Annotated in this window: 60 protein-coding genes and 1 tRNA gene (2 of these 61 cut by a window edge); 36 read left to right on the forward strand and 25 right to left on the reverse strand. The window is 35.6% G+C overall.

Going from position 1 to position 57,671, the window contains the following annotated elements; translation table 11 throughout:
- On the reverse strand, positions 1-82 hold the beginning of the coding sequence (locus CLU97_RS07650; protein WP_089696583.1) for an Lrp/AsnC family transcriptional regulator. 380 nt of this gene lie to the left of the window's left edge; only the first 82 of its 462 coding nucleotides appear in the window; the start codon lies at positions 80-82; its stop codon lies beyond the left edge, outside the window.
- Between the two features lie 241 nt (positions 83-323).
- Between CLU97_RS07650 and CLU97_RS07655 the strand changes: the two genes are divergently transcribed.
- The 9 genes from CLU97_RS07655 (at position 324) to CLU97_RS07695 (ending at position 12,371) form a co-directional block, all read left to right on the forward strand.
- Complete coding sequence (locus CLU97_RS07655) at positions 324-1,214, forward strand: aspartate carbamoyltransferase catalytic subunit (protein WP_105701630.1); 891 nt, start codon at positions 324-326, stop codon at positions 1,212-1,214.
- Between the two features lie 183 nt (positions 1,215-1,397).
- Positions 1,398-2,471, forward strand: coding sequence for a carbamoyl phosphate synthase small subunit (locus CLU97_RS07660; RefSeq protein ID WP_121487400.1), 1,074 nt, complete (start codon positions 1,398-1,400; stop codon positions 2,469-2,471).
- 54 nt (positions 2,472-2,525) lie between these two features.
- Entirely contained in the window at positions 2,526-2,876 is a 351-nt protein-coding gene (locus tag CLU97_RS07665; RefSeq protein ID WP_121487401.1) for a four helix bundle protein, read from the forward strand.
- Between the two features lie 58 nt (positions 2,877-2,934).
- The gene (gene carB, locus CLU97_RS07670; protein ID WP_121487402.1) at positions 2,935-6,117 is read left to right on the forward strand and encodes a carbamoyl-phosphate synthase large subunit; all 3,183 of its coding nucleotides are present in this window, start codon (positions 2,935-2,937) and stop codon (positions 6,115-6,117) included.
- Positions 6,118-6,407: 290 nt separating this feature from the next.
- On the forward strand, positions 6,408-8,147 hold the full coding sequence (locus CLU97_RS07675) for a kelch repeat-containing protein (RefSeq protein WP_183084530.1): 1,740 nt from the start codon (positions 6,408-6,410) through the stop codon (positions 8,145-8,147).
- A 23-nt stretch (positions 8,148-8,170) separates the two neighbouring features.
- Positions 8,171-9,262 carry a kelch repeat-containing protein gene (locus tag CLU97_RS07680; protein ID WP_121487404.1) on the forward strand — a complete coding sequence of 364 codons (1,092 nt, stop codon included), beginning with the start codon at positions 8,171-8,173 and terminating at the stop codon, positions 9,260-9,262.
- Between the two features lie 227 nt (positions 9,263-9,489).
- Positions 9,490-9,933 (forward strand): hypothetical protein, encoded by a 444-nt coding sequence (locus CLU97_RS07685; protein ID WP_121487405.1) that lies wholly within the window; start codon positions 9,490-9,492, stop codon positions 9,931-9,933.
- A gap of 251 nt (positions 9,934-10,184) precedes the next feature.
- Positions 10,185-11,690, forward strand: coding sequence for a hypothetical protein (locus tag CLU97_RS07690; protein ID WP_121487406.1), 1,506 nt, complete (start codon positions 10,185-10,187; stop codon positions 11,688-11,690).
- Positions 11,691-11,870: 180 nt separating this feature from the next.
- Positions 11,871-12,371 carry a hypothetical protein gene (locus CLU97_RS07695; protein ID WP_121487407.1) on the forward strand — a complete coding sequence of 167 codons (501 nt, stop codon included), beginning with the start codon at positions 11,871-11,873 and terminating at the stop codon, positions 12,369-12,371.
- A 275-nt stretch (positions 12,372-12,646) separates the two neighbouring features.
- On the opposite strand, the gene CLU97_RS23610 is transcribed toward CLU97_RS07695, so the two are convergent.
- Both CLU97_RS23610 and CLU97_RS07700 read right to left on the reverse strand, forming a co-directional pair.
- Complete coding sequence (locus CLU97_RS23610; protein ID WP_183084531.1) at positions 12,647-12,799, reverse strand: hypothetical protein; 153 nt, start codon at positions 12,797-12,799, stop codon at positions 12,647-12,649.
- A complete protein-coding gene (locus CLU97_RS07700) occupies positions 12,796-13,047 on the reverse strand; it encodes a hypothetical protein (protein WP_121487408.1) in 252 nt (83 codons plus the stop codon). Before CLU97_RS07700 ends, CLU97_RS23610 begins: the two co-directional genes overlap by 4 nt.
- 196 nt (positions 13,048-13,243) lie before the next feature.
- Here CLU97_RS07700 and CLU97_RS07705 point away from each other — a divergent pair, with 196 nt between their 5' ends.
- The 4 genes from CLU97_RS07705 (at position 13,244) to CLU97_RS23615 (ending at position 18,435) form a co-directional block, all read left to right on the forward strand.
- On the forward strand, positions 13,244-15,394 hold the full coding sequence (locus CLU97_RS07705; RefSeq protein ID WP_121487409.1) for a TonB-dependent siderophore receptor: 2,151 nt from the start codon (positions 13,244-13,246) through the stop codon (positions 15,392-15,394).
- Between the two features lie 214 nt (positions 15,395-15,608).
- Positions 15,609-16,883, forward strand: coding sequence for a PepSY-associated TM helix domain-containing protein (locus CLU97_RS07710; RefSeq protein ID WP_228437565.1), 1,275 nt, complete (start codon positions 15,609-15,611; stop codon positions 16,881-16,883).
- On the forward strand, positions 16,867-17,919 hold the full coding sequence (locus CLU97_RS07715) for an alpha/beta hydrolase (RefSeq protein ID WP_121487411.1): 1,053 nt from the start codon (positions 16,867-16,869) through the stop codon (positions 17,917-17,919). Before CLU97_RS07710 ends, CLU97_RS07715 begins: the two co-directional genes overlap by 17 nt.
- A 354-nt stretch (positions 17,920-18,273) precedes the next feature.
- The gene (locus CLU97_RS23615) at positions 18,274-18,435 is read left to right on the forward strand and encodes a hypothetical protein (RefSeq protein WP_183084532.1); all 162 of its coding nucleotides are present in this window, start codon (positions 18,274-18,276) and stop codon (positions 18,433-18,435) included.
- A gap of 515 nt (positions 18,436-18,950) precedes the next feature.
- Here CLU97_RS23615 and CLU97_RS07720 read toward each other — a convergent pair.
- Together CLU97_RS07720 and CLU97_RS07725 are read right to left on the reverse strand one after the other, a co-directional pair.
- Entirely contained in the window at positions 18,951-19,967 is a 1,017-nt protein-coding gene (locus CLU97_RS07720) for a hypothetical protein (RefSeq protein WP_121487412.1), read from the reverse strand.
- 26 nt (positions 19,968-19,993) lie between these two features.
- Positions 19,994-20,845, reverse strand: a complete 852-nt coding sequence (locus tag CLU97_RS07725; protein ID WP_121487413.1) for a hypothetical protein — start codon at positions 20,843-20,845, stop codon at positions 19,994-19,996.
- A gap of 69 nt (positions 20,846-20,914) precedes the next feature.
- Here CLU97_RS07725 and CLU97_RS07730 point away from each other — a divergent pair, with 69 nt between their 5' ends.
- From CLU97_RS07730 to CLU97_RS07765, 8 genes are all read left to right on the forward strand, one after another.
- Positions 20,915-21,433 (forward strand): Crp/Fnr family transcriptional regulator, encoded by a 519-nt coding sequence (locus tag CLU97_RS07730; RefSeq protein WP_121487414.1) that lies wholly within the window; start codon positions 20,915-20,917, stop codon positions 21,431-21,433.
- Positions 21,434-21,486: 53 nt separating this feature from the next.
- The gene (locus tag CLU97_RS07735; RefSeq protein ID WP_121487415.1) at positions 21,487-22,032 is read left to right on the forward strand and encodes a DinB family protein; all 546 of its coding nucleotides are present in this window, start codon (positions 21,487-21,489) and stop codon (positions 22,030-22,032) included.
- Positions 22,033-22,071: 39 nt separating this feature from the next.
- Positions 22,072-22,584 (forward strand): methylated-DNA--[protein]-cysteine S-methyltransferase, encoded by a 513-nt coding sequence (locus tag CLU97_RS07740; protein ID WP_121489682.1) that lies wholly within the window; start codon positions 22,072-22,074, stop codon positions 22,582-22,584.
- Positions 22,585-22,627: 43 nt separating this feature from the next.
- Positions 22,628-23,233 carry a CDP-alcohol phosphatidyltransferase family protein gene (locus CLU97_RS07745; protein WP_121487416.1) on the forward strand — a complete coding sequence of 202 codons (606 nt, stop codon included), beginning with the start codon at positions 22,628-22,630 and terminating at the stop codon, positions 23,231-23,233.
- A 129-nt stretch (positions 23,234-23,362) separates the two neighbouring features.
- Positions 23,363-23,965, forward strand: a complete 603-nt coding sequence (locus CLU97_RS07750; protein WP_121487417.1) for a DUF2911 domain-containing protein — start codon at positions 23,363-23,365, stop codon at positions 23,963-23,965.
- 3 nt (positions 23,966-23,968) lie between these two features.
- The gene (locus CLU97_RS07755) at positions 23,969-24,496 is read left to right on the forward strand and encodes a GNAT family N-acetyltransferase (protein ID WP_121487418.1); all 528 of its coding nucleotides are present in this window, start codon (positions 23,969-23,971) and stop codon (positions 24,494-24,496) included.
- Entirely contained in the window at positions 24,493-24,852 is a 360-nt protein-coding gene (locus CLU97_RS07760) for a cupin domain-containing protein (protein WP_121487419.1), read from the forward strand. Before CLU97_RS07755 ends, CLU97_RS07760 begins: the two co-directional genes overlap by 4 nt.
- 253 nt (positions 24,853-25,105) lie before the next feature.
- On the forward strand, positions 25,106-25,489 hold the full coding sequence (locus tag CLU97_RS07765; RefSeq protein ID WP_121487420.1) for a PEGA domain-containing protein: 384 nt from the start codon (positions 25,106-25,108) through the stop codon (positions 25,487-25,489).
- A gap of 58 nt (positions 25,490-25,547) precedes the next feature.
- Here CLU97_RS07765 and CLU97_RS07770 read toward each other — a convergent pair whose 3' ends face one another.
- From CLU97_RS07770 to CLU97_RS07785, 4 genes are all read right to left on the reverse strand, one after another.
- Positions 25,548-26,291, reverse strand: a complete 744-nt coding sequence (locus CLU97_RS07770) for a dienelactone hydrolase family protein (RefSeq protein ID WP_121487421.1) — start codon at positions 26,289-26,291, stop codon at positions 25,548-25,550.
- Positions 26,292-26,356: 65 nt separating this feature from the next.
- Positions 26,357-26,971, reverse strand: coding sequence for an HAD family hydrolase (locus CLU97_RS07775; RefSeq protein WP_121487422.1), 615 nt, complete (start codon positions 26,969-26,971; stop codon positions 26,357-26,359).
- Positions 26,972-27,081: 110 nt separating this feature from the next.
- The gene (locus tag CLU97_RS07780) at positions 27,082-27,540 is read right to left on the reverse strand and encodes a hypothetical protein (protein WP_228437567.1); all 459 of its coding nucleotides are present in this window, start codon (positions 27,538-27,540) and stop codon (positions 27,082-27,084) included.
- 98 nt (positions 27,541-27,638) lie between these two features.
- Entirely contained in the window at positions 27,639-28,070 is a 432-nt protein-coding gene (locus CLU97_RS07785) for a type I restriction enzyme HsdR N-terminal domain-containing protein (protein ID WP_121487423.1), read from the reverse strand.
- Between the two features lie 7 nt (positions 28,071-28,077).
- On the opposite strand from CLU97_RS07785, the gene holA reads away from it, so the two are divergent.
- From holA to CLU97_RS24185, 5 genes are all read left to right on the forward strand, one after another.
- Positions 28,078-29,115 (forward strand): DNA polymerase III subunit delta, encoded by a 1,038-nt coding sequence (holA, locus tag CLU97_RS07790; RefSeq protein WP_121487424.1) that lies wholly within the window; start codon positions 28,078-28,080, stop codon positions 29,113-29,115.
- A 255-nt stretch (positions 29,116-29,370) separates the two neighbouring features.
- Positions 29,371-30,312 carry a thioredoxin-disulfide reductase gene (gene trxB / locus CLU97_RS07795; protein WP_121487425.1) on the forward strand — a complete coding sequence of 314 codons (942 nt, stop codon included), beginning with the start codon at positions 29,371-29,373 and terminating at the stop codon, positions 30,310-30,312.
- Between the two features lie 490 nt (positions 30,313-30,802).
- A complete protein-coding gene (locus CLU97_RS07800) occupies positions 30,803-31,180 on the forward strand; it encodes a VOC family protein (protein WP_121487426.1) in 378 nt (125 codons plus the stop codon).
- Between the two features lie 334 nt (positions 31,181-31,514).
- A tRNA-Ser gene (locus CLU97_RS07805) sits at positions 31,515-31,599 on the forward strand.
- 151 nt (positions 31,600-31,750) lie between these two features.
- Positions 31,751-31,879 (forward strand): hypothetical protein, encoded by a 129-nt coding sequence (locus CLU97_RS24185; RefSeq protein WP_262689741.1) that lies wholly within the window; start codon positions 31,751-31,753, stop codon positions 31,877-31,879.
- A 97-nt stretch (positions 31,880-31,976) separates the two neighbouring features.
- Here the strand turns inward: CLU97_RS24185 and CLU97_RS07810 are convergent, their stop codons facing one another.
- Positions 31,977-32,765 carry a PhzF family phenazine biosynthesis protein gene (locus tag CLU97_RS07810; RefSeq protein ID WP_121487427.1) on the reverse strand — a complete coding sequence of 263 codons (789 nt, stop codon included), beginning with the start codon at positions 32,763-32,765 and terminating at the stop codon, positions 31,977-31,979.
- A gap of 139 nt (positions 32,766-32,904) precedes the next feature.
- Here CLU97_RS07810 and CLU97_RS07815 point away from each other — a divergent pair, with 139 nt between their 5' ends.
- Together CLU97_RS07815 and CLU97_RS07820 are read left to right on the forward strand one after the other, a co-directional pair.
- Complete coding sequence (locus CLU97_RS07815; protein ID WP_121487428.1) at positions 32,905-33,672, forward strand: helix-turn-helix transcriptional regulator; 768 nt, start codon at positions 32,905-32,907, stop codon at positions 33,670-33,672.
- A 33-nt stretch (positions 33,673-33,705) separates the two neighbouring features.
- Positions 33,706-34,365, forward strand: coding sequence for a hypothetical protein (locus CLU97_RS07820; RefSeq protein WP_121487429.1), 660 nt, complete (start codon positions 33,706-33,708; stop codon positions 34,363-34,365).
- 236 nt (positions 34,366-34,601) lie between these two features.
- On the opposite strand, the gene CLU97_RS07830 is transcribed toward CLU97_RS07820, so the two are convergent.
- From CLU97_RS07830 to CLU97_RS23990, 7 genes are all read right to left on the reverse strand, one after another.
- Positions 34,602-35,213, reverse strand: coding sequence for a low molecular weight phosphatase family protein (locus CLU97_RS07830; protein ID WP_121487431.1), 612 nt, complete (start codon positions 35,211-35,213; stop codon positions 34,602-34,604).
- 19 nt (positions 35,214-35,232) lie between these two features.
- Positions 35,233-35,706, reverse strand: coding sequence for a DUF6428 family protein (locus tag CLU97_RS07835; protein WP_121487432.1), 474 nt, complete (start codon positions 35,704-35,706; stop codon positions 35,233-35,235).
- A 63-nt stretch (positions 35,707-35,769) separates the two neighbouring features.
- The gene (locus CLU97_RS07840) at positions 35,770-36,099 is read right to left on the reverse strand and encodes an ArsR/SmtB family transcription factor (protein WP_121487433.1); all 330 of its coding nucleotides are present in this window, start codon (positions 36,097-36,099) and stop codon (positions 35,770-35,772) included.
- Positions 36,100-36,277: 178 nt separating this feature from the next.
- A complete protein-coding gene (locus CLU97_RS07845; RefSeq protein WP_121487434.1) occupies positions 36,278-37,219 on the reverse strand; it encodes a 3',5'-cyclic-nucleotide phosphodiesterase in 942 nt (313 codons plus the stop codon).
- Positions 37,220-37,344: 125 nt separating this feature from the next.
- Positions 37,345-38,466, reverse strand: coding sequence for an agmatine/peptidylarginine deiminase (locus CLU97_RS07850; RefSeq protein ID WP_121487435.1), 1,122 nt, complete (start codon positions 38,464-38,466; stop codon positions 37,345-37,347).
- A 70-nt stretch (positions 38,467-38,536) separates the two neighbouring features.
- Positions 38,537-38,989, reverse strand: a complete 453-nt coding sequence (locus CLU97_RS23985; RefSeq protein ID WP_228437569.1) for a GyrI-like domain-containing protein — start codon at positions 38,987-38,989, stop codon at positions 38,537-38,539.
- A gap of 53 nt (positions 38,990-39,042) precedes the next feature.
- The gene (locus CLU97_RS23990) at positions 39,043-39,360 is read right to left on the reverse strand and encodes a helix-turn-helix domain-containing protein (RefSeq protein ID WP_228437571.1); all 318 of its coding nucleotides are present in this window, start codon (positions 39,358-39,360) and stop codon (positions 39,043-39,045) included.
- Between the two features lie 167 nt (positions 39,361-39,527).
- Here CLU97_RS23990 and CLU97_RS07860 point away from each other — a divergent pair, with 167 nt between their 5' ends.
- Positions 39,528-39,776, forward strand: a complete 249-nt coding sequence (locus CLU97_RS07860; protein WP_121487436.1) for an FUSC family protein — start codon at positions 39,528-39,530, stop codon at positions 39,774-39,776.
- Positions 39,777-39,854: 78 nt separating this feature from the next.
- Here CLU97_RS07860 and CLU97_RS07865 read toward each other — a convergent pair whose 3' ends face one another.
- Positions 39,855-41,309 carry a sigma 54-interacting transcriptional regulator gene (locus CLU97_RS07865; protein ID WP_121487437.1) on the reverse strand — a complete coding sequence of 485 codons (1,455 nt, stop codon included), beginning with the start codon at positions 41,307-41,309 and terminating at the stop codon, positions 39,855-39,857.
- Positions 41,310-41,375: 66 nt separating this feature from the next.
- Entirely contained in the window at positions 41,376-42,515 is a 1,140-nt protein-coding gene (locus CLU97_RS07870) for a vWA domain-containing protein (RefSeq protein WP_121487438.1), read from the reverse strand.
- A 327-nt stretch (positions 42,516-42,842) separates the two neighbouring features.
- On the opposite strand from CLU97_RS07870, the gene CLU97_RS07875 reads away from it, so the two are divergent.
- The gene (locus CLU97_RS07875) at positions 42,843-43,610 is read left to right on the forward strand and encodes an IS5 family transposase (RefSeq protein ID WP_121486240.1); all 768 of its coding nucleotides are present in this window, start codon (positions 42,843-42,845) and stop codon (positions 43,608-43,610) included.
- 73 nt (positions 43,611-43,683) lie between these two features.
- On the forward strand, positions 43,684-44,391 hold the full coding sequence (locus CLU97_RS07880; RefSeq protein WP_121487439.1) for a hypothetical protein: 708 nt from the start codon (positions 43,684-43,686) through the stop codon (positions 44,389-44,391).
- 99 nt (positions 44,392-44,490) lie between these two features.
- Here CLU97_RS07880 and CLU97_RS07885 read toward each other — a convergent pair whose 3' ends face one another.
- Together CLU97_RS07885 and CLU97_RS07890 are read right to left on the reverse strand one after the other, a co-directional pair.
- Complete coding sequence (locus CLU97_RS07885) at positions 44,491-46,263, reverse strand: flavin monoamine oxidase family protein (RefSeq protein WP_121487440.1); 1,773 nt, start codon at positions 46,261-46,263, stop codon at positions 44,491-44,493.
- A 12-nt stretch (positions 46,264-46,275) separates the two neighbouring features.
- Positions 46,276-47,463, reverse strand: a complete 1,188-nt coding sequence (locus tag CLU97_RS07890; RefSeq protein ID WP_121487441.1) for an FAD-dependent oxidoreductase — start codon at positions 47,461-47,463, stop codon at positions 46,276-46,278.
- Between the two features lie 677 nt (positions 47,464-48,140).
- Between CLU97_RS07890 and CLU97_RS07895 the strand changes: the two genes are divergently transcribed.
- The 4 genes from CLU97_RS07895 (at position 48,141) to CLU97_RS07910 (ending at position 51,913) form a co-directional block, all read left to right on the forward strand.
- On the forward strand, positions 48,141-49,874 hold the full coding sequence (locus CLU97_RS07895; RefSeq protein WP_121487442.1) for an ATP-binding protein: 1,734 nt from the start codon (positions 48,141-48,143) through the stop codon (positions 49,872-49,874).
- Positions 49,852-50,505, forward strand: coding sequence for a response regulator transcription factor (locus tag CLU97_RS07900; protein ID WP_121487443.1), 654 nt, complete (start codon positions 49,852-49,854; stop codon positions 50,503-50,505). The genes CLU97_RS07895 and CLU97_RS07900 overlap by 23 nt, the downstream gene beginning before the upstream one ends.
- Before the next feature lie 463 nt (positions 50,506-50,968).
- On the forward strand, positions 50,969-51,367 hold the full coding sequence (locus CLU97_RS07905; protein WP_121487444.1) for an ACT domain-containing protein: 399 nt from the start codon (positions 50,969-50,971) through the stop codon (positions 51,365-51,367).
- Between the two features lie 81 nt (positions 51,368-51,448).
- On the forward strand, positions 51,449-51,913 hold the full coding sequence (locus CLU97_RS07910; RefSeq protein ID WP_121487445.1) for a hypothetical protein: 465 nt from the start codon (positions 51,449-51,451) through the stop codon (positions 51,911-51,913).
- A gap of 82 nt (positions 51,914-51,995) precedes the next feature.
- On the opposite strand, the gene CLU97_RS07915 is transcribed toward CLU97_RS07910, so the two are convergent.
- The 4 genes from CLU97_RS07915 to CLU97_RS07930 form a co-directional block, all read right to left on the reverse strand.
- Positions 51,996-52,391 carry a VOC family protein gene (locus CLU97_RS07915; RefSeq protein ID WP_121487446.1) on the reverse strand — a complete coding sequence of 132 codons (396 nt, stop codon included), beginning with the start codon at positions 52,389-52,391 and terminating at the stop codon, positions 51,996-51,998.
- Positions 52,392-52,649: 258 nt separating this feature from the next.
- Positions 52,650-53,468: a DUF4249 domain-containing protein gene (locus CLU97_RS07920; RefSeq protein ID WP_121487447.1), complete on the reverse strand. Its 819-nt coding sequence runs from the start codon at positions 53,466-53,468 to the stop codon at positions 52,650-52,652.
- 3 nt (positions 53,469-53,471) lie between these two features.
- The gene (locus CLU97_RS07925; RefSeq protein WP_121487448.1) at positions 53,472-55,802 is read right to left on the reverse strand and encodes a TonB-dependent receptor; all 2,331 of its coding nucleotides are present in this window, start codon (positions 55,800-55,802) and stop codon (positions 53,472-53,474) included.
- A gap of 314 nt (positions 55,803-56,116) precedes the next feature.
- Positions 56,117-57,100, reverse strand: a complete 984-nt coding sequence (locus CLU97_RS07930; protein ID WP_121487449.1) for a helix-turn-helix transcriptional regulator — start codon at positions 57,098-57,100, stop codon at positions 56,117-56,119.
- A 191-nt stretch (positions 57,101-57,291) separates the two neighbouring features.
- Here CLU97_RS07930 and CLU97_RS07935 point away from each other — a divergent pair, with 191 nt between their 5' ends.
- Positions 57,292-57,671 carry the 5' portion of a DUF6796 family protein gene (locus tag CLU97_RS07935; protein ID WP_121487450.1) on the forward strand. It continues 340 nt past the right edge of the window, so only the first 380 of its 720 coding nucleotides appear in the window; it begins with the start codon at positions 57,292-57,294; its stop codon lies off the right edge, out of view.

Here is a 57,671-nt window from a genome sequence, read left to right on the forward strand (position 1 = left end):
CTATCTTTTCGGAGATTTCTTTAACCGATAGTGTAGAGTCTTCCTGAATAATGCTGAGAATCATTTTGTCTTTTAAATCCATAGAATAAAGTTGTGCGTTAACAAAAATATTAATTTTAAATGAGAATAAGGAAAGACTGGAGTTTTTAATTTATTTTAAACATAATTTTTGTAGGTTCATAAAATTGTTATATCTTTGCACCTAATGAATAAAAAAGCATTTATATCATTAGATTTACCGGGCGAAAGCGCCCTTTACGATATTTATTGTTATTAAGCGAAGATTGTTGTCTTCGCTTTTTTTATGCCCAAAAATTAGAATTATGTTTACGATTACAGAACTAAGCACCGAGAGAATCAACAGTATACTGACAGAAGCAATGGCTTTTGCAAATGGTAAAACTGCCAAAATTGAAGGAGAAGTTTTTTGCTCAAACCTTTTCTTCGAAGACAGTACAAGAACGAAAACAAGTTTTGATCTTGCAGAAAGAAAACTGGGACTTCAGGTAGTACCTTTTGATGCATCGCACAGTTCAGTAAACAAAGGAGAGAGTCTTTATGACACCGTAAAGACGATTGAAAGTATAGGAGTAAATCTTGTGGTGATCCGTGATAAGAAAGACAGATACTTCGAGGAACTGAAAAATATTAAAATTCCGGTAATCAACGGAGGAGACGGTACAGGAAACCATCCTTCACAATGTATGCTGGATCTGATGACCATCTACCAGGAATTTGGAAAGTTCGAAGGACTGAAGGTAGGAATTGTCGGAGATGTAAAGCACAGCCGCGTTGCCAACTCAAATGCAGAAGCATTAAGAAGGTTAGGAGCTAAAGTATACTTCTCAGGACCAGAACAGTGGTTTGACGAAGGAGCTCTGATCAACGGAACATATATGTCAGTAGATGAACTAATCGCTGAAGTGGATGTTCTGATGTTATTAAGAATTCAACATGAAAGACATGATGATGCAATGAGTTTCACTGCCTCAGAATATCACAGAAGATATGGCCTGACTAAGGAAAGAGAACAAGCCATGAAAAAAGAAGCAATCATTATGCACCCAGCTCCAATTAATAGAGGAGTGGAAATAGACTCAGATCTTGTAGAATGCGAAAGATCAAGAGTTTTCAAACAAATGCAGAACGGAGTATTTGCAAGAATGGCTATTTTGAAAGAGGCGTTGGAAAGTAAAGGGTATACCTTTAAATAAGTGCCAAGGTAAAAGAGCCAGATTAAAAAGTAAGAAGTTGAAAATTAAAGAGCCCCGGAGGGGCGGCCTGTTAATAGCAATGGGAGAGAACCCCACAAAATAAAAGGATTTAAATAATCCGAGCCCTGTAAGGGCGACCTGCTAATTAAGATATAAGTAAAATAATAGAGATAAAAGTTTAAAATGAAGAAAAAATTAATACTGGAGTCCGGTGAAGTGTTTCATGGAGAAGGTTTCGGAGCAGAATTGGAAACTGCAGGAGAAGTAGTTTTCAATACCGGAATGACAGGGTATCAGGAATTGATTTCTGACCCATCGTATTGCGGTCAGATAGTTTGTATGACCTATCCGCTTATCGGAAATTATGGTATTAACCGTGATGATTATGAAAGTATTGAGCCGGCAATCAAAGGGCTTATCGTAAAAGAACTTTGCGATCTTCCTTCCAATTTCCGTACTCAGATTACTTTAGATGAATTATTTAAAAAGAAAAACCTTTCAGGAATTTCAGGAATCGACACCAGAAGACTAACCAGAGTTCTTCGTAACCATGGAGTGGTAAAAGGAAAAATAGTGAACGCTGATGCTGATGAAACGGCTGTAGCTTCTGAGTTGAAATCAACAACTTTCCCAACCAACCAGGTAGAGGAAGTTTCTACAAAAACCCCTTACGCTAACCCTAACAGAGGTTTCAAAGTAGTATTGGTAGACTTCGGTGCAAAACTGGGAATTATCAGAGAACTGTCTCAAAGAAACTGTGACATCATCGTGGTTTCTCAGGATACAACAGCAGAAGAAATCCTGTTGATGAATCCGGACGGAATCATGTTGTCAAATGGTCCTGGTGACCCGGAAGATGTGCCGCACGCTTTAGACATGATCAGAGGATTATTAGGAAAAGTTCCCATCTTCGGAATCTGTTTAGGACACCAATTGATCGGTCTTGCTTGTGGAGCAAAAACTTTCAAACTGAAATTCGGACACAGAGGAGGAAACCACCCGGTATTGGATCTGGAAAAAAATACAGTAGCTATTACTTCTCAAAACCATGGATATGCTGTAGATCAGGAAAGTTTAAAAGGAACAGATCTTATCGAAACGCACATCGCTTTGAATGACAGAACAAACGAAGGATTAAAACACAAAATCCACCCTTGTTTCTCAGTTCAGTATCACCCTGAAGCGAGCCCAGGCCCGGAAGATGCAAACTACCTGTTTGACGAATTCATTCAAATGATGGAGGACTTTAAAAAGTAAGATTATAGAACCAAGAGCCTAGAATCAAGATTTAAGACTTAAGAGAAAAAGGACATGCATAACTTTGAAAAATTACTTTTCTGGCAGAAATCAGTTGCATTGGCAAAACATGTATACATTATTTGTCCAGAGATCAGTAATGATGAAAAGTATGGATTAATTTCACAGATTAAAAGGTGTACTATTTCTATTCCGTCCAATATTGCTGAAGGTTCTGGAAGAAATAGCAATAAAGAGTTTAATCATTTTCTTGCTATCGCTTTAGGTTCTGCATTTGAATTGCAAACTCAATTGATTTTGGTAAAAGAGTTGAATCTTTTAGCTGAAGAAAAAGTAAATGTTTTACTCAATGAAGTTTCTGAAATTCAAAAAATGATTTACTCATTTAAAAATAATTTAAAATAAAGTCTGGAAATCTTGGCTATTGGCTCTAGGTTCTTGACTCTAATTAACAAAAAGAAAAATGGCAAAACGTACAGATATAAAAACAATTTTAGTAATCGGTTCAGGACCTATCATCATTGGTCAGGCAGCTGAATTTGATTACGCAGGAACGCAGGCTTGTCTGTCTCTGAAGGAAGAAGGCTACAAGGTAATTTTGATCAACTCAAACCCTGCAACGATCATGACCGATGTGGAAATCGCAGATAAAGTATACATCGAGCCGATTTCATTACAGTTTGTAAGCCACATCATCAGAAAAGAACGTCCGGATGCATTATTACCAACTTTGGGAGGTCAGACAGGACTGAACATGGCGGTAGAATTGGAAAAATCAGGAATTCTCGAAGAATGCAAAGTGGAAGTATTGGGAACAAAGCTTTCTGCCATCAACAGAGCAGAAGACAGAGACCTTTTCCGTGAGCTGATGAGAGAACTGAACGAGCCGGTACCGGAATCTGATATCGTCAATACGGTAGAAGGAGCACTGGCTTTCGCAAATGAGATCGGTTATCCTGTAATTGTTCGTCCTGCTTTTACAATGGGTGGTACCGGAGGAGGTATTGCTTCTACAGAAGCTGAATTGAAGGAAATTGCTGAATTAGGACTGAAACACAGCCCTGTTACACAGTGTTTGATTGAAAAATCAATCGCAGGTTTCAAAGAAATTGAATATGAAGTAATGCGTGATGCAAACGACAACGCCATTGTGGTTTGTAACATGGAAAATATTGATCCGGTAGGAGTTCACACAGGAGACTCTATCGTAGTAGCACCTTCTCAAACGCTTTCAGACAGAGAGTATCAATTATTGAGAAATGCTTCCCTGAAAATCATCAGAGCTTTAGGAATTGAAGGTGGATGTAACGTACAGTTGGCTTTAGACCCACATTCATTCGAATATTATATCATCGAGGTAAACCCTAGAGTTTCCCGTTCATCAGCGTTAGCAAGTAAAGCAACAGGATATCCGATTGCAAAGATTGCTGCAAAGATTGCTGTAGGATTGACTCTGGATGAAATTATGAACCCTGTAACAGGAAAAACATATGCATGTTTCGAGCCGGCTCTTGACTATGTGGTAACAAAATTCCCAAGATTCCCATTCGATAAATTTGAAACAGCAGACAGAAGACTTTCCACTCAGATGAAAGCAACTGGTGAAGTAATGGCGATCGGAAGAAACCTTGAAGAATCTTTACAGAAAGCAATCCGTTCATTAGAAACAGGAATCAAACATTTAGGATTAAAAACAAAACAAGCCCAGGCACTTACTGCTGAAGAAATTGAAAGAAGAATCAGAGTGTGTGATGATGAGAGGTTATTCATCATCGGAGATGCTTTAAGAAGAGGATACGACTGGGAACAGATTGTAGAATGGAGCAAAATTGACAAGTTCTTTATCTGGAAACTGAAAAAACTAGTTGACTTCGAAAAAGTAATCGCTGAAAACAAATTTGACAAAGAAACTCTGATTGAAGCTAAGAGATTAGGGTTTGCAGACATCAATATCGCAGTTCTTTGGGATGTAAAAGAGCGTGAGGTTTTCAACTTCAGAAAAGAAAGCGGAGTAATGCCGGTTTATAAAATGGTAGACACCTGTGCTGCTGAATTTGAATCTGAAACCCCTTATTTCTACGGAACTTACGAAGAAGAAAATGAAAGCGTAGTTTCAGACAAAGAAAAAATCATCGTACTGGGTTCAGGACCTATCAGAATCGGACAAGGAGTTGAGTTTGACTACGCAACCGTTCACTCAGTATGGGCGATCAAAGAAATGGGTTACGAAGCGATCATCATCAACAACAACCCTGAAACAGTTTCTACAGACTTCTCTATCTCTGATAAACTATACTTCGAGCCGCTTACAGAAGAAGATGTAATGAATATCATCGAGCTTGAAAAACCAAAAGGAGTTGTAGTACAGTTCGGGGGGCAAACTGCGATCAACCTTGCAGATAAATTAGCCTCTCACGGAGTACAGATCTTAGGAACTTCATTGGAAGATCTTGACAGAGCTGAAAACAGAGATAAATTCGAAAAAGCACTTCAGGAATTAGGAATTCCTCAGCCAAAAGGAAGAACTTCCACTTCGAAAGAAGAAGCGATCAAAATCGCCAACGAAATCGGATATCCGGTATTGGTACGTCCAAGCTACGTTCTTGGTGGTAGAGCGATGGAAATTGTATACGCAGAAGCAGAACTGGCTCACTACATGGAAAATGCAGTAGAAGCAAGCCCTGAGCACCCTGTATTGGTAGACAAATACATGGTAGGAAAGGAGATTGAAGTAGATGCCATCTGTGACGGAGAAACTGTAGTGATTCCAGGGATTATGGAGCACATCGAAAGAGCAGGAGTTCACTCCGGAGACTCAATCGCAGTATATCCGCCGCAAAATATTTCTCAGAGTGAGATTGATACTTTGGTAGACTATACACAAAGACTGGCAAAAGGATTAAAAGTTATCGGATTAATGAATATCCAGTACGTTCTTTTCGAAGGAAACGTTTATGTAATCGAAGTAAACCCTCGTTCTTCAAGAACAGTTCCTTTCTTATCCAAAATCACAGAAGTTCCAATGGCTAACCTTGCCACAAAGGCGATCCTGGGACAAAAACTGAAAGATTTAGGGTACGAAAACGGATTGGTTCCAAACAAAGAAGGAGTATTTGTAAAAGTACCGGTATTCTCTTTCTCTAAACTAACAAAAGTGGACATCTCTTTAGGCCCGGAAATGAAGTCTACAGGAGAAGTAATGGGGAAAGATACCACTCTTGAAAAAGCACTTTACAAAGGATTGGTAGCAGCAGGAAGAAAAGTTCCAATGCACGGATCTATCCTTTTCACGGTAGCGGATAAGCACAAAGATGAGGCAGCAGCTCTTGCAGCAAGATTCCATGAGGTAGGATTCAGAATCTGGGCTACAGAAGGTACTGCGAAGTTCTTTGAAGAAAAAGGAATCCCTTGCAAAATCGGATACAAAATCGGAGAAGAAAGTGTAAATCTTATTGACCTGATCCAGAAAGGAAAAGTACAGTATGTTGTGAATACCACTACAAAAGGTAAACAGGCAGAAAGAGACGGGTTCCAGATCAGAAGAATGAGTGTGGAAAACGGTGTTCCTTGTTTAACTTCAATGGACACAGTAGAAGCTATTCTGAAAGTAATTGAAAGCATGAGCTTCAAAATGGAAACGATGTAATAATCAAACCAGATAATATATTTCAAACCCCGTAAGAAAACTTACGGGGTTTTTGTTGCATCAAAAAAGCTTTATCATCTATAGTAACATAAAATATCAAGTTAATAGGATAATTAATATATGAAAGCTGGCTCAATTTTAATACGTAATAAATAAATTATTTGTTGATTTATATAATTTGTATAAATTCGCTTAAAAATTAATAGAATAATTTTTGGTGACAGATATCTTTCATGATAAGATATGTCGAAAATTATTTTATACTAAAAAAACAAAAAACACACATAACCATGAGAAAAATATTTTTTCTTTTGATAAGTACGATGTGCTTATCACAAAGTACCAATTTTACCTGGGTACAAGGAGGAAATCAAATTGAACAAATTGCTGAATTCGGAATATACGGACTGGAGAGTAACGAGAACTGGCCGAATATTTTAAAAGAAATGTCCTATGTTGTAGATAACGACGGCACTTTCTGGATGTTCGGCGGTTACAGCACCGGATGGGTAGGTAATGCAACCAGCCTTTTGTGGAGCTACAACTATCAGAATAACAATTTTACCTTCAGAAAAGGCTGGCTTTACCACGATTTTAATGGTTACAATAAAGGGATAAATGTAGATAGCTATAGAAATGTACCTGGCGCTGTAAGGCAGTCTTCCATGTGGGCTTCAACAAATAAAAATTTATATGTTTTCGGAGGAGCGGATGCTTCTGGTAAACAAAAAAACGACCTGTGGAAATTCAACAGCCTTACTAATAACTGGACTAAGATTTTAAATGGAACACCAACCGGTGAAGCTGACTTCGGCACAAAAGGAGTTGAAAATAGTACCAATATTCCGCCTGCACTGATCAGTACAACAACGTGGACCGATTCGTCAGGAAATCTCTATTTCTTCGGAGGTAAAACATCAAATGGGAACGAATACAATACCGTATGGAAGTATAATATCTCCACCAATATGTGGTCTTGGATCGGAGGATCAGATCAACCCAATACAAATGGTGTATACAACAGCATAGGGCAGGAAAATACCCTGAATACTCCAAGTGCAAGGTTTGGAAGCTGCAGTTTTAAAGATTTGCAGGGGAATATCTTTATTTATGGAGGATATCATAGTTCCGTACCTCAAAGCTATAATTACAATGATATATGGAAGTTTAATCCTATAAACGGATTATGGACCTGGATGAAAGGAAGCCAGACAAGTACCGAAAACATTGCCGGCGGAATAGGAGTGGAAAACACTAATAATATGCCGGGAATCATTAATTATAATTATGACAATCCCAAACCCAACAACTGGACAGATAAAAATGGGAATTTCTGGATTCAGGTAAATTATTATATGTGGAAGTACACACCATCCACTAATTCCTGGACATTAATGAAGAAAAACGGGAATCCTCCTGTAAATCAGCCTCCTGTTTATGGGATGTTGAACGTGGAAGATACACAAAACTTTCCGGGATTCAGAAATACTTCAGCCTGCTGGACAGGAAATGACGGAAACCTGTATTTGTACAACGGAAATACCAATGATTCAAGTACATATGCAATTGATCTTTGGAAATATAATACAATGACCAATAACTGGGTACAGGTGAAAGGACCGGGAATCACAAGCGGTGGTAATTCCTATGACTTTACTGCCTATGAAAAACTGGCAGGGCTTGTTGAAAGCGAAAATACTCCCGGAGGAACTGCCAAATATGGTGCTCAATGGAGAGATGCTGACGGAAATTTATGGCTTTACGGAATTTGTGGGAAATATGGTAATGAAATAAATGGTACAGGCTATTCTTCTGTTGATTTATGGAAATTTAATTCCTCTCAAAAGAAATGGCAATGGATCAATGGTAATGAAAACAGTTTCTTTAAATCTTATACAAACGATTTGCTCAATTATGGAATCATAAACGTTGAAAACAAGAGAAACGCTCCGGGACGCCGAATCGATGCCATGTCATGGATTGATAATAATGGAAACCTCTGGATGTTCGGGGGCAGGTACCGCTGGTGAATTCTTATTACCAGGATTTATGGATGTACAACGTTGCATCCAACAACTGGATTTGGAAAGGTGGAACAAAAAATCCTAATACTGTTTCTAACAGACATGCCAATTATGGAAGCCAGGGGATATACTCTTCAGCTAATATTCCGGGAGCAAGAGTAAGAGGAAAGACATGGACAGATGCCCAGGGAAATTTTTACTTATATGGAGGTTATGGTTCTGATGAAACTTCTGCAAATGAAGGATATTTAAATGACGTATGGAAATACGATATTGCTCAAAACCAATGGGTATGGCTGAGTGGGGATAAAACCGTTAATAACTTCAGCAGTACCAGTTATCCTGTAGCTGACTACGGAACCGGCATCAGCTGGGCCGACGAAAACAAAGACTTCTGGTATTTTACCAATGCCAAAATGTGGAAATATCAAACCAATACCAACAGCTGGTCTGTAGTTGGTACTCCTCCTCCTTACGGAAATGCCAGCTATGGAACTATGGGAACAGAAAGCTCGTCCAATTTACCCGGAGACAGAAACAAAGCATTAACATGGACAGGTAAAAACGGAGATCTGTGGCTATTTGGCGGAAATAGCACCTATCAGCAAAATTTATGGAAATACAATATCTATACAAATAATTGGACCTGGATGTATGGCCCTCAGTCTTCATCTTCTTATGATTATGGTCAGTTAAATGTTCCTTCCAATATGAATTTACCACCATACAGACGCTATTCTGCTACCTGGAATGATACGCTTGGAAATTTATATTTCTTTGGAGGTACACAGACAGAAGCTTATGATCACCTGAGTTATAATGATGTTTGGAGAATAGATATTGCCAATTATACCCTGAATACCAATGAATCTATAAAATCAGATGGAAAATACAAGGTTTATCCGTCTCTTTTTTCAAACGAGATAACGGTAGAATCGGCTGAAAGTTTTGAAAAAGTAACAATTTCTGATTTTTCCGGTAAAAATGTAAAAACATTAAATTTCTATCCAGATAAAAAAAGGATGATTAATTTATCAGAGCTGAATTCCGGAGCTTATATAGTAACTGTTCATGGATTGAAAAACAAAGCTCTGTTTTCAGCAAAAATTATAAAAAAATAAGAAAATTTATATAAGCCTTTAAAAAGATAATAATTTAAAAAGTATCTGACAACGGCTATTCAAATCAAGTAAGGGTTTTCGGATGCGGAAACCCTTTATTTATGGTTTTTATACAAGGTTAGTTTTGTGCTATGTTTAAATGAAGTTTTCTTGCGGATTTTTTATAGTATAAACTCTTACATTAAAGTAATCTGATTATTTTTACAAAACCATTTAAACCTCAGTACATGAATGCAAAGTCAATTACGATAGGATTTTTATGTTGTATTTTTGCAGCAGTTCTTTCAGGATGTTCATGGCTAACAGATTTTTATATTCAAAACCTGACTGACTCCAAAAAAATAATAAAGATCAATTACAGTTATCCCATATCAAAAGCTATGAATAATGAATCCGGCAGCTTTGGATTTAATTATGAGCATGGAATACTGTCACCAAGGTCTTTTTATAAAATTAAAAATCCAAAGTCTCTTGAAAAAATAGAAGTGAAAGATTCATCCATTGTTCTTGAGCTTTATCCAAATTCAACAACAAAAATTTACAAAAGCCATAATGGCAGCTGGAGATATAGGATTAAAAGTGTTGAGATTGATGGAACAATATTTTATCCTGAAAAACTGAAGGATAAAAGCAGGTATATCAGTAATCATTATGTGTATAAAATTAATTAGAAGTTTAAAAAATAATCTGTAAAAGATATAAGCCTCATGGATTTCAAAAATCTATGAGGCTTTTTTTATGAGCCAAACTAATGAAATAAATACCACAAAAGGGTAATTGATAATTATTCTTACAAAGAATAATTTTGATATATAATAAGCTTTATTGATGAAGCAGCTAAGGTTGAGGCAATGTATGATTTTGAAAGTTACTGATTACTAAAAATAGTATTCAAATATTTTAACCATTAAAACTTAATAAAATGAATGTACAAGACGCACACCTATCCTTATTGGATTTCAGCAGACAGAATGCTGGAATAGGAATTTCAATCGAATTGATCAAAAGATTAATTAATGATCAGTTACAAAGATTATCAGGTCACTTTAGCCATCTTGAATCCAATCAGCGATTCAAAAATACTTTGAAGGTATCATTTACAGGGGATTTTGATACTGCAGAGCTAGCATTTAGATTTGTAAATGTATTTAATCCGGCAGATGCAAATGAATTTTTTCCTCAGGTTCAACTCAGCGGTTTAAAATTAAAAATCAAGGGATTTTTGGAAGAAAAGCAAGTTGTTGAAATTGAAGTCGAATATGCTGAAATTAATGGCATAATACAATTGATAGATAAGCACATTAAAATTTCGTTATTTAATGAAGTACATAATGAGATCAATTTTGTGAAAAACTGGGAAAATAATGATCAGTTGAAGCAATTTTTTGAAAATGAACCTTACAATTTTGTAGCTGATGACTGGAACCAGCTTGCTGTTTACTTTAAAGCAACATCCCTTTTCTCAGGTCGGGATATCGCAGAAGCATTTATTGACTCTCTTAGACTTCCGGATATTTTTAGAACTTTTATTGGAATCAAGTTTGGAGAAAATGCAAAACTAGGCGCTGATCAGTCCGGAAATTTACTAATGTTTACCGCTGATTCATCTATTAACTTTAATAATTGCCCAACTTTTAATGCAACAGGACGAACTCAGGTTAATTCAGTATCAAAAGTAAATAATGGAGATGACACAAGCTATACCATTGGTAATGCTCCGGAACATAGTAATCTGATTGTTGAAACTACAATAGATCAGAATTCTCAAACATTGCATTATCCAGTTGATGATGGTAATATTGAAAAAATTAGTACAGGAGATATTTTCCTGTTTACACCTATTAATCTGCTTAGAGTTAATTTTGATGTAGTTAAACCTTCTGTTACAGCCTCTGATAACGGAAGTTTTGGACCCGTATATTGGCACTATTCTGTAACTGCTGCCGTTAAATCAATAAACTTAGATCTTACCAGCAGCTGGCCTATTGAATTTAAGCTAAGCTTACCTACTGAAGTAACGGGGCAGGCAGGAGCAGGCATAAAAATTGGCTGTATTAGATATGAAGCATTGGGAGCTATGTTTGATGGACAGGTAGATCCCTTTGATATAAGCTTTAAAATTTATTTAGATTGGGGAAGTAAACAGATTGTTTTTATTTCAAAAATAGAAAATATTAGAGGACATGATTTTCATTTTAGAACATTCCCGGATCTTTCCTTTCCAATAAGTAATATTGTAGATTCTATATTGGCAAAAGCTTCAGAAAATGTGATCACTGAGCAGGCAGGTAAAATTTTGAATGTTACCAGAATTCCAATTGCCAATCTTGATTTAGCAAATAGATTTGCAACATTAGTTAATGCTTTAGCAGGAGAATCAGACGGTTTAGGAAATGTAACAATGGGTGTGAAATTCCAAAGTAATTAGATTTTTTAGGATAAATTCTTTATAAATTCACCCTGTAAGTATTTTCTTACAGGGTTTTTACTTTATTGAATTAAAAAGCTATTAAATTATACCGAATTATTTATAAATTAGAGCGTTAAAATTCAAGCTGTTATTATTATTTAAAAACTAATAAAAATTCCACCAAATTACAATATAACCATGGCAGAATATTACGCAAAATCAAGCAATTCTTTATCTTTTGAAGTCAAAAGAGAAGAAAAATTAATTGGAAAACTTACTTATACAAGCTGGTTTAAATTTAATGCTGTCATTGAAATTGCAGATGATAAAGCCTACCAGGTGGAGCCAAAAGGTTTTTGGGGAACTACCATTGAGCTGAAAGATCACGAAAGAGTCCTTCTGAAATTCAGGATGAACTGGAATGGGGAAATTGTGGTGCAGACCTATTTTGATGGGATTAAAAATGGCTATCTTTTTAAGCACAGAGGTATTTTTAAAGAATCATTTGTTCTTACCGATCAGGATGGTGTCGAGCTGATGATTATAAAACCGCACCTGAAATGGACCTCCATGAATTACGAATATCAGATTACCACCTCTGATGCCTTTGAAACCTTTCCGGAAAAAGAAATTGTTTTAATCAACGCATTGCATTGTGCCAATTATTATATGTCAATGATGGCTGCTGCCGTGATATAAAAGATAATTTTAGATTTTAACAGCGATGTCATTCTTATGAAAGAATCTCATTAATAATAAACTTGTTTTGCACTTTTTTGAACCATTAAGATTGCATTAAGGTGTTTATAGTATTAAGATGAGCTTCGCTTTAAGCTTAAAAATCACAATGATTTATCTTAACTATGCTTTACTGCTTAAATCCTTCTTAATGGTTTAAGAAATATCCAATATTTTTTGATAAGTTTAAACAACTCTAATGTATGTTATTATCAATAAGATAAATAATCTTTAGCCTACTTATCCAAAGCCTTTGAAACAGCCAGACTGTCTTCCAGCAATCTGTAGCGTATAATCTTATTATTTTGAATACGAATCTGAATGCAGAATAAAGACTCTGCAATATGGCCTGTTTCAAGCATTTTTGTTACAAATTCTCCCGTGATCACAGCATTTTCATCATCGTTGAAAATATGATCAATTTTTGCAGAAACAGGTTCCGTATTTTTCCATAACAGTTCAAAAAATCGGAGATTTCCTGTTTATTGTTTCTTACTCCCAGCCAGGGCGCTTTTTGCTCATCACCAGGTATATACCAATCTACGGTGTCAGAAAAAAGGTTCGTTAATGCGGTCAGATTTCTTTCAGACATAAACTGTAGAAATTGCTGAATAGTTTCTTGAATAGTGCTGTTCATTTTTGGAAATTATAATCAATAGTTAGCCTTACTTTGAGTTATGAAGGTAAGAAAAATTGAATTTTAATTATTATTTATTTTCTGAAAATCCTTTATTGAAGGGCTTTTTCAAAAAGTTAATTTTATGATTTGTATCATGTTTTTATTTAGAATTAATAAAAATAAGATAATTTTGCAGAACTACTTAATTATAAACATGAAAAAAACTATTATTTCTGCAGCTCTATTAGCCGTAACAATGCTGAGTGCCCAGGAAACAGATACTGTTAAAGTGGCTGAGATCCAGTCCGTATCACTTCAGGGAACCCATAATTACAGAACCAAAAAATCTGAATCTATTGCAAGACTTCCTCTGGAAAACCTTGAAAACCCAACTGTTTACAATCTTGTTCCCAAAGAAATCATCAGCGAAATGGGAGCAGCGGACTTCAACACAGCCATGGCTTCTGCTCCCGGAGTAGTGGTAAGCAATAGTGTGAATGACAGCGGAAACGATATTTTTATGAGAGGATTCAGTTCAAACGCCAGTTTCAGAAACGGATTGATTCAAAACCCAAGAGTACAGTCGGAAATCGCTAATATTGAGAGAGTAGAAGTAATAAAAGGACCCTCCGGAACCTTATTCGGAGGAACACTTGCCAATTATGGAGGTGTTGTAAATATTGTGACTAAAAAACCACAGGAAAATTTCGGAGGAATTATCAATTATACCACGGGAAGCTGGGGAATGAACAGGATCACAGCAGATGTGAACACTCCTTTGAATAAAGAAAAAACAGCTTTGGCAAGATTCAATGTCGCTGCTTATTCTCAGGATTCTTTTCAGGATGCAGGTTACAATAAAGGATTGTTTTTCTCCGGAAGTGTTTTGTACAAAGTAAGTGACAAAACCACCGTAACGCTTGATACCGAGTTTCACGCTCCGGACAAAACATTGAATGCTTATGTAAGGAATTCAGAAAAACTGACTCTGCATTCCATGAAAGACCTTGAAGTAGCTTACAAAAGAGCATTTACAAGTAACGATATCGGTTCCAAAAGAACCAATTTCGTAACCATGGCTGAGGTGACTCACAAATTTAATGACCAATGGACGTCAAGAACCTCCTACCAAAGAGGAGAAGCCAATGAGAACGAATCTATCTTTTTAGTACTTAGATATTTGAATAACAATCAGGTTGAAAGAATGATCCGTCCTTTCGACAGCTTTAAAGTAACCACAGACAATATTCAGCAGAATTTCACAGGAGATTTTAAAATTGGAACTTTAAGAAACCGTCTTGTGGTGGGGATAGATTACTTCCAGCAAAGAACAAAATATCAGTTCCCTTATTATGAAGCCAACGGATACAGCAATGTTTTCATGCCTTATGATAAAGTGAATCTGGATAGTTCTTCAGCATGGGATCCTATCTCAAGAAACAAATTTATGAATAAGGAAAGAAAATCTACCGAATCAGATATCACCACATTCAGAACAATCAGCGGATATATCTCTGATGTTTTGAACATTACAGATAACTTACTGGTAATGGCAAGTTTGAGAGTAGACAGCTATAAAAATGATGATACAGTAGTAAACGGGGTAGAAATTTCTACCCAAAACGGATATCCTGAAAATAAAGTTACAGGGTACAGCCAAACGCAGTTTTCACCCAAGTTTGGATTGGTCTATGAAATTGTAAAAGAACAGATTTCATTCTTCGCCAATTACGTAAATGGATTTAAAAACTATGCGCCGTCACTGAATGAAGTGGGTATTTTGACGAAATGGGATCCGGAGCAGGGAAATCAGATTGAAACAGGTTTTAAAGTAGATCTTTTCCATAAAAAATTACTGACAACGGTGAGTTATTATAATATTAACGTTAAAAACAGACTGGTAGCAGATCCGGGCGGAATTGGAAGTATTCAGGATGGTAATATTAAAAGTCAGGGATTGGAAATAGGGATCATTGCAAACCCCTTCAAAGGATGGAATATCGTTGCCGGATATGGATATAACGACAACAAATATGACGACCGAAGCAAAGACAGCGGGAAGAGAATCGCATGGACTCCAAAACATGTAGCCAATCTATGGACAAGCTACAAAATTATGGATGGAGCGTATGAAGGACTTGGTTTTGGGGCTGGATTTAATTTTGTAGATCAAACCTACATCAATATTACCAATCACTTCCTTGCTCCTTCTTACACTACAGTTGGTGCTACTATTTTCTATGACAAGAAAAAATACAGAATCGGTCTGAAAATGAATAATGCATTGAATGAAAACTACTGGAACTTCTACGGGCAGCCACAGAAGCCAAGAGAAATCCTTGCCAATTTTGCATTCAAATTTTAACACCTGAAAAACAAAAAATAACCTCAAAGAAAATATAAGAATGAAAACCGCAAAGGTGCAAAGCTTTAATTTATAATACCTATTTCTGAAGCCTTCGAATATGCTAAAGTAAACGGCAGCAGGAATAACTCTTTTCACTTTACAAACATGCCATTATAAATACTATTGCGCCTTTGCATTTCTACACTTCCATTTTTTGAGGATGAAAACAGATATGGAGAATAAAAAAATTAATCCTAAAAAAAGGCAGGGAAAATCTCTTACCAAAAGGATCACCGGCTGGCTGCATCTCTGGCTCGGACTGGTTTCCGGGATCATTGTGCTTACAGTTACCCTTTCGGGGACGGTATTTGTCTTTTGTGACGAAATCATTGATCTGTGCGGAGGGAGCGCTAAATACGTTGAAACTCCGATTCATGCTGCAAAAATGACACCTGAAGAATTGCTTGTCAGGTTTCATCAGCAGGTTCCGGACAGAAAAGCATTTTATTTTGATACTTATAAAGAAGCAGACAGAAGCTTTAGGGTAGCTTCAGCCACAAAACCACCTAAAGATAAAAATGCCGATAAAGCAGAAAAGTCAAAGAAAAAAGGGCGGGGACCTCGCGGAGTATTTGCCTATCATTATCTCGATCCTTACACAGGAAAGGTAATCGGTTCTACAAAAAGCTATGAATTTTTCTATATTGTTGCCCATATTCATGCACAGCTGCTGGCAGGAAAGCTCGGGAAAACAGTGGTTGGAATTGCCTCAATCATCTTTTTTATTCAGCTCATCGGCGGACTGATTCTCTGGTGGCCTAAAAAATGGAACAAAACAACAAGAACAACCGCTTTTAAAATCAAATCCGGAACAAAATGGCGCAGGAAAAACTATGATTTTCATAATGTTTTTGGCTTTTATTCATTGCTTCCGGCCGTATTTATTACCATTACAGGTCTCATTATGGCTTATGAAGTCTTAACTAATCTTACCCAGCAGACTTTCGGAGGAGCTGTGGATGCTCATGCCATTGCAGAAAAATATGAACCTAAGTTTGATCCGGAGAAAAAAGCGTTGTCTTATGTTGATTTTGTAGACAGAAAATTTAAAGAGTTTCCCAATGCAAAGCAGTTCAGAATGAGTATTCCAAGAAATGATTCGGCAACGGTTTATCATATTGGAGTTGCTCAATTTATTGGATTGAAAAGTCTTGTTAACGGTAAAAGTATGGAAACCAACAAATACACCGGAAATGAGATTGATTATCCTAAAGAAGTTCAGATGCATGAAGTGATAGAACACATGAATTTTGATCTTCATGTAGGCTATTGGGGCGGAATGTTTGGTAAAATATTCACCTTCATTATCGGAATTATCTGTACAAGTCTCCCGGTTACCGGATTCCTGATCTGGTGGGGCCGAAGAAACAAATCCCCCAAAAAGAATAAAGAAATTAAAAATATTCATCAACAAAGAAAAGACTCACACCATGAACAACTGGTTTAAAATGATTTACCTTCCCTTATTTTTATTGTTTTCTTTGGGAAAAGCCCAGGAAAAACTGACGATAGGAGAGAAGCAGAACTTATTTTCAAAAGTTTTAAACGAAAATAGAGAAATCTGGATTCATCTGCCTAAAACTTATAACGACAGTACCATCAATCCCGCAAAATATCCGGTCATCTATCTTTTAGACGGAGAAATCAATTTTGAATATTACACAGGATTAACAGATTTTATTGCCAGAACACCTTATGCCGATATCCCGGAATGTATTGTGGTAGGAATTAAAAATACAGAAAGAACAAGAGATCTTACACCGACAAAGTCTGAAAAGAAAAGTCCCGTAAATCCTACTCTTACTCTTTTTACAGACAGTGGCGGAGGTGAAATTTTCCTGAAATTTATGCAGGAAGAGTTGAAGCCTTTTATCAATAAAAACTATAGGACTCAGGATTATTCCGTATTGGTAGGGCATTCTTTCGGGGGATTGTTTGCCATTAATACTTTTCTTTTACATCCGGATTATTTTAATGCTTATGTTGCCAATGATCCGAGTTTATGGTGGGATAATAAAGTAACTATTTCAAGAACAAAAGAATATTTAGGAAGAAATAAGAAGTTTCCTGCAAAAAAATCTTTATATGTTTCCCAGGCGGACAATGAAGAACAGCAGAAAAACTGGAATTCTGATATGACACAGGCAATTGAAGAATTTAAAACAATAATAGAAAAGAACGGATCTCTGAACTATAAACATAGTTTTTTCGAAGGAGAAACTCACGGAACAGTTTCTTATCCCGGAAATTATGAAGCTTTAAAATTTATATTTAAAGGTTTCCGAACAGATATAAAACAATTGGCTAAAAATCCCAAACTCCTTGAAGAAAATTATAAAAATTTTTCCGAAAAAATGGGTGCAGATTTTGAACCCTCGGAAGCTTACCTGAATGTAGTCATCAAATTCATGAAAGGCAATGGTTTCAAAGACTCCGAAACGTATTTTATGAAACTGAAAGACCAATATTATCCTAAGAAATAATGAAATAAAAAGAAATTTTTATAATCGGTAAAACCGAATATCCCGGTTAAAAACCAACTATTAAAAACAAAAATTCGCTCTTTGGAGCGATTTTTTTATGAAATAGATATAATAAAGTCAAATCCTGCATTGGATGATATAAAGAAATCTTAAAAAAAGCTTTGGAAATACGGATTCCCGTAATGCATAATTAAAATAAGGTTGTAAAATTGAAAAAATATCAGATTCAAACAAGTAAGAATTGTAAAAAAATGTAAAACAAAATCAATAAAATGTAAATTAAAAACTACTTTTTTTTGAATTACATTTTATATTTTCATGAAAAAATAAAATTTTAAAAAAATATTATGTCCTTTGGAATTTCATATATGGATTAATACAGAAGGGCAGATTCATCATATTCAAGAAAATTCAATGCAAGCACTTAATATAAAAAGATGTGGCAAAGAAGAAGTTTTTATTGATGAAGGAGCAGTAAGTAGAAAGACAAATTTTTCTTACTGGAAAAAAATATAACAATATGCCAACATTGATTTTTCATTACATAAGTTTAATTCTAATAGCAATTCTCTTTTTGCTGACTATTTATTTTGCTTTATTCCGCTCTAAAAATAAATTCAAATAGATTGAAATAATTCCTGCTGCCTTAAAGTAAGCCTGTGAATCTTTTTACAGGATAAATTTTCTTTTAGATAGTGGAATGCTATGGCTTATTATTACGTTGAAAAAGTGAAATAAGCTTAAAACTCTATTATAAACAGGATGGATCCGATATACTGCAAGAGATTGGTTTTTCATAAAAAATAATAGGAAAGAATAAACGTTAGATATTTTCCAGGTTTGAAAATTATTTGTGATAAAGCATCCACAAAAAATACAATTGTAAATATAACAAACCGGGCAATTTTCTTAAAAATTGCCCGGTTTTTATTTCTTTGGTATTCATTTTTTCCGGAAGGAGCACATAATTTTTCAGATACTCATTAAGCCTGTTTTTTTATAGCCTTTTACCGTTTCGCCTTTTAACTTCATTAATGTCTGTTATCACAATTTATCGGGAGATTCTTCTCTTTTTTATCTAAAAAACTAATAGAAGGACAACCAAAAGATAGTGCGGTAAACCCAAAAATAACAGGAGGTTTTCCTTTGAAAAGATGACCTGTCCATTGGTAAATATTGGCTTCATCGGCATCTATCCCATAAAGAGGGAAGAATTCCCCGCCATCACTTCCTGCAAGAGAAAATGTTTTCTCCGCAATCTTTTCTTTTTGATTGTTGATGACAATGAGTTTACGCTCCACAATATTTCCTTCTTCAAGATAATCCTGTAGATAATATGTCATATTTTCATACTGAGATTGGTAGGTTTTTCCCTGAATTAATTTTGAATGGCTAAAATATTTTTTTGAGATATCAGTATTAGCTTTTTGCCATTTCACAGCCTTCATTTTATTGTCTACGAAAGGATTTTTGTTTCCAAAATAAGCGATAGCATTATTGTATCGGTCGTATTCTGTTGTTTTTTGATGAGTGGCAACCTGAAACCCCATCATATAAGAATCCGGATCTAAATCCTGATCATCGGAATAAGGACTTAAATAGGCTACAGCTTTTAATTTGCTGATCGGCATTTTTTGAAGCTTGTTTGAACCATATTCATAAATGTACAGTGAATCATTTTCAGTAAGATGAATTCCGTTAAGTAATTTTTTTCTGCTGGGAGCATCCAGTTCAAAATGCTGGAGCTGTTCAAAAGACATTTGCTTCTGGTTTTTGATAATATCTGCAGGAATAGGCTGAACATCTTTATAGACATCCGAAACAGAGATAAAAACATCAATATCAGAATCTTTTTCCGCAGATGAAATGGTAGACAGACTGAAAATATTAAAATTGGAATAATCTATTTTCTCCTCAGGGTTTGCTGTTTTTACAGAATCATTCGTAGTTTTTGTTTCTGTGGTAACAATTTTCTTTTCTTCTTTCCGGCAGCTTACAATAATCAGTTGAAAACATACGAGTGCTGCAATAGGTTTGATCTTCATCATCTTCTTAAAAATTTATAGTATTCTAATTACATTTTGTAATAAGGCTCCGAAAAGTATTTGCTGGGTTTAATGTAGGCCGTTTTTCTCTCAGCATCAAAGATCCAGATAAATCTGCGGAGCATATCAGCACCGAGATAACTTACATTTTGGGTCTTAAGTTCTCCGGAGAAAAATCCTACCGAAACATCTTTAAATACACTGTTGCCCAATTTAAAATAAGGAAGAATAGCCTGTTTGGTAGTTAAAGTTTTGCCTTCAGAATTTTTTAGGGTTCTCTCTCCCGTTATTTTTAGTTTTTTGTCCAGATTTTTGGCTTCTGCAAACTCATTGCTGTACAAAAGTGCTCCGGAAAATCCGGATTGTAACACAAAATAAGCCTCTTGTTGTTGGTGTCCGTCAATGATATTATCTGCGGCAAGATAAAACCCATCATCTTCTAAGATAATATTGACAGGTTGGTAACCTTTCAGATCCGGCATTTTGTCGTAGATTACAAACTGGTTGTTATCATAATCAATTTTAAATGCTTTCCCTTCAAAAATTCCGGTTCCGATTTTTCCATCTGCTTCATATCCTGTTAACTGATTATCAAAAAAGCGAACATTTTTCTGGATAATTTTCCCGATTTGCACTGTATTGTCGTCGCTGAGTTCTTCTTTGTTAAATATAATATGACCTGCTTTCCGCTTGCCATCAGGAGAAATAGAATAATCTTTCATTGCGATCTGAAACATCAGGTCCAAAGAATCCTTTTTGTTAACAAGGCTTTTGACAATGATATTATGGTGTTTTGTGATCCGGAAGGGGATAGTCTGCTGTGCTTTTATGCCACAAAATCCGGCAGAAAGCAGCATGAAAAGAACTGTTTGTTTGAGCATTATTGGTGATTAGTGTTTTAAAACTTTAAAATTACCTATTATCTTTGGAAAAGCAAATAATAAAATGAAATGGTTGAAAAATTGCTTCAAAGTGGAATCCATTGGGAAAGAAAAGAATTCAGGAGAAATGAATTTCTTAAAATTTCCGGCAGTACAGATACCAGCATTTATTTTATTGAAAACGGAAGTGTCCGGATCTTTATGATGGATGAAAATGAGGAAAGAATTATTCGTTTTGGGTATACTGGAAATATTATTGTAAGCCTGGACTCTTTTTTATCAGGAAAACCTTCGAATCTTTACATTCAGGCGATTAAGAAAACAACAGTAAAAATGGCCTCAAAAAAGGATTTTTATGAATTTGTAAAAGCTGATGAAGAACACATGAAATTCTGGATGAATGTTTTGGAAGATCTCGTATTACAGCAGCTTGAAAGAGAAAAAGATCTGCTGATCAATGCTCCGGGAGAACGTTTTGAAAGGGTTTTAAAACGAAGCCCGAAACTGTTTCAGGAAGTTCCCAATAAATATATCGCCAATTATCTGAGGATGTCTCCGGAAACTTTATCCAGGCTTAAAAAATCTTGAGTTCAGTCAAGATTTAAGAACATTCGGATTAGGATATTTGCATAAAAAACGTAATGAAATTTTCAACCTCAGAATTACTGGATGAGTTAAAAAACAAAACGAAACAGCATTTGCATTTTGCTGAAATATTGTCATTGAAGCCGGAGAATGATCTGAATTTCAGAACTTCAGCGGACAGCTGGAGTACATTGGAATGTCTGGAGCATCTTAATCGTTATGGAAATTTTTATATTCCTGAAATCAGCCGCAGTATTTCTTCTGCCAATAAATCTCCGCAATCTTATTTTAAACCCGGAATTCTTGGGAATTATTTTGCTAAAAGTATGCTTCCCAAAGAGAAACTGAATACAATGAAAACGCTTAAAACAATGAATCCTATCCATAGTCAACTGAATAAAGGTGTCATAGATATATTCATGAAGCAACAGGAAAATCTGCTTGAATTACTGGAAGAAGCGCAATACATTGATCTGGGAAAAGTAAAAACAAGCATAAGCATTTCAAAAATGATAAAACTGAAGTTGGGAGATACCTTCCGTTTTGTTATTTACCATAATGCAAGGCATATTGAGCAAGTAAAAAGAATTTTAACGGATTAAAGACAAGTTATGATTTCCAAAAAGCTTAATTTTAAACTAATGGAAATTATACACCAAAAAAACATATCAACCCCGCTGGGAGAAATGATTGCCTGTGCTGTAGATCAGGGCATCTGTCTGCTTGAGTTTACAGACCGGAAGAATATTGAAAAACAACTGAAAACTTTATCAAAAGTGTTTAAAGCAGAGATTGTAGAACAAGAACATCCTCATTTTGTACAGCTTGAAAACGAACTGAAAGAATATTTTGACGGTCAAAGGAGCCATTTTGAAGTTCCAATATTTACCACAGGAACCGAGTTTCAGGAAAAAGTATGGGAACTTCTCCGTGAAATTCCGATGGGAGAGATAAGAACTTATAAGCAGCAGTCAGAAATATTGGGAAATCCAAAAGCAATACGTGCCGTAGGAACAGCTAACGGAATCAATAAAATTGCCATTTTAATTCCCTGCCATCGAGTGATAGGCTCCAATGGCGAATTGGTAGGCTATGCAGGCGGTATCTGGAGAAAACAAAAACTGCTGGAGCTGGAAAAGGCTATTTTATTTTAGAATATCCCTATCTTTCAGCATTTAAATAACTCTTTCCTTCTTTATGAAAGCTAAAATCCCGGCTGTTTTAATTTTTTCAAGACTGATTATTGGATTTATTATTATTTCTTTAAGTCTTCTCAAGATAGAAAACGATCAGACAATCATTGTCACTCTTTTATCCATAGGATTATTGACGGATATTTTTGATGGAATTATCGCTAGGTATCTGAATATTTCAACACAAAAACTCAGACGTTTGGATTCTACAGTTGATCAGATATTTTTCATATCAGTAGGAGTTGCGGCTTATATACTATGTCCTGAGTTTTTCGAACAAAATATTTATAAAATAATTATTCTTGCAGCAGCCGAAGCTCTAATTTATCTGGTAAGTTTTTTAAAATTCAAAAAAGAAGTAGCTACACACTCTATTGGTGCTAAGATCTGGACCTTATTACTTTTTGGAACATTGGTTCAGGTTATTTTACAATGTCAGTCAATTATTTTATTTAATCTTTGTTTTTGGATTGGCCTGCTTACCAGAGCAGAAATTATTGCCATCCTTTTGATCCTGAAAACCTGGACTAATGATGTTCCTTCTGTTTTTCACTCAATCCAGCTCAGAAAAGGGAAAACAATTAAGAAAAATAAGATGTTCAACAGTTGATAATTTACTTTTAAAAGTAGTTGATTTGAAATAATTTACCAGTAGAAAAATATTGGAAAAGCAAAAATTAATAAATTTTAAGAAAGCTATTTCGTTTTGATTTTTGTAATTTTAAGCAAAAATTTACACGTGAAAAAGTTAATATTAGCAGTTTGCATTTCAGTTTCAGCTTTCAGTTTTGCTCAGGATTATTCTGTGCCAGCAGCAAGTCCGCGTCAGAAGGTTGAGCAGCAGTTTTCAATGTCTAAGATCTCCATTGACTATGGAAGACCAGGAGTGAAAGGACGTAAGATCTTTGGAGAACTGGTTCCTTACGGACAGGTTTGGAGAGCAGGAGCTAACTCATCTACAAAAATTACTTTTGGACAGGCTGTTAATTTCGGAGGGAAAACAGTTCCTGCAGGAACATACGGATTATTCATTGTTCCTACAGAAAAAGAATGGAAAGTAATCCTTAATAAAGACTTCCAACAATGGGGAGCTTATACTTACGATCCCAAACAGGATGTAGTAGACGTTACCGTACCGGTTAATAAACTGACAGACAAACAGGAATGGTTTGAGATTACCCTGAATCCTACAGACGAAAACTCTGGAAACCTGGTGATCAAATGGGATATGGCTCAGGCGGAAGTTCCATTGAAACCATCAAAATTAGATACCGTAATCAAGATTTCTGATAAGTTGAAGGAAATCAAGAAAATAGAATCAGATTCTACTAAGAAGAGCTAAATAATGAATTTTTCTGTTCAGCCTGTTTTAGAGAATGAAGAATTTCAATTAATCCCCTTACAGCAAGGGGATTTTGAATCTTTATATGAAGTAGCATCCGATCCTAAAGTATGGGAACAACACCCTAACAAAGATCGTTACAAGAGAGAAGTTTTTGAAAACTTTTTTACAGGAGCTATGGAGAGTAAAGGAGCTTTTAAAATCATAGAAAAAGCTACCGGAGATGTATTGGGAAGCAGCCGTTATTATGATTTTGATAAAGAAGATAACCATATTTTTATCGGGTATACTTTCTACGGCACAAAATCATGGGGAAAAGGCATTAATCCTCAGGTTAAAAAGCTGATGCTGGATTATATTTTCCAGTTTGTAGATAAAGTTCATTTCCATATCGGGAAAGAGAATTTCCGTTCGCAGACCGCTTTGGAAAGATTGGGAGGAAAAAAAATTGCTGAAGAAGAAGTAGCTTATTTTGCAGAACCTTCCAGAACCAATTTCGTGTATGAAATAAAAAAAGAAGATTGGGCATGAAAAAATATAAAATTCAACAATCACCATTTGTAGTGCCTACTACAGACGGAAAACTGATCGAAGAACACTGGGGAAATTCCACAGGAAATTCTAACGTTTCTATCGCTCATATGGTAGCCCCTCCGGATTGGAGAGAACCTCACCAGACCCCTGAATTTGATGAATTTACTTACATCATTTCAGGGAAAAAGCAATTTGAAATAGACGGTGAGATTGTTGTTCTGGAAAAAGGACAAAGCATTCTTATTGAAAAAGGAGTAAGAATCCGTTACAGCAATCCGTTTTCAGAACCTTGTGAATATCTTGCGGTCTGTCTGCCCGCTTTCTCAATGGAATTGGTGCACAGAGAAGAATAAGGATAGATTAAAAGAACGATAAAGAATAGAAAAAGCAAATCTGCACAACGCCGGATTTGCTTTTTTTTGACTATTTTTAAATCTAATGTAACCGGATGTTATTGAGCACTTTGAAATCAAATTTCAATATGTTTCTCTTACGAAATGCCCATGAATACGATATTTCAAAGATGTTTTTTTCTTTTTTTAAGCCTGATAGTTTTAAATTATTTCGTAAGTTCGCGGACTTAAAAAAATGAACTAATTAATATCTATGAAAAACAAATTATCAATTGTACTCATGCTGGGAATCACCCTTTCTACCACTTCATGTGCAACTATTTTTACCGGAACTCAGGATTCAATAGCTTTTTCTTCAAGCCCAGAAGGAGCAAAAGTATTTCACAAAGGAATAGAAAAATGTACAACACCGTGTACAACTAAGATTCCGAGAGGTCTAGGCAAACAGATGATTACATTTGAAAAAGAAGGATTTGAGAAGAAAGAAGTAAAACTGACCAAAAACTTTAATGCAGTTACTTTACTGAATATTATTCTTGGAGGAGCAATAGGAGTAGGAATTGATGCTGCTACAGGTTCTTTAACCAAATATTCTCCAAAGAAATACGACGTTGAACTACAGGCTAAACCAGAGTAAGGATAAATTTATAAAAGTAAAAAGGCAAATTCAATAATTCGAATTTGCCTTTTTTATGTTATTTCAGAATTTCTTTTAAGAACATCAGCGTATGGTTCCAAGCTCTTTTGGCCATTGTCGGATTATAATCCGGAGATTTCGGATCTGTAAAAGTATGTTTAGAATGAGCATAGGTGATAATCTGCCAGTCGGCATTTCCTTCATTCATTTCTTTGATGAGGTTATTGTAATCATCAGGAGTTACACTTTTATCATCAGCGGGATTTTCAATAAGAATTTTAGCAGACAAAGCTTCATTTTTTCTACTCTGATCTCTGGCAAGACTTCCGTGGATAGAAACAACACCAGCTACAGGCAGATGCCCTCTGGCAGATTCTAATGCTCCTGTGCCTCCGAAACAATATCCAATAACAGCTATTTTATCAGAAGTAGCTCCGTTTTTCTTCAATTGTTCCAATGCCAGCGAAATTCTTTTCTGGTATTCCTGATAGTTTTGTTTATAATATCCTGAAGTTTTTGCAGCAGACTCATTGTCAGCCGGAATTTTTCCTTCACCATAAATATCAGCGACAAAAGCAATGTAACCTTGCTTTTCCAGTTCGATAGCAGCTGTTTTAGCTTCTTCATCAATACCTTTCCAGGCAGGAAGAATTAATACTCCCGGAAGTTTTTTTCCTGCGTTGGAGGTAATAAGACCATTCAGTTTCTGTGAACCGTCCTGATAGGAGACCGTTTTAAGTTTTTGACTGAAAAGACTTCCTGAAGCCATAAGCATTGTGGTTAATAAGATGGAACGTATCATAATTAATTATTTGTGAATTAGTAGATTACAAAACAGTATTAAAAGTAAGAAAATATTGAGAAGTGTTACACTTCAACTCCGGATTTCTTTAATTCTTTTGTAAGATCAGTATCCGGAAAAACCTGAATGGTAATAAATCCAAGTGATTTTGCCATTTCAATATTCTTCATATTATCATCAATGAAAACCGATTCTTCAGCTTTGATATTATATCTTTCAAGAAGCACATGCCAGATTTCAGGATCGGGTTTGATCAGTTTTTCTGTTCCGGAAACCACAATTTTACCTTCAAAAATCTGAAAGAAATCATAATTTTCCAATGCATAAGGGAATGTTTCTTCCGACCAGTTGGTTAATCCAAAGAGATTGTATTCTGTATTTTTAAGCTTTCTGAGCACTTCTACATTTTGGGGAATATCGCTTTTCAGCATTACTGTCCAGTTGTCATAGAAAGCGCGGATTTCTTTTTCCCATTCCGGGAATTTTTTTACCTGAATTTCTGTTCCTTCGGCTAAACTTCTTCCTCTGTCCTGTTCAATATTCCATTCATCCTGGGCGATATGTTCAAGAAAGTATTCCATTTTTTCATTATCATTAAAATAGTCCCTGAAGTAATATCTCGGGTTCCAGTCCATAAGCACACCCCCGAAATCGAATATAATGTTTTTAATAATTCCCATATTTTAAATTATACTTTAAATGTAGTGATTTTAGTCTTTTTCTATGTTAAAATAGCTTTATATAAATAATAAAAACCGGAAGTTTTTCTCCGGTTTCAATTATTGTTTTTTTATCTGTGATGATCATCATGATGGTCTCTGTCATTGAATCTTTCATCATGTTTCATTTGGTATTTATCATGATTCTTTTGCGGTTTACCATGATGTTTTTTGTACTCATTATCAAATTTTATTTTTGGATTCTGACCCTGATAATACTTTGCATAAAATCTTTTGTACTGCTCAGGCGTCATGATCTTTTCCATTGCAGAATAACGGTCTGTATACCATCTGTTGGGCTGCTTGCTATAAGCACGGTTCCATGCATTTTGATCAGGATAACGGTTGTTCAGTACGGTAAGCTGGTTAACCTGATTATTATTTAATCCAAGATAACTTGCTACCTGACCCCAGTTAATGGATGAGATACTTCCTTGGTAATCATTATAGTCATTGTAGCCATTTTGATAATTTTGTGAAAAGCCTAGAGTAAACATACCCAGTGCTGCCACTACTAATAATTTTTTCATAACTAAAATTGTATTTTTTTAAAACTAAAGATAGATGCTCCAAAAGTGTACCATTTCAGTTTTTTTTATATACATTTTTAATTTGCCTTTGTACAGGGCTATTCCGGCCTGTAAAATTGATATTGCCCGTCCTGATAATAAGCATTAATATGCTGAAGCCCATTCGTAAGAATAATTTCTTTTGCTCCGATGATAGAGTTGTATCTGGCGGTCTGTTCGAAGGTTTTTTCCGTTAATTTGATTTGTGGAGCTTTGCACTCAATCAGAATTACAGGTTCTGTCTTTTCCGTAATCAGGAGGTCAATACGTTTGGTAAGGCCATTCAGAACAATCTTTTTTTCGGTTATCAGAGCAGATGTAGAATAGGATTTTACAGTAAGGTAATAGTGTATCCAGTGCTGTCTGACCCATTCCTCAGGAGTGAGCAGAAGATAAGTTTTACGAACCAAATCATAAATAAAAAACTTATCTTTGTCTTTCTTGAATTTAAAATCAAAAGTTTCCTGAAAATTCAGTTTTGGAAGTTCCATTAATAAGATGAAAGAATTAGATTTAATCCTCAAAAATATTAAAAATAAAGAAGTTTTACCTATTTATTTTTTCCACGGAGAAGAAGCCTACTTTATTGATGTTGCGGTAAAAGCCCTTGAACACAACTTTTTGGAAGAAGATGAAAAAGCTTTCAACCAAACGGTTACTTACGGAAAAGATACGTCTTATCAGGAAGTTCTTTCCCTGGCAAGACAGTTTCCAATGATGGGGGATAAGCAGGTGATTATTGTAAAAGAAGCTCAGGATTTAAAACTTAATGATGAAGAAAACAGAATTCTGGAATCCTACGTAGAAAATCCGGTGCCTTCCACTGTTTTGGTCTTTGCTCATAAACATAAGAAGCTGGATAGCAGAAAAAAAGCGGCCAAGGCCTTAGATAAAGCGAAAGCTCTTTTCCTGAGTGAATCTGTAAGGGAAAATAATCTTCCCAAATGGATTTCAGATGAGTGTGCAAAGCTTAAGATTAATACAGCCCCGAATATTTCTCATCTTCTGGCAGAATATCTGGGCAATGATTTGTCAAGAATTTCCAATGAGCTGAACAAACTAAAGATTATCCTTAAAGAAGGGGAGCTTCTGGACGGAGCAATTGTTGAAAACCATATCGGGATTAGTAAAGAATATAATGTTTTTGAACTTCAAAAGGCTTTAGGAACCAAAAATGCCAATGCAGCATTTAAGATTGCACATTTTATGGGTAAGAATCCGAAGAATAATCCTTTTGTAATGATGCTGGCCAGCCTTTATAATTATTTTTCAAACGTCATTATCTATCAGACGATGGCAGGGCAGTCTCCGCAGACCATTGCGTCACAGATGGGAGTAAATCCGTATTTCATCAAAGATTACGCAGAAAGTGCAAGACTTTATCCTCTAAAACATGCTACAAGAGTCATTTCTATTCTGAGGGAATTTGATATGAAAGGAAAAGGACTTGGCGCAGTGAATATGGGAGAAGCAGAACTGATCCGGGAGTTGGTATACAAAATTATCAATGTAGATAAGATAAAAATGAAGGTATGATGCCAGTTGCGGAAGCGTATTGTGAGATAGCGAGATACGTGATTCGAGGTTAAAGGAAAATGTTTTAAATTTTATACCGAACCCGATTTCCTGTAACTCAAATCTCGAAACCTGAAACTCACATTGCAATAACTACCATCGAAATTCAACATATCAGATATTGACAAGTATCATTAAAATAACTTTAAGGAGAAATTAAAAATTCCGAAATTAGCAGTCTTAATTCAAATTAAATCTTTTCGAACAAAGTAAATTATGGAGCAAAACATTTTAGATTGTGTGATCGTTGGATCTGGGCCTTCTGGCTTCACCGCTGCTATCTATGCAGCAAGAGCAGACTTGAAACCTGAATTATATACAGGTCTGGAGCCGGGCGGACAATTAACAACCACTACAGAAGTTGACAACTTCCCAGGGTATCCAGCCGGGATTACAGGTCCTGAAATGATGATGGATCTGCAAAAACAGGCAGAAAGATTTGAAACCAAAGTTCATTACGAAATGATCACTAAAGCTGAATTCTCTAAAGAAGTAGGCGGTGTTCATAAATTATATACAGGAAACAAAGAAATCCTTGCCAAAACAGTTATTATCTCTACAGGAGCTACTGCAAAATATTTAGGTCTTGACGATGAGAAAAAATATGCAGGAGGCGGTGTTTCAGCTTGTGCTACATGTGATGGATTTTTCTACAGAGGAAAAGATGTGGTAGTAGTAGGAGCGGGAGATACAGCGGCTGAAGAGGCTACTTACCTTGCAAAACTTTGTAAAAAAGTAACTTTATTGGTAAGAAAAGACGTTTTCAGAGCTTCCAAAGCAATGGTTCACAGAGTGGAAAGCACTCCGAATATTGAAGTGAAATTCCACCATGAATTAATCGGGATTGAAGGAGAAAACAGTCTGGTAGAAAGAGCCGTAATCATCAATAACCAGACTCAGGAGAAATCTACAGTGGATGTTGAAGGAATCTTTATCGCGATTGGTCACAAACCTAATACAGATATCTTCGTAGGTCAGATAGATCTTGATGAGAATGGATACATCGTTACTGAAAAAGGTTCTACAAGAACGAATCTTCCGGGAGTATTTGCTGCTGGTGACGTTCAGGATCATATCTACAGACAGGCTATTACAGCTGCGGGAAGCGGATGTATGTCTGCAATGGATGCAGAAAAATACTTAGCTGAATTACACTAATCGTATTCAACTTATATAACATAAAGCGTGCCCGATGGGTGCGCTTTTTTTATCTATTCATTTTGAACCATTAAGGATATTGAAGTTGTGAAGGGAAGTTAAGAAACATCAGAGATGTTTTAGAAAGTGTGGAGTTTCTTCTTAATATCCTTGCGTTTCCCCAACAGCATTTGTATTTTTTGTTGGGTAATCGCAAGGGCGCAAAGTTTTTCTAATCTTTATGTAGTTTTAAGGCGTAGGAAAATGGAAGATTTTCAGCAAAAAGTATAGGTTATCAATTTTATCGGAGATAAAATCTTTGCGCCTTATAACATTCTTTTTTTAATATTACTTGCGTCTTTGCGTTTTCCAACAAAAATATTTCTTCATATCAATTACCCAATGAGAAATTAATGAAATATCTAATGAAAACATTAATATATTTGTGAAATTGCAAAACGATCTGAATTTGCACATAAGAAACTATCAACTGAATAAAAACGAATAAAAAATGAAAAGAGTAACTGCTATTGGAGGAATCTTCTTTAAGTGTAAAGACCCGGAACAAGTAAATGAATGGTACAAAACCCACCTTGGATTACCAACCAGCCCATATGGTGCCAAATTCGACTGGAAAGATGAAGAATCTGATAAAAAAGGATATACCTTATGGAGCCCTTTTAAAGAATCAACTCAGTATTTTGAGCCCTCTACTAAAGAATTTATGATTAATTATCATGTGGAAAATATTGAAGCACTGGTAGAAGCACTGAAAAAAGAAGGGGTAACAGTATTGGATGAGGTAGCAACATACGAATACGGAAAGTTTGTGCACATCCTGGATCCGGAAGGAAATAAAATCGAATTATTCGAACCGGTAGGAGAGTAGTGCTTTTCTGTAGAATGACAAACATTATAACTGAAGACGCAATCATTCCCCTCCCCTGGAGGGGTGGTGAAAATTCAAAGAATTTTTGATGGGAGGTCTATACACTTCTATCCATCATTCAACTTTGCATGGAGCTGCACAAGAGTAAATTTTAAATAAAGCTTCTAAAATACCAGTATCAGGTGGCTTCCAGAAAATAATTCAACAAAAATAATTCCCCTGATTCCTAGTATATTATTAAGTTTTGTTAAAATTTGTGATGCAAAAGTTTTGCAGAAAATAAAAATCGTTCTATATTTGCACCACTGAAAACAACGGTATAGCCGGAGTTTAAGGAGAGTTGGCAGAGTGGTCGATTGCGGCAGTCTTGAAAACTGTTGACTGTAACAGGTCCGGGGGTTCGAATCCCTCACTCTCCGCAAAAAAGCCTTGAATCAAAAGATTCAAGGCTTTTTTTATATCTGGATGAACAGAATAACATTTTAGTAGAAATTATTAGGAGTAATTGAATAAAAGGCTATTGATCCCCTTTTCAATTATATTTATTATTTTTGATATAAATATAATTGAATGAAAAATTTAGAAAACAGAAAAATTGAACAAACAAAATTAAAAACTATCAAAGGAGGAACTTTAGTTTATACTGAAGATCCTAAGCCAACGACGTCTCCCCAAGGTGCTGGAGAAGTTATAAAATAGCAATTTTGTCTAATACAATAGTGTTAGTGTTACATAAAAAAGCCTTGAACCAAAGGATTCAAGGCTTTTTATTGTTGCATATTTCTTTATATAGCTTTTACTCTATCCAAAAGTATCCCACAGAATAAGTTCTTGCCTTTCCTGCCACAATTACCCTTTCATTTTTATTCTCACAATAAAGCTGGCCGCCTCTTTCAGAAATCTGGCGGGCAAAAAGGGTATCTTTTCCTAATCTTTCAGACCAGAACGGAATAAGTGAGCAGTGTGCAGAACCAGTAACAGGATCTTCAAGAATTGAAGATTGTGAAGTAAAATACCTTGAGACAAAATCGCTGTTTGTACCTGTTGATGTTACAATAACGCCGCCCGGATCCAGATTGATAAGATCAAAAATAGACCTTTCAATCTCAATGTTTTTTATATCCTCCTCAGAATCGTATACCAAGACATAGTCTCTTGCTTTGAAGACTTCTTTAGGCTGCATATTCAGTGATTGGGCTATTGTATCCGGAAGAGCAGCAACTTCGGGCATTCTTGATGGGAAGTCCATGTAATACATCCCGTCTTTGACATCTACAGTTAGCTCACCGCTTTTGGTGTCAAATGTTATTCTGTTGCTCTTATAGTTTAAGATGGTAGCTAAGCAGTGCGCGGTGGCAAGGGTAGCATGTCCACATAAGTCCATTTCTATTTCAGGGGTAAACCATCTCAGGTGTATTGTATTGCCATTATCAATGAAGAAAGCTGTTTCTGCTACAGCATTTTCACGGGCTATTTTTAATAGGATCTCATCAGGTAACCAATTTTTTAATGGAACTACACATGCAGGATTTCCATGGAAAATCTCATCTGTAAAGGCATCTATTTGGTATAATTCTAACTTCATGACTGATAATATTTCATTTGTATAAAGATAATCTATTTCCTACAGGGAGATTTATAATATTTTTTTTAAAAAATCATTTTGTACTATTCTCATTCGTATGCAATATATTTGAATATAAAATTTATACAGCTGATCTTATATGACAAAGCTTTTACTTTTCTTTTCAACCGGGTACTTTATTTATCTTGGACGCGCTGTTGATACCGTAGTTCATGAGCATCATGCGATACAGATTGCTCTAAGCCTTGAGGATAAGATAGAGGTGATTTCATCAGGCTCTGTGATTAAGTATAAAGCTGTAATTATTGATTCTGATGAACCTCATGAATGCAGAACCTATGATAATACATTCTTATTGATCAGCATTGATCCTGAATGTAAAATTGGGGCAGGTCTTAAAAAATCTTATCTATCCGGGCAAAAAATAACCACATTGCCTGAAACAATGGTGGAAGAATTGTTGGAAGATATCAAGCCGCTGCTGGAGAGCAATACATCAGCTGATCCTCTTTTCAATACGATCCTTCATTTTCTCCAGAAACTATCAAACACAGGTGAAACTGAGGAAATGGATGAGAGAATCATGAAGGTTCTTGATATTCTTAAGCAACCTGGAATTGAGCCTCTGAAAATTGAAAGTTTATCAGCTGTAGTCTATCTTTCTCCAAGCAGACTCATACATTTATTTACAGAACAGGTGGGTATTCCGATAAGGAAGTATATTCTGTGGGCAAGACTGTTAAGAGCATTACAATATATCTTTGATGGCTATCCTTATACAGATGCGGCTCTGGAAGCTGGTTTTTCAGATGCTCCGCATTTCAACCGTACTTTCAAGAGGATGTTTGGACAGTCTCCTTCATTTTTATTGCAGAATAGCCAAATCATACAAGCCCATGTAAAATAACCAACAGATCTTTGCCTATATAAAATTGATATTATGTATGCAATAAACCACGCTGCAACGGCTCTGCTGATTAAAAAAAATAATCCGGAAGTCCCATTGTTTCCACTTTTGATTTCCGTACAATTTGTAGAAGTGTTATGGGTGTTTTTTAATTATTTTGGTTGGGAGCATTTTTCTGTTTATGGGGGTAGGGTACATCTGGATTTTCTGCCTTATTCACATTCTGTTTTTTCAGGAGTGGCAGCAGCCGTACTTTCGTTTTGTGTCATCAACTGGGGCTATAAAAACAAAAAAATGGCCATAGCCTTTGCCATTGGGGTTGTGTCCCATGTTATTATTGATGTGATCTTTCATGAAAAGGATATTCAGCTGTCACCATTTTCTGCCAAACCTGTTTTAGGGCTTGGAATTCTTGATTATCCTATGTTGAATTTTATTATTGAGTTTGCATATGGGATCTTTTGCTGGTGGTATTTTAAAGGAAGTAAATCTTTGCTTTGGGTAATCATTATTTTTAATATTCTTGATTTACCGATGATGCTGGCACACGGTGATGCATTGACTCCTTTTGTCAAGTACCCTTTTATTCTACCTTCGGTTATACTATTCCAGATCCTTATTACATGGTATTTTGTGTACCGTTATGCCCATTCAAAAAACGATAAAAATGGTTCTGTTATGGAAGAAATTTAATGCTGGTGTAAAAATTATTCCCTTCAAAATCAGTATAGTATAAAGGCATCACTGTTTTTTGTGATGCCTTTTTTATAGAAGATCTCAGATTATTCATAGTACCATTTCCTTTCAATAATAAACTTATTTTTACGAGAAGTAGTAATACCATGATTTTTATTAAAAGGCCAATGTTATCTGGAAAAATCTGCGGATAATGAATAAACGGGTAAGAAATTTTAATTTGGGCTGCATAATTATCTTTTGATGTTAGAAAAAACATAGAACATTTCTTTAGCAATTTCTAAACTTCTTTCTGCATACACTTTTTCCTGTTCCGAAGTATGGTCTGAAATTTTAGGATCGTCAAAAGTGATGGGGATTCTTTTATCTGCACCTGGAATGAACGGGCATCCGCCATCTGCCTGTGAGCAAGTCATAATTGCTGCAAATCCCGAAACTGGATTGTAGAGATTGTCATATTTTTTAGAAAAGCCAATAACGGGTAGGCTATTGTCATCGTATCTTATTACATACACCGGATTGGCTGTATCGGCAATGCTGAAAACTCTGAACCCTTGATCATTCAGGGTTTCTGCAACTTTAGGAAATAAAGCTGTAATTTCTGTTCCTCCCGAATAACAGTGAACTTTCGGAATCGCAAAGAAAGAAGCCGCTGCCTGTGCCCAAATCTGAGCCAAATGACTTCGGCGGGAATTATGGGTGCAGATGAAATTCAGATTAATTTCTTTGTCTTCATCTACTTTTTGCCTGATGAAGCTGATCAATGGCTCCAAAACCTCTTTTCTGTTGGAATTTATAGTATCCAATCGTAAAGAATGAATAATATTTAATATTTCTTGATACATAAGGTTTTGATAAGTTTAATTAACAGCAGCCTGATCCCGGAGTACAAGCAGATGTTGGGTTTGCAGATAATTCAGACAGGTTTCTCTTTTGTTTTTCGGATGGAATACCACAGGCTTCCTGTGCAAGGCAGGCTGTCGTTTTGTTTTTCAGGACGAAGTTTTTACCGTTAAATTCCAAATCATACTTGCCAATAGTCTCTCCCTGATATTCTACTTCAATTTCTGAGTCTTCTATTCTCAGTTTTTCTTCAGAAAGCTGGATGATATGAATTAGCTTTCCCGGTTTCAGGCGATGTTCATAGTCATCAGCGTTCCATAACTGGAAGTTGACCACTTTTTCATTTCTGATTACTCCTCCGCAATCGATGAATTTTTTTATAATTTGTCCTACTTCCGTAATATGGAAGTGTTCAGGAACAAAGTTTCCGTTTTCTAATTGAAATTCAACATTTTCCAGCGTTGGGAGAATTTCTTTAATTTCTGATAGTCTCATAGTAGATTAAATTTAGTTAGTGTTATATTGCAATATTACGATGTGTTTATTTAAAAAAATGCCTTAACAGCATTGCTTTATTATGACATCCTGATTAAAAAACAGGTTGAACTCATTTTGAAATTGTTTCCAAATACTTTCATTAATGCAGTAGCATACAGATTTTCCCTCAATTGAACCTTTTATGATTCCCATATTTTTTAGTTCTTTTAAATGTTGAGAAATTGTGGCCTGGGCAAGTCCGAGCTCTTCAACAAGATCATTACAGATGCATGCTTTTTGATTGATGATATATTGTAAAATGGCTATTCTGGCCGGATGTCCCAAAACTTTAAGCAGAGAAGCCAGCTTATTTTGTTCTTCAGTATAGATATCTGTTTTAGTAACACCCATTATTGTAATTTTATATTGCAATATTACGATGATAAATTAATTTAGCAATGAAAAAGCATAATTAATTTTAATGAGTTGTAGTTAAATATATGAATGTTAGTTGTTTATAGCTGTTCTGTTGAGAGGGAATCTGAAATAAAAAAGATGAAGCAAAATTGGCTTCATCTTTTAATATATCTTATGGTAAACTAATCTTTTTACCCTGTTCCGGAAAAACATAATTTACTTTCAGAGGATTGTTTTTCAGTAATTCTTTTTTAATCAGTTCAGGATTATCGCCTGTAGGTTTTCTATGAGTGACGACAATATTGAGTCCCTCAAGGTTGCTTTGTCCGGTTTTTTCTTTCAGCTTACTTAATTCCTCAGTCAGCAGGTTAGGAGTAAGGTGTCCGAATAACAGATTCTCAGGCTGGCTGTTTGGAAAAGAAACTTCAATTAATATAGTATTCAGCTGTCTTTTTTTAACAAGAGGAGCTATTGTACTCCAAAGATGGTCCAGACGGTCAGATTTTTCAATGCGGTCTGCCCCGGTATCTCCCAGATAAAGCAGATAGTGGTGGTTTCTTCTTACCAGTGCAGCACTGCTTTTATAAGGATTTACATGGCTCAGCTCGTAACCTGTTATAAAAAACGGAGTTTTAGGTGCAGGAATTTCAGTTCCTTCCTGAAGCTCATTATAATGGTATTTTCCAAGGATAGGTTTTTGTCCCTGATCTGCAAAATTGATCCACGTATCCGTAATAAAGTAATGATTCTGCAAAATCTGAATCACAGGAGCTATAGCAAAAATATCTTTTTTAGAATCCGCCGGAGAATTGATGATAAGTCCTGATAAATGATCAAGGTGGCCGTGCGACACGAAATATCCTTTTATCTGATCTTTTAGAACCGTTTCTGCCGAACCATCAAGGCTTTTCAATTCAATCGCTTTTCGGATTCCTGTATTTACAGTTCCGGCATCAAGACATAGAAATGCATTGTCTTTTGGAGCACCTACCAGATAGGCAGATAAATTATCTTCCTGCTCACCACCATATATTCCTAGAGGAATGACATCAAAGTTCTGTGCTTTACAAACAATATTCAGAAGAACCAATAAAGAAAGTGCTGTTTTTTTCATAATACTTACAATAGAAAATCATCCTTTTTCAGGATGGGCAGAGCAAATTTACGCTATTTTTTGGCGACTGGCATTCTCTATCAGAAAAGCCTGCTGAAAATGAGCAGGTCTTTCTTTTAAGACTATTATTGAGGCTGTTGTTGGGTTACACAATGTACCATTCCGCCATTAGCAAATAAGTTACGGCAGTCTATTCCAACCACTTGCTTACTAGGGTAGAGCTGTTGAATAATATTATTGGCAACCGCATCATTCGGGTCATTGTAATTAGGAACCAATACACGGTTATTGGCAATATAATAATTAATGTAAGAAGCTCGGCCTACATTTTTTCCGTAAGTAGTGATCACATCGTTTCTTGTTAAAGGTACTTTTACAAACTGGTAAGCTGCTCCGGTTTTGGTAGTGGCATCGTACAGATTATCAATATCTCCGTTAGGAACCTGCCAGTATTTAAGATCATCAGGGCTCATTGTGATAATGGTAGATGAGTTGGCGAACCGGGCAAAACCGTCAATGTGCATATCTGTAATATCCAGACCTGCTTTTCCGTTCAGCCAGATAAACTTCGTTACGCCTAAATTTTTAGTAAATATAGCTTCTGCTTCCTGTTGGGTCATTCCTGGATTCCTGTTATTATTAAGAATAGAACTTTTACAGGCCATTAATACTCCATTTCCGTCAATTTCCATACTACCGCCTTCATTAACCATCACTGAATTAAGATTGATTTTTGGAAGATTGGTATCAGCGGCTATTTTGGAAGGAATTGCATTACATTTGCTGTAATCGGCTTTGTTTCCCCAGCCGTTAAATCCCCAGTCCTGAATAAATAACTGGCCATTTTGATCTTTCACATAGATTGGTCCGTTATCTCTTACCCAGAAATCATCAGTCTGATAAAGTTTAAAATTAATATGGGTTAGCGGAACTCCGGCACTGTTTAAAAGTCCTGTAATACGGCTCTTTTCTGTGTTGTCATAAGCAATAATATGAACTTTTTCACTTTGTACCAGTTCTTTGGTCATCGCTACCCAGGTTACATCCAGACGGTTACGGTAGGTTATTCCGTATTGATACTGATGCGGCCATTGAAGCCATGTTCCTTCATGTTTTGCAGATTCTTCCGGCATTTTGTAAACAGGCGTTACCGGAGTGGTAGTCCCTGGAGATTCTGGTGTATCTGTCTGTGAACATGAAAATAAAAGAGCAGGTAATAGCAGGAATAAAATTTTCTTTTTTTGCATAATTGATCTATTTTTTAATAGGGCAAAATTAGATCTGCGAAAATTTTTAAAGTTGTCCCAAATTGACAACTTATTTCAGAGGTAACAAAATATAGGTAAGCTGTTCTTCCTGATCATCTTCATGTTCAGCATGTCTTTCATATTTTTCTATGATAGGAGTGTGCGAAAATTCAAGTCCGGAATTAAAAATCCAGCGGGAATAGATTTTTGTGTAGGTATCATCTATTGTTTCGTAGCTTCCTTTATGAGTAAACCGGGCATATTTTCCGCCAAATATTGTTTTTGAAGGAAGGATTTTGCTGGCAGATTGAACAGAAGCACATGCATCATACCTACAGTTGATTTCCGTTTTAATCAAAGGTTCATCTGCTATAACTCCAAAATATTCTATTCCGGAATGCGGAAACTCATTTTCCATGAATTTTCCCCACAGTACTTCAATTTCTTCGTTGTTATAATAGGTTTTAACACTTTGATAATACACCTGTAATGGCTTAAGATATACAATTTCCGGTTCCAACAATACATCAGATGCAATTGGGATGATTTCATCTTCACAAAGAAGTTTTTCTTTAGTTAATCTTGCTGCTTTGGGGAAATTCCAAAATGGAGTTTAAAAGCTTTTGAAAAAGAAGCAATATTGGCAAAACCCACCTCAATGGCAATGGTGGTAAGGTTTTCCTGGGTATAAAGAATTCGTTTATAAGCATTTTCTACCTTCAGTCTTTGCTGGAAAGCACCTATTGTTTCTCCACAGCTGTATTTAAAGATGCGTTGAATATTTCGGTAAGAATAATGGGAAATATCTTCCAGTTCCTTCACAGAAACAGGCTGATCGTAATTCTTTTCCATGAAATTGATAACTCTGTAAATACAATTCAGGTTGTCTTCCATAAATTTTGAAAATTTCCGAAATAAATAGTGCAAAATAAAGTTACAAATAAAAGAAATAAAAAAATGTCTCGGCAATATTGTATTTTAGCTTTCGGTTAAAATAGATTGTAAAACAATAAATTTTACTGATTTAAAACCCAAAATAACCGGAAAATCTTAACTAAACCATGGAGAAAGAATTATCGGAATTAACAGATCAGGAACTGTTGGAGAAAAAAAGAACAATTGAAGCCCGCAATATCTCCAATGCTGTTATCCTTGGAGTATTAGTTGGTATAGCTATTTATAGTATGATAACCAAGGGACTTAGTTTGATGACTTTCATCCCTGTATTATTTGCTTTTTTTGTGGCAAACAGCTGGAATAAAGATAAGAAAGCATTGAAAAAAGAATTAAGTTCAAGAAATCTAAAATAAATAATCATTTAAAAATAAAAAAACCTTCAGGGTAAATCTGAAGGTTTTTTTATAGGTAATTTACTGAATGAAAACTTGTTAATTGCGTAAAAACTGACCAATACCAGGAGAATCAAAAGTAAAAGCATTCTGATTTTCAGATTTGTCAATTTTATTACTGATCGTTAATGCCCAAAGAACTAATTCTTTACAGAAATTCTGGTCTTCTGCACTCAGATCTGATGCATTTTCTTTTATTACAGTAGTAAGTGGTTCTATCTTATTCAGTTTAGCGTAGAATTCTTCATCCGTATCATTGTAATTGAGCTCCAGGTGATTTTTATTGAACCATCTGATCAGGTCAGTATAAGGTGTTTTAATTCCTTCTTTCTCCAGTTTGGAAATACGTGGAAATATGCTTTCAAACTGAGTCATTACCGCTTTATCAATTAAGATTTTAGCTACATAATCTGCACCTTCCTGTTCTCCTTCATACACCAGTTCAATTTTTCCGGTGATGGATGGAATGATGGACATGAAATCCAGCAGACGGACCGTTGTTTTTCCGGCACCAGACTCAATCAAACGCAGTTTGGCCGCTGCCATTAAGTTTTCCATAGCGCTGATGGTAAGGCGGGCACTTACACCGCTTTTTGCATCTACATATTCACTGATACGGGCTGCAAAGGCTACTTCTTCCAAAAGATCTTTCGCTAGATCAGGAATTTGGATCTGAGCTTTATCTTCAGCAGAAATTAGGGCTTCCTGTTCTGTAATCTGTCTTGCAAGGGCAATGGTTTTTGGATAATGGGTGAAAATCTGTGACCCGATCCTATCTTTTAGCGGCGTTACAATACTTCCTCTGTTGGTATAATCTTCCGGATTGGCGGTAAATACAAACTGAATATCCAACGGCATTCTCAGCTGGAATCCACGGATCTGAATATCTCCTTCCTGCAAAATATTAAACAGGGAAACCTGAATTCTTGCCTGCAGATCCGGCAATTCATTCAATACAAAAATAGAACGGTTCGCACGGGGAATCATTCCGTAATGTAAAACACGTTCATCAGAATAGGGTAACTTTAAGGTTGCCGCTTTGATGGGATCTATATCTCCAATTAAATCAGCTACATTTACATCCGGAGTCGCCAGCTTTTCGTAGAAACGTTGGGAACGGTGTACCCATGAAATTGGAGTTTCGTCTCCTAATTCTTCAATAAGATCTTTGGCAAATTTTGAAATAGGGTAGAATGGGCTGTCGTTGATCTCGGAACCTTTTACAACAGGCATATATTCGTCAAGCAGATTGACCATACTTCTTGCAATTCTGGTTTTGGCCTGGCCACGAAGTCCCAGCAAATTGATGTGATGACCTGCCAGAATCGCTTTTTTCAATTGAGGGACAACCGTGTCTTCATAGCCCCAAAGTCCTTCAAATACGGGTTCTTTAGCCTTAATCCTGACAATTAAGTTGGCCTGGATTTCTTCATTAATCGTCTTATGGGTATAACCGGAGTTTTTTAATTCTTTGAATGTAATATCGTTTTTCATTTTCTTGTAATACTAATTATCTGGTAAGATTTTTATTTTGAATGCTTTAAAGTAACAATCTGACTTTTATATTCTTCTTATTCTGTTTTTCTCGTAATCTTCAAAAATCATTTGTCCTAAACCTGAAAGTCCCGTTAGAAAGGCTTTACCTTTGTTCTGAGCTGTAAATTCTTCTATAAACTGACGCAGGTAAGGATCTTGGGCAATCATAAATGTAGTGATTGGAATTTTCAGTTTTCTGGCCTGTGCTGCCCTGTTGAGACATTGGTTAACAATTTTCTCATCCAACCCGAAGCTGTTCATATAAAATTCTCCGCTGGGTAGCTGAATACAGCTTGGTTTCCCGTCTGTAATCATGAAAATCTGCTTGTTGGTATTTCTTTTTCTGCGGAGAATATCCATGGCAAGCTCAAGTCCGGCTACAGTATTGGTGTGATAAGGACCTACTTTTAAATAGGGAAGGTCTTTGATTTTGATAGGCCAGGCTTCGTTTCCGAAAACAATGATGTCAATGGAATCTTTAGGATATTTCCTTTTAATTAACTCCACGAGAGCCATAGCCACTTTTTTGGCCGGGGTAATACGATCTTCACCGTATAGGATCATGGAGTGGCTGATGTCAATCATCAGAACGGTACTCATCTGTGCCTTGTGTTTGGTTTCCTCTACTATGAGGTCTTCCTCTGTTAGGCGGAGGTCTGAAATTCCGTTGTTGATCTGGGCATTTTTTAAGCTTTCTGTCATGTTGACGGCTGCCAGATCATCTCCGTATTGAAAAGAGCGGTTTTCGCCATCTCTTTCATCCCCGATTCCTGTTTTGTTGGTACGGTGATTTCCTGCTCCGTTTTTTTTCAGTTTTCCAAAAATCTGATCCAGAGCATATTCACGAAGAGCGGCTTCCAGCTTTGGTGTTAAAATATTTTTCCCTTTTCCGCTTCCCGTATTGCCTTCCTCGGGATCTTCTTCTTTAATATAACCTCTTTTTTTCAGGTCTTCTTCAAAATCCTGAAGGGTATATTCATCACTGAAGATATCATATTCTTTGTCCAGCATATCAAGCCACTCGAAGGCTTCCTCAAGATCTCCTGAGGTATGGGTAAGCAAATCTTTGAAAACATCAAAGATCCGGTCAAAATGAGAGATTTCTTCCGGCACATGCTTACTGAATATAAATCCTTTATGAGGATTGAAATTTTTATCTGTCATAAGATGATAAGCTGTTTTGCTTGTTGTTTTACATTTAAATATATCAGATTAAACGATGATTTATCTGATGTATTCTTTATTTCGTTTCAATCTGAAAAGTTAGCAAAATATCATCTTAAGATTTCCCCGGATAAATAGAAAAAACTAATGATAGTGATATGGAATCGAAATACAATATCAAATTATTTATTAGTTTAATAATTGGAATAAATAAATTTATTTAAAATAGCTTCATAACTATATATTTTTTGAATATAAGAGCCTGTTTAAATTTTCGTAGAAAATTTTGTTAAGAGGCTTTCAGAGGTTGGATATTTGAAAAAAAAAATGAAATACCCAACCGATTTAACTGAAAACCAGTGGCAATATATAAAGAAAACGATGAACCTAAAAGAGAGAAAGAGAAAATATCCTCTTCTTTTGATTTGGAACTCCTTAATGTATTTGATAAAAACAGGTTGCCAGTGGCGTATGCTTCCTAAAGATTTCCCCAAATGGCAATTGGTTTATTACTATTATATCCGTTGGACGGAGTTGGGATATTTTGACTTAATTCTAGAAAAGCTACGAATGAAAGTTCGTATAAAAAAGGGTCAGCGAGCAGAAGCCTCCTTAGGAATAATGGATAGCCAAAGTGTACGCTGGGGCAATAATAGAGGTCTTCATGGCGTAGATGGAAATAAGAAAATAAAAGGAATAAAACGCCATGTGCTAGTAGATAAGAATGGATTTTTAATCGCAGTGATGGTTTGTGTAGCCAATATTCATGATAGTAAGGCTGGATTGCTTTTGCTTAGATTACTCAGGGAAGAGCTGATGAATTTCAAGTGTATTCTTGCTGATGCAGGCTATAGAGGAGATTTTCTAGATAAAGCTCATAGCCTTTATTCATACCTGGTAAAAGTGGTAAGTCGGGATAAAGAAAAACAAGCTAAAAAAGAGTTTAAACCCGTAAGTAAACGATGGGTAATAGAAAGAACTTTTGCTTGGTTTGATAATGACAGAAGGCTTTGTAGGAACTATGAACTACTGCATGAGTCTTCCGAAAATATGACCAAATTATCCGCTATAAAATTATTACTCAATAAAATTTAAACAGGCTCTAAATATTATGTTAGTTTTTTATCATAATTTTAAATAAGTTATAATGTATAATAAAATATAAACTATGCCATTACAAAAATCACTTAATGAAAAGAATCAAGAACTTTATACATCACTTTTGAAGCAAGGTTTTGAAATTAATTTTGAAATTGATCCTTCAGTATCATCATGGTATGCTCAACCTAAGTTTAAGTATGTCATTGGTGCTCCTACTGATGAACTTAATCATACAGCTATGGCTCATGAATTGCTACACATCAAACTTGAAGGAATGGGATTTGAAAATTCTATTAATATTTACAAATATTTCAACGAAAAAACTAATGAAATATTTGATGCTAATTTTGTGGGAAATTTGAATAATTCACTTGCTCATTTTAAAATGTTAGATGATTTTATTCAGATGGGGTATAGTATTGATGATTTTTTACAAGATACTCCAAGGGAATATTTTGTAAAAGATATGATTGTAAGATTAGCTTTTTTAATTCAAGATGAACTTAATCATGATAAGGTAGCTTTATTAAAGGAAATAATACTTATGATTTCAACGGCTAAATTATTTAATCTATATAAAATTAAACAAGACTCAACAACAGAAGGTGTACATGAAGATATCATTATTATAACTTTAAAAAAAATTAATGAAAATATTATTAATGAGCTGAATAATTTGTTTCAGGAATGGATTGATACCAATACTTTAACCAATCAATTTTTTTTTCAAAAATTAACTGATTTAATTGAATCATCAGAATTTATGAAGACTTAGTTTTATGAGTTTGAAAACCAATTATTCAAATTTAACGTCAATACTATACAACAAAAGCTCCGACATTATCCGGAGCTTTATTGTTATTCTAGAAGTGGTTTACCAGCCTAAGTAATACTCGGTATCCAGCCAGTAAGGCCAGTCTAAATGATAATGGGTTTGAAGCATTTTTTCAGCTTCACAGAACGCTCCTTCTACCCAGCCCTGCTGATCAGAATACGCTTCCCCAATAATATGAATCTGTTCATCTGCCAGAGGTTTTCTCATATAAGGCATTACATCTTTTACGGAAAAACCTGCTTTCCAGGCATGATATCCTGCACCGTAAGGATCATCTGTCCAGTCTCTGAAATAGGTTACATAAGGCTCAGGAATATCTACACCATGTAATTCTTTCAGCTGATTCATCAATTCATTGACCATAAACTGAGTGGCCTGAACGTCATCAAACTTGTGCAATTCTTCCAGAGATGCAGATCTGGCAGCTCTTACTTTAAACAAAACTTTATCATCAGAAAGCGCTTTCCAGAAGGTCTCGGTTTCCATATCACCATAGCTTCCCAATAGCATTGAGTTTTTGGTCTCATTATCTGTACCAAAGTAATAACACTGTCTCATCGGCAAATCTGTAATAGAATGCCCGGATTCAATTCCCATTTCTCTCCACCATGGTCCTTCAAAGCCCATCAGGATTTTAAATGCGGGTTCCATAATGATAGAGCGTATATTTTTATTCAGTTCCTGATGTCTGCTGGCATCAAAAAAGAAGTTATTCTGATCCAGAAGCTCAAGAGATTTTCTTGGCATACCCAATACGATTGAATTGGCATATACTTTCCATGTTGTGTTGCTTTGGATGTTCAGGAAAGTAAGTTCATATTTGTGAGTTGCCATTAAATGATGATCTTTGGTGAAGGTAATCAGTTTATTTTCAGACCAAATGCGGGCGCCTTCATATTCCATATACGTGTTGGCAACTGCATAAGCAATGCTGTCATAACCTTCTTCAATGGTTTTGTAAGTAGTATCGGCAGAAAAATCTCCTACCATATAAGGAAATGCCTCTGCAGAATTCCAGTTGATTGTATTGGAATAATACCCTCCGGCATTGGCTAAGAATTCATAACCTTCCTGAGAAACCTGGTCTTTGATTAAGTTCCAGAAACCGATATCGTTTACTAAACGGTTATCATAAGGAGAGCCTGGAAAATTGTAAACCATTCTCGGCTTTATAGCATCCCAATCTTTGCTGGTCAGTTTGAATGTATAATCATAGCCGTTAGGATCTGCAATAATAAGATCTTTATAAGTTGCAGCCACCCATGGATCTGACATGAGTACATTATAAATGATTTTATTGAATAACTGGTCAGAACTGAAACCCTCATCATTTTCATTCAGGAAATAGCGGGTAATCAGTTTATTGCCCTGTTTTTGCTCTTCTGTCCATGCGTTTTGTTTGAAGCGTTCTTTTCTGATATACATGAATAGTTTGTCCGGCTCACCCATAGGAAACTCAACAGGGGTCATTTTATCTTTTAATACCGGTGTTCTTTTGTTCAGATCTTTTTCTTTTAACGGATAACCTTCTATCAGAGTGGTTACGATTTCCTGAGAAGTCAGATAACGCATTCCGCCAAGCTCACCCCAGAAATTCATTCCGGGCATGATTACGGATTCCAGTCTTCCGCCTAATCTGTCGCTCATATCGAAGATCTGAACTTCATGACCTTTATATTTATTAGCCGTTACCAAACGGAAAGCGGTGTATAATCCGGAAGTTCCGGCACCTATAATGGCTACCTCTGTTTTCAGGTCGGGCTGGATCCCCGGATATAGCGGGGTATTTTTGTTTACGTTTTCTTGATTCATGGTTTTATAATTTTAAAGTGCTAAGAAATATTTATATCCTAATCGGAAAGGGGTAATGTCGAAATCAGTATGACCGTCTAATGCAAGATCAGACATGATTTTACCTAAAAATGGAGTGAATTTGGCAGCCCATCCTGTAGCATATACCACAATATTTTTATGGTTGGGAACATAAGTTGGAGCAAAATCTATCAGCAGTTCTTTATTAGGAATTGTACTCAATGCAATAAGGCATGTGGAGGTATATTCCGGAACGATGCTGAGGCCGTTCATATGCTTTTCTATCCATTCTGAAGTATAAGCCAGCTCCTGAGGATTAGGAATTAATGTTCTGTCGCTTGGCTCTTCCAAGGGTTTGATGACAAAATCCGGTGCCACACGGATGTATTCCGGGTGATCCCATTCCACAGAAGGGAAACCGTAAAACTGATTGCCGTTTTCTCCGGCTGCATTCTGAAATACAAACCAGGTTGGATATTGTATCGAAGGATCGGTCTTCTTAAAATAGGCGGAAGACATATTCCAGTAAGTGGCTTCTATTTTAAAATCAAGAAGATTAATAACACTATTAATATAAGGTCCTGGAATAATAGCCAGTTTTTTTGCGATATAAATTCCATTGGGAGTGGTAAGCTCAAAAAGTTCACCGTTCTGTTTGATTTCCAGCACCGGAGAATCTTCTCTAAGCTCAACGCTTTCTTCCTTTTTACAAAGGTCTAAAAGCGTTTCAATAGTGGCTTTAAAGTTGATGCTGGCACCATCCGGCTGAAATAAACCGGTATAATTATCCGGAAGGTTTTTGAAATGATATTGTTCTTCAATTTCCTTTGAATTCAGAGTGGTGTAAGGAACTCCTAAAGCTTTCAATGCTTTTTCTGCTTCTGCAATATTTCCTTCGGTGGAATGTACTTCAGGATCTCCAAACCAGAGTGTTCCCACTTTATCAAGTAATTGGGTGTCCGTCTTTTTTTGCAGCTCATCCCAATAAGGCTGTGCGTCCAGAGCCATTTGTGCCATATAATCATCCGGATAAGGAATCCTGAATTGTCGGGATACTCCTGCGGAACTGCCTAGTTGGTTTACAAAAGTGTATTGTTCCAAAACCAGTGTTTTAGCCTGGCGCTGACCGAGATGGTAAGCTGTAGCCAGACCTATTGCCCCTCCGCCAATGACGATTACGTCGTAGTTTTCTGTAATCATAGGTTATGTATTTTATTTTTTATAATCGTATTGAAGAGATACAGAAAAAGTAAAGTCAGCCTAGGAGGAAATGTACCACTATTACTGATTTTCAATAATTTCCTGAGTCTTATCTATATGATAGATTAAGTATAGAAACAAAACTGCCGGTACATGTAAATATCCTGGGATATTGTCACTATTAATAAGCATTTCAAAGTAACAAAGAAGGGGGTATATGTTCTTAGAGTGTAAATAACCAATTGTGGTATTGAGTAGAAATACGGAATAGCTGGTAAGCCATCTGCAGATGAGAGTTCCGGTTATAAATGTGGTAGGTGGGGTATACAGTCTCAGATGCTCTCCAACTATCCTTTTTTGAATAATTATTTACTATTTGTAATAAAATAAAGAGAAAAATAATATTTTGCTGAACTTCAACTTTTTGCACTTGATTTAAAAAAATGAGTTTACGTAAAGAAAACTTAATGTTTACTGAGCATTTTTATATAAAAAAAAATTAATATTTGTGGGTTTTATCAAATATTCATTATTCCAAGAAGACAAAAATTACTTTAACTTTGCAGATTGGATGTTATTCAGCTATTGCAGAATAATTGAAAATAATGGTATATTGTTGAAAATTAATATCAAACAGATCTATGACATCTGAGAATTAATTTAACAGATAAACAGATATGAGAAATAAATTCTTAAATTTTAAATTGAGAAAAGTTGTTCATTATTCAATGATCCTTTGTATTTTGTTAATACAAGTTATCATTGCCATATTTTTTTACAACGAATTTGTCAACGGAAAGAAGCTGAAGTTTATCAAAGACCAGCTGGAAGAAAGCCGTGCGTTGGGAGGATTGACGGATAATTCGCGGAAAGATTTTATGGAGGCGCAGGATCATTTGCAAAAATATATGACTACTCAGAATAATAATGATTTGCAGCTTTATTTTCAGTCGTTGAGAAACCTTAAAATCAATTTTGATAAGATTGGAGAATATGAAAACACCAGTCCAAAGCTGAAAAGAAGTCTGGATACGTATCGCCAGGATCCTCAGAAGACCACAAAACTGGAAACTCTGATAGATTCTGTGTACAAAAATTCTCTGAAACCACCTTCTAATATTGAAGATGAGCCGTTTGAACCTGCAAAATATAAAAATGACTTTGAAGATTTCAAGATCCAGACCCGTACGTATGCAGATACTGTTAAAAAGAAAGGCTTCTTTGGACGTATAAAAGATGCTGTAAAAGGGAAAGTGGATGTTCAGAAGGAAAGTACAGTGATTACAATGACCAATAATAAAACCATAGATATTTCCCAGGTAAAATCCAAAATGGACAATACCATAAAATCTATGGATAAGCATTATGTGGCTGAAGTAAAGAAAATGCAGCAGCTTGCCGCTCAAAGTCAAAAGAAAAACTTACAGTTCTACAGTAATTTCAGCAAATTATTGGTATACAGTAACAGTTTGATAAACGTGTACGAAAATGCAATAAAAGACTTTAAAAAAGAACTTGAAAAGGAATATAACGAACAGAGCTCCAATAATAACAAAATCAGAACGAACCTTGTATTGGGGCTGATGATTTTGATGTTTATTGTTTCCATTCTGATTATGTACTTTACAAGAATGGCTTTTGTTTATGAACAAAAACTGAATGCTGCCAATAAAGAGATTAAAAAGAATCTTAATTTCAAAAACAGAATTCTGGGAATGCTGAGCCATGATCTAAGGTCTCCGCTCAAAATTATCAATATTTTTATAGATAAGATCCACAGAACAACAAAAGATGAAACCATAAAAGATTATCTGAAATCTATAAAATTTACAAACAGCACATTGCTTCTGCAGTCTAATCAGATTTTAGAATACACCAAGAATGAAAATGCAGAAAAAGAACTTATAAAATCTAATTTTAACCTGAAGGAAGAGATTGGTTCTATTGTAAAAGTGATTACTCCTTATCTGGAAACAAGAAACAACAGATTTGTGGTTACAGACAGAATTCCGGAGAATGTAGAAGTATTTTCGGATAATATCAGAATCAACCAGATTTTTATGAATATTATTGGGAATGCCAATAAGTTCACAGAAAACGGACAGATAGATCTTGTAATGAATACAGAGCCGGCAGGAGATAACAAAATTTGTCTGATTACAACTGTAGGAGATACCGGAGTAGGAATATCAGAATCTGACCTTGGTAAAATTTTTGATCCATACTATCAGGGGATGGTTTCTGATGAGGTAGATAATCTGGGAGCAGGGCTTGGGCTAAACCTTGTAAAAGAAATTGTAGAGCTTTTTGATGGTAATATCTCTGTGGAAAGCAAATTGCATAAAGGAACGAAAGTGACATTCAGAATTAATTTAAATATTAATAATAATGGAAATATCAAATCAAAATAAAGAAATTATATTCCTACTGGCAGATGATCACAGTATTGTACGTCAGGGAATGGAAATTGTGATCAGCGATATAGTGCCTGAGGCTAAAGTTTACCAGACTTCAGCCTTGAATCAGGTATTGGAGCTGATAGAATCTAAAGGAGTAGGAATGGTGATCATTGATGCCCATTTCCCGGATGGAAACAGTCTTCATATTCTGCCTCAGATAAAAAATATAAATCCTGACATTAAAATTTTAGTTTTTACAGGATTAGAGGAGGATCTGCACGGACTTAAATTTGTGAAGGCAGGTGCTAACGGTTATTTGAGCAAACTGAGCGAAGAGGAAGAAGTAAGAAATGCTGTCACAACTTTTATAGAGAAAGGAGAATATTTTTCTGAGCATCTGAGAAACCTTATGGTACAGCTGGTTCATAACCCGAACCTGATAAGCCCTCTTATGAGTTTAACCAAGAGAGAAATGGAAATAGCAGAGCTCTATGCTGAAGGATACGGGAATCTCGAAATTTCTAATGAATTGAATATCAAACAAAATACAGTAAGCACCATTAAAAAAAATATCTTTGAAAAACTGAAGATAGAAAACATGGTAGAGCTTATAGACCTTGTCAAAACTCACCATAAACTATAGAAAAATCAGTAGAAGATTCACACTTCTTATCATCAAAATATTTCTTATAGATAAATATCGATATAGTAATCGAGATGTATCGATGGGGTTTATAGAAGATTTTATTCCGGAATGTTGTTCCTTTGTACTGTGAAATTTAAGTAATGAAAAAGCCAATGAGAAATAATGGTTTTGATTTTAAAAATTTCATATAAAACACAAATGACTATAGCTGTCAAATAACACATGATAGTTGTAAGAATGCAAATGATGGAAAAAAGCAATTGATGAAAAATTAGAAGTGTATGAATAATCCTATAAACAAGGCTTCTTAAAACCAAATTAAAAAAACACAAACACATATAGTGAGGTTCAGTTGATAGGTTACAAGTACAACAAAAAGGAGGCAGTCTGCCTCCTTTTTTGTTTTTTATCATTTGATAAACAGATACTGGAATCTATACTTTAGTTTTGTATAAAAAATATGTCAGGAGAAAAAGATTTAAACATTCTGCTTCAGAATATGGAACCGGTACTGAATGCCGGAGAATATGTTTTTTGCACCGTTGAAAATCTGAACCAAGTTCCGGATTTAGAAAAAATTTTGTTTTTCTTTCGCGAATCTGAGGCTGTTACTATTGTTTTAGAAAAAAACATTGCTGATGAATGGTCTTTGAACTATAGCTATATTTCTTCATGGATCACTCTGAATATTCACTCTTCTTTGGAAGCGGTAGGGCTAACGGCTGCTTTTGCCAATGCCCTGAAAAAGGAGAATATCAGCTGTAATGTAGTGGCCGCTTATTTTCATGATCATATTTTTGTAGCAAAGAAAGATGCTGAAAAGGCGATAGAAGCTCTTTATACTTTAAAAAATAATTGATGTAAGCTTATATTTTAAGTTTAATTTTTAACTTTATGGTAAACTTAAGCCATATCTCTTTTAACTTTGAGTAATTCCATTATGAAGAATTTTTTTATCCTTTTTTTTATCGTAGCTTTTCAATTGTGCCTGGGTCAGTCGTTAATAGAACAAATAAAATTTGATAATCTCGGTAATGATGAACGGATAAAAATTGAAAAAATCAACCAGCTGTTACCCCAAAGTACAAAACTCAGAGAGCAGAACTGCAACAGGTATGCAATGAAATATTATGGCTGTATCTTGGAATACAGAATGATATATTTATATAATAATGAACCAATCGCTATGGATGAAGCCAATTTCAACCGGATTACTGCGATGAGATCAGATGGCACTGAAAAAACAAATAATTATATGACCAATACCAGAACCTATATTCTTAATTGGAATGATAAGAAATTTGTATCAAAGAGTGCTACTATCAGTGAAAATGGAATTTCTATGACAGACAATTTCTATCTGGATAAAGCTGAGATAGAGAGAATGATGAAAAAAACTGAATAATGTGAAAAATGATACCAGAATATTAATATGAAAACTCGCTGAACATTACGGCGAGTTTTTATTATCATATGAATGATAAGGCTTAACTGAATTTTTTAACTGCTTCTGTACTCACAGGCGTAAAGAAGTTAATCATATTACCATCCGGATCACAAAACAGGAGTGATCTGTTTCCCCAAGGCATTGTTGTAGGTTTCTGGATGATTTCTGGGGCAATATTTTTAATTTTGTCATATTCTTCATCTACGTTTTTTACCAAAAATTCAATAATCGTGGATTTTGTTCCTGCAAAACCGGTAAGGTCTTCCGAAAACAGCTGCATCGTTCTCGTACTTCCGATAGCGATGGTGATAGAATCTGTAGAGAGTTCTGCGAAATCTTCTGTGTACCAAGTGGAGGTTATTCCAATAATTTGTTCGTAAAATGATACTGTTGCTTTAATGTCTTTGCTGATAATTCTTATTGAAGTAAGTTTCATGTTGTCTTATATTTAAACAATTATAAGACAAAAGTAGGACAGAGTTATGACAACAAGCTGTCAGTAGGAATGGAGTTTTTTTAGCGAAATGAAAAAGAGGCTGTCTCAAAAGTGTCATTCTGAACACAGACTGAAAGTCTGCGAACAAAGTTCTGAAATGTAGTGAAGAATCTCATATGTTTGGTTATCAATGAGATTCTTCCTTCGTCAGAATGACAAAAGCCAGATTGTTTGACTTTTGAGACAACCTCTTCTTTTTTATGGAGTTGTCGTCTGTTGGATAACAAAAGTTTCCGTATCAGTGGTATGGGCTGAAAAATACCCCAAAGCTCCGTTGCTGATATTGCTTGGCGGATTGGATGGAGTAGCGGTTCCTCCATTGCCTCCTGAAATCTGAATCAGTGAGCTGTAATACGTAAATACATTGTTGTCAATACACTGCATTTCCACATGAATTTTATCTCCCACTGCCACTTCATGATCTCTGCCTTTATTATCATCATTAGGAAGAATCAGGGGCTGCTGATTGACTAATCCGTTATTCACATTGTCTGAAAAAGTATTCATGTATTTTTTAGTCAGATCATTGATTGTAAAGCTGAAAAGATAACGGTTTCCCAATGGCATTGGATCAGTAAAAATCGGTAAAAGGGTGTACGTGGTTTTATCGCCAAATTTAAAAGAACTTTGCTCTAATCCGTCAAAATAAACTACATTGGGCATTTTGCTCTGTGCGGTATACTGTTTTCCTTCAGCCTGTACTTTTAAAGTATAGGTTCTGCCGGGCTCTCCAGTGAAGGCAGAGGTTTGGTAGATTCCGTTTCCTGTATACTGAAGCGTTTCGGTTTGTCCTGTATCATCGCTCAGAATTACCTGAGCTCCGGTTACTGCCGGATATTGATTCGGTTCTGAAAACCCTACAGATTTCGTAATTTTCACGATGTAAGGGCCGGGTTTATTGGTTACATTTCCTTCGATGACGATGTTTCCACTTTGGTCGTTCAGATCAAGGTCGATCTCTTTTTCACAGGAAGTTAGTGCAAAGAGCGATAATATAATATAAAAAGTATTTTTCATGATTTAGAATTTGAAATTATAAGTGATGTTCGGTACCCAGCGAAACAGGGAAGTCTGCATGGCACGGGTTGTTCCTGGTTGGTCAGGGTTATCTTCAAAGTTGATGGTATAGGCATTTTCCCTGCCATAAAGGTTGTAAATACCAAAAGTCCATGAACCGCGGAATCTTTTATTGGAAGCTGGTTCGTAAGTTGCACTCAGATCCATTCTGTGATAGGCCGGCATTCTGTCTGCATTTCTGTTGCTGTATTGGAATATGGTTTGTCCGTTAAGTTCATATTTTCCGGTAGGGAAGGTAACAGCATTTCCTGTACTGTATACAAACAATCCTGAAAAACTCCATTTAGGATTAAGCTGATAGGTGGCCACAATGGAAAGATCGTGAGTTTTGTCCATTCTGGCATTATACCACTCATTATTATTAATTCCATTGATTTTTCTTTCTGTTTTAGAAAGGGTATAGGAAATCCATCCTGTTAGTTTTCCGCTTTTCTTTTTGGCAATAAGTTCCAGACCGTAGGCTCTTCCTTTTCCAAATAACAATTCACTTTCTACATCCGCTCCTGTATCAAATCCAATCTGAGCTCCGTTTTTGAAGTCGATCTGATTCTTCATGTCCTTATAGTAAATCTCAGCATTCAATTCATAATTGTTATTATTGAAGTTTCGGCTGTATCCAAGACTGATCTGATCTGCAATTTCCGGTTTTACCGTATAACTGCTTCCAATCCATTGATCTGTAGGATTTCCACTATTGCTGTTGCTTAAAAGGTGAAGATTCTGTGTATTACGGGAATAACCTCCTTTTACACTGCTGACTTCATTAATGCGGTAATTAGCACTAATACGCGGTTCAAGATTCGTATATGTTTTCCCGAATTTTCCTTTCTCTAAGAAATTGCTGTCGGTAAGAACTCCATTTTCATAAGTATTGAAAGTATCTCCACCCAATACACTGAACATAGAAAGCCTTAAACCATAATTGATCGTCAGCTTTTCTGTTGCCTTATAATCATCATTAATGTAAACTGCATTTTCCCATGAATATCTTGGGTTTCTTGTAAAACTGCTCACCGTGGTACCGGAAGCACTGCTTGGGGTAAGCGTATGATAAATAGATTGAAGACCAAAGCGTACAGAATGCTTGTTTCCAGCAAACCAGGTAAAATCCTGCTTAAGGTTCCAATCCCGTATTTTTGAATTTAAATCAAATACAGTATCATCATTTTTCAGACTGATTTTATAATCATAGTTGCTGTAGATGAAAGACGTATTGGAGAATAGTTTACTGCTGATAATGCTGTTCCATCTCAATGTTGCCGTAGTATTTCCCCAGTCTGTATTGAAGGTATCTCCCAATCCCAGAACATCTCTTCCAAAATATCCGGAAAGGTAAATACGGTTGTTTTCATTGATCTGATAATTGGCTTTCAGGTTCAGATCATAAAAATATAATTTGTTGTCTTTATAGTCTTTATTGGTTTTAAGGAACAAATCGGCATAAGTTCTTCTTCCCGAAACAATGAATGAAGATTTTTCCTTCTGAATAGGCCCTTCCACACTCAGCCTGCTGCTGATAAGACCAATTCCTCCGTTAAGGTTATAGTCTTTATTGTTCCCATCTTTCATTTTTACATCCAGTACAGAAGAAAGACGGCCTCCGTATTGAGCAGGGCTGTTTCCTTTAATGATACTGGCATCTTTCAGGGCATCACTGTTGAAGGTACTGAAAAACCCAAGAAGGTGAGACGCATTATAAACAGGAGCTTCGTCCAGTAATATCAGGTTTTGGTCGGTAGCCCCGCCTCTTACGCTGAATCCGCTGCTTCCCTCACCGTTGCTTTTAATACCCGGTAAAAGCTGTATGGTTTTCATGACATCTTTTTCCCCGAAAAGAACAGGCAGTTTTTCTATATTCTTAATGCTTAACGTTTCCGCTCCCATCTGGGCTGAGGTTAAGTTTTTGTCCTTTTTAATACCGGTGATCACCACCTCATCAATGGCTTTTTCTGTAGTTTCTGACGGCAGCAGAGGAAGATCAAGCTTTATATTCTGATCCACTTTAATCTGCTGTTCAAAATCTTGATATCCCGGATTGGAAATAATGATGGTGTAATTGCCTTCAGGTAATGATAGCGAATAAAATCCATATTCATTGGCAACAACGTTGATGGTGGGATCTTCACTTACTTTTACCGATACTCCTATCAGTAGTTCTCCGTTCTTTTTGTCTTTCACGGTTCCGCTGACAGAATAGGTTTTTTGAGCCATTGCCAGGGTGCTGAAGCAGAGCGCAGCGGTGGCAGCGGTAATTTTTAAAAAGGATGTTTGCATTAGTTTATTTTAAAGTAGTAGATCTCTGTTATATGAATTAATATTTAAGTGGTATACGATTAGTTAGATGAATAGGGGATTTGTTACACGTAACAATTTAATTATGAAATAAATCCATGGAAAGAACAGGTTTTGGGAAATGGTAAAAGCAAGGATAGAATAAGAGTGTTACATAAAAAATAATATTATGCATGGTATATTGTTTTATTGATGTTTTTCAATTGATTTTGTTAGAAAACAAATTATTAACGCTTATGGATTGAATTTTATTATCATCATGTATTAAAATAAAAAAATAACCTTTCAGCAGGCTATTACCTGTTCCTGATTTTACTCGGAAGAATATTGAATTTTCTTTTAAATGCGGATGAAAAATGTCTCGGATTTTTATAGCCAATACTGTCGGAAATTTCACTGATATTCAGATCACTGTCCAGAAGCATTCTTTTTGCCTGTTCCATTTTGAGATCATTCCAGAAACCAAAAACAGTAGTTCCGAAAAGCTCCTTAAAACCTTTCTTTAAAGTGAATTCATTGGTTCCTACTAGATGGGCAAGATCATTCAGAGAGTTGTCTATAGCCAGATTATTCATAATATAATCTCTTACGGCGTACATCTTTTCTATATCTTTTTTCTGAAGAGAAGAAGGTAAGATTCCATTATCAAAAAACTGTTCGAGCTGCAGCAAAAGGAGTTCGCTCACTTTAGCCTCAAGGTAAATCCGTTTGAAAGTACCTTTTCTGTTGCAGTGGATGATGTCATTCAGAATGTGATACATTTCCTGAGTGATGCGGTTATGCTCAGTCTGAATGAGGGCTGAATTTTGCCTTTCAATTGAATTTCTGAATAGTTCAAACAATCCGGAATGTTCCGGGAGAAACTTTTTAAAGAATTCCGGAGCGAGATTGATTTCAAATAAATACATTTCCGGACCTTCAAACTCCATTCTGCCTTCCATATGATGGGCATAAATAATATTATGCTGATAACTGTCGAACTCTACAGTTTTCTGGAAGTTTCCTGAAATGGCTTTACTCTTTCCCTTTAATGTAAAATGCATTTCTACCGAATCAAAATCACTTTCAAGATACAATTCAAGCCGATTGGACAATGAAATATTCCCGAAACTGATATGAACATTGGCAAAACTTATTTCATGATAAAAACCATTTCCATAGGGAGGATAGAGCTGCGTGATGCATTCCTGAAGATCTCCGTCATTAAAGAAATAAGGACCAGAATAATTTCTTTCCATCAATATATTTCCAATATTTCCATCATACAGTCTTAATGTCATTATGCTTCATTTTAGAATTTCCGTTTGGCGGAGTTTTTATTCCGTTTTGCGTACCCGTCCTGAAGAATATTTAGGGTAGTTTTGCACAAAGGTAACTATTATTTAGAATTATTCTTAATAATAAAAAAATGATTTTCACAATTCATTATTAATAATATAAAAATTGCTAATCCATTAATTATATATAAATTATGAAATTTTCAGACAAAATAAACTGGTCATTCGCAGCTGCAATAACGGTGTCGATATGTTGGATCATTGGTGATATTTATGTTGCAGGATTTGATCCGAACCCTTCAGAGTATCCAATGTTCTCAAAGACTTATGCTGATCAGGTGAATGTAGAATTTGCGACTTTAATGTTGGAAGGTTCTACCTCAAGATTGATGTTTGGCGCACTGATAGGGGCTCTCACAGGTCCTTTGCTGCTTCCTGCTACATGGCTGGTCTATCAGTTTTTTAAAGATACCCAAAAATGGTATGCAGTTTTTGTGTATTGGGTCTTACTGGCAGGTGCTGTTTTATCACCTTTAGGTCATGCCGGATTTTTCTATGTTGGAGAGATTTATAA

Source organism: Chryseobacterium sp. 7 (genome assembly GCF_003663845.1).
Taxonomy (GTDB): Bacteria; Bacteroidota; Bacteroidia; order Flavobacteriales; family Weeksellaceae; genus Chryseobacterium.

Coding starts and splice junctions, on each gene's coding strand:
- CLU97_RS07655 (WP_105701630.1), top strand. CDS start 324: ATGTTTACGATTACAGAACTAAGCACCGAGAGAATCAACAGTATACTG.
- CLU97_RS07660 (WP_121487400.1), top strand. CDS start 1,398: ATGAAGAAAAAATTAATACTGGAGTCCGGTGAAGTGTTTCATGGAGAA.
- CLU97_RS07665 (WP_121487401.1), top strand. CDS start 2,526: ATGCATAACTTTGAAAAATTACTTTTCTGGCAGAAATCAGTTGCATTG.
- carB (WP_121487402.1), top strand. CDS start 2,935: ATGGCAAAACGTACAGATATAAAAACAATTTTAGTAATCGGTTCAGGA.
- CLU97_RS07675 (WP_183084530.1), top strand. CDS start 6,408: ATGAGAAAAATATTTTTTCTTTTGATAAGTACGATGTGCTTATCACAA.
- CLU97_RS07680 (WP_121487404.1), top strand. CDS start 8,171: ATGTACAACGTTGCATCCAACAACTGGATTTGGAAAGGTGGAACAAAA.
- CLU97_RS07685 (WP_121487405.1), top strand. CDS start 9,490: ATGAATGCAAAGTCAATTACGATAGGATTTTTATGTTGTATTTTTGCA.
- CLU97_RS07690 (WP_121487406.1), top strand. CDS start 10,185: ATGAATGTACAAGACGCACACCTATCCTTATTGGATTTCAGCAGACAG.
- CLU97_RS07695 (WP_121487407.1), top strand. CDS start 11,871: ATGGCAGAATATTACGCAAAATCAAGCAATTCTTTATCTTTTGAAGTC.
- CLU97_RS07700 (WP_121487408.1), bottom strand. CDS start 13,047: ATGAACAGCACTATTCAAGAAACTATTCAGCAATTTCTACAGTTTATG.
- CLU97_RS07705 (WP_121487409.1), top strand. CDS start 13,244: ATGAAAAAAACTATTATTTCTGCAGCTCTATTAGCCGTAACAATGCTG.
- CLU97_RS07710 (WP_228437565.1), top strand. CDS start 15,609: ATGGAGAATAAAAAAATTAATCCTAAAAAAAGGCAGGGAAAATCTCTT.
- CLU97_RS07715 (WP_121487411.1), top strand. CDS start 16,867: ATGAACAACTGGTTTAAAATGATTTACCTTCCCTTATTTTTATTGTTT.
- CLU97_RS07720 (WP_121487412.1), bottom strand. CDS start 19,967: ATGATGAAGATCAAACCTATTGCAGCACTCGTATGTTTTCAACTGATT.
- CLU97_RS07725 (WP_121487413.1), bottom strand. CDS start 20,845: ATGCTCAAACAAACAGTTCTTTTCATGCTGCTTTCTGCCGGATTTTGT.
- CLU97_RS07730 (WP_121487414.1), top strand. CDS start 20,915: ATGGTTGAAAAATTGCTTCAAAGTGGAATCCATTGGGAAAGAAAAGAA.
- CLU97_RS07735 (WP_121487415.1), top strand. CDS start 21,487: ATGAAATTTTCAACCTCAGAATTACTGGATGAGTTAAAAAACAAAACG.
- CLU97_RS07740 (WP_121489682.1), top strand. CDS start 22,072: ATGGAAATTATACACCAAAAAAACATATCAACCCCGCTGGGAGAAATG.
- CLU97_RS07745 (WP_121487416.1), top strand. CDS start 22,628: ATGAAAGCTAAAATCCCGGCTGTTTTAATTTTTTCAAGACTGATTATT.
- CLU97_RS07755 (WP_121487418.1), top strand. CDS start 23,969: ATGAATTTTTCTGTTCAGCCTGTTTTAGAGAATGAAGAATTTCAATTA.
- CLU97_RS07760 (WP_121487419.1), top strand. CDS start 24,493: ATGAAAAAATATAAAATTCAACAATCACCATTTGTAGTGCCTACTACA.
- CLU97_RS07765 (WP_121487420.1), top strand. CDS start 25,106: ATGAAAAACAAATTATCAATTGTACTCATGCTGGGAATCACCCTTTCT.
- CLU97_RS07770 (WP_121487421.1), bottom strand. CDS start 26,291: ATGATACGTTCCATCTTATTAACCACAATGCTTATGGCTTCAGGAAGT.
- CLU97_RS07775 (WP_121487422.1), bottom strand. CDS start 26,971: ATGGGAATTATTAAAAACATTATATTCGATTTCGGGGGTGTGCTTATG.
- CLU97_RS07780 (WP_228437567.1), bottom strand. CDS start 27,540: ATGAAAAAATTATTAGTAGTGGCAGCACTGGGTATGTTTACTCTAGGC.
- CLU97_RS07785 (WP_121487423.1), bottom strand. CDS start 28,070: ATGGAACTTCCAAAACTGAATTTTCAGGAAACTTTTGATTTTAAATTC.
- holA (WP_121487424.1), top strand. CDS start 28,078: ATGAAAGAATTAGATTTAATCCTCAAAAATATTAAAAATAAAGAAGTT.
- trxB (WP_121487425.1), top strand. CDS start 29,371: ATGGAGCAAAACATTTTAGATTGTGTGATCGTTGGATCTGGGCCTTCT.
- CLU97_RS07800 (WP_121487426.1), top strand. CDS start 30,803: ATGAAAAGAGTAACTGCTATTGGAGGAATCTTCTTTAAGTGTAAAGAC.
- CLU97_RS24185 (WP_262689741.1), top strand. CDS start 31,751: ATGAAAAATTTAGAAAACAGAAAAATTGAACAAACAAAATTAAAAACT.
- CLU97_RS07810 (WP_121487427.1), bottom strand. CDS start 32,765: ATGAAGTTAGAATTATACCAAATAGATGCCTTTACAGATGAGATTTTC.
- CLU97_RS07815 (WP_121487428.1), top strand. CDS start 32,905: ATGACAAAGCTTTTACTTTTCTTTTCAACCGGGTACTTTATTTATCTT.
- CLU97_RS07820 (WP_121487429.1), top strand. CDS start 33,706: ATGTATGCAATAAACCACGCTGCAACGGCTCTGCTGATTAAAAAAAAT.
- CLU97_RS07830 (WP_121487431.1), bottom strand. CDS start 35,213: ATGTATCAAGAAATATTAAATATTATTCATTCTTTACGATTGGATACT.
- CLU97_RS07835 (WP_121487432.1), bottom strand. CDS start 35,706: ATGAGACTATCAGAAATTAAAGAAATTCTCCCAACGCTGGAAAATGTT.
- CLU97_RS07840 (WP_121487433.1), bottom strand. CDS start 36,099: ATGGGTGTTACTAAAACAGATATCTATACTGAAGAACAAAATAAGCTG.
- CLU97_RS07845 (WP_121487434.1), bottom strand. CDS start 37,219: ATGAAAAAAACAGCACTTTCTTTATTGGTTCTTCTGAATATTGTTTGT.
- CLU97_RS07850 (WP_121487435.1), bottom strand. CDS start 38,466: ATGCAAAAAAAGAAAATTTTATTCCTGCTATTACCTGCTCTTTTATTT.
- CLU97_RS23990 (WP_228437571.1), bottom strand. CDS start 39,360: ATGGAAGACAACCTGAATTGTATTTACAGAGTTATCAATTTCATGGAA.
- CLU97_RS07860 (WP_121487436.1), top strand. CDS start 39,528: ATGGAGAAAGAATTATCGGAATTAACAGATCAGGAACTGTTGGAGAAA.
- CLU97_RS07865 (WP_121487437.1), bottom strand. CDS start 41,309: ATGAAAAACGATATTACATTCAAAGAATTAAAAAACTCCGGTTATACC.
- CLU97_RS07870 (WP_121487438.1), bottom strand. CDS start 42,515: ATGACAGATAAAAATTTCAATCCTCATAAAGGATTTATATTCAGTAAG.
- CLU97_RS07875 (WP_121486240.1), top strand. CDS start 42,843: ATGAAATACCCAACCGATTTAACTGAAAACCAGTGGCAATATATAAAG.
- CLU97_RS07880 (WP_121487439.1), top strand. CDS start 43,684: ATGCCATTACAAAAATCACTTAATGAAAAGAATCAAGAACTTTATACA.
- CLU97_RS07885 (WP_121487440.1), bottom strand. CDS start 46,263: ATGAATCAAGAAAACGTAAACAAAAATACCCCGCTATATCCGGGGATC.
- CLU97_RS07890 (WP_121487441.1), bottom strand. CDS start 47,463: ATGATTACAGAAAACTACGACGTAATCGTCATTGGCGGAGGGGCAATA.
- CLU97_RS07895 (WP_121487442.1), top strand. CDS start 48,141: ATGAGAAATAAATTCTTAAATTTTAAATTGAGAAAAGTTGTTCATTAT.
- CLU97_RS07900 (WP_121487443.1), top strand. CDS start 49,852: ATGGAAATATCAAATCAAAATAAAGAAATTATATTCCTACTGGCAGAT.
- CLU97_RS07905 (WP_121487444.1), top strand. CDS start 50,969: ATGTCAGGAGAAAAAGATTTAAACATTCTGCTTCAGAATATGGAACCG.
- CLU97_RS07910 (WP_121487445.1), top strand. CDS start 51,449: ATGAAGAATTTTTTTATCCTTTTTTTTATCGTAGCTTTTCAATTGTGC.
- CLU97_RS07915 (WP_121487446.1), bottom strand. CDS start 52,391: ATGAAACTTACTTCAATAAGAATTATCAGCAAAGACATTAAAGCAACA.
- CLU97_RS07920 (WP_121487447.1), bottom strand. CDS start 53,468: ATGAAAAATACTTTTTATATTATATTATCGCTCTTTGCACTAACTTCC.
- CLU97_RS07925 (WP_121487448.1), bottom strand. CDS start 55,802: ATGCAAACATCCTTTTTAAAAATTACCGCTGCCACCGCTGCGCTCTGC.
- CLU97_RS07930 (WP_121487449.1), bottom strand. CDS start 57,100: ATGACATTAAGACTGTATGATGGAAATATTGGAAATATATTGATGGAA.